At 72.8% G+C, this 46,488-nt stretch carries 42 protein-coding genes and 1 tRNA gene (1 of these 43 only partly in view); 20 read left to right on the top strand and 23 right to left on the bottom strand.

What is annotated here, in order from left to right; all coding sequences use genetic code 11:
• Nucleotides 1-170 precede the first annotated feature (170 nt).
• A complete protein-coding gene (locus tag ACFYON_RS11525; RefSeq protein WP_355015096.1) occupies nucleotides 171-1,103 on the top strand; it encodes an ROK family protein in 933 nt (310 codons plus the stop codon).
• Nucleotides 1,100-2,209, top strand: coding sequence for an N-acetylglucosamine-6-phosphate deacetylase (gene nagA, locus ACFYON_RS11520; protein WP_355093938.1), 1,110 nt, complete (start codon nucleotides 1,100-1,102; stop codon nucleotides 2,207-2,209). Before ACFYON_RS11525 ends, nagA begins: the two co-directional genes overlap by 4 nt.
• A gap of 12 nt (nucleotides 2,210-2,221) precedes the next feature.
• Here nagA and ACFYON_RS11515 read toward each other — a convergent pair whose 3' ends face one another.
• The gene (locus ACFYON_RS11515; protein ID WP_354868716.1) at nucleotides 2,222-3,430 is read right to left on the bottom strand and encodes a DUF4032 domain-containing protein; all 1,209 of its coding nucleotides are present in this window, start codon (nucleotides 3,428-3,430) and stop codon (nucleotides 2,222-2,224) included.
• A gap of 141 nt (nucleotides 3,431-3,571) precedes the next feature.
• Between ACFYON_RS11515 and ACFYON_RS11510 the strand changes: the two genes are divergently transcribed.
• Nucleotides 3,572-4,333, top strand: a complete 762-nt coding sequence (locus ACFYON_RS11510; RefSeq protein ID WP_355093942.1) for a phosphatase PAP2 family protein — start codon at nucleotides 3,572-3,574, stop codon at nucleotides 4,331-4,333.
• 18 nt (nucleotides 4,334-4,351) lie between these two features.
• Here the strand turns inward: ACFYON_RS11510 and ACFYON_RS11505 are convergent, their stop codons facing one another.
• Entirely contained in the window at nucleotides 4,352-5,497 is a 1,146-nt protein-coding gene (locus tag ACFYON_RS11505; RefSeq protein ID WP_355015083.1) for a hypothetical protein, read from the bottom strand.
• Nucleotides 5,498-5,795: 298 nt separating this feature from the next.
• Between ACFYON_RS11505 and ACFYON_RS11500 the strand changes: the two genes are divergently transcribed.
• Nucleotides 5,796-7,034, top strand: a complete 1,239-nt coding sequence (locus tag ACFYON_RS11500; protein ID WP_355015084.1) for an APC family permease — start codon at nucleotides 5,796-5,798, stop codon at nucleotides 7,032-7,034.
• Nucleotides 7,035-7,086: 52 nt separating this feature from the next.
• Here the strand turns inward: ACFYON_RS11500 and ACFYON_RS11495 are convergent, their stop codons facing one another.
• On the bottom strand, nucleotides 7,087-8,871 hold the full coding sequence (locus ACFYON_RS11495; protein WP_387320726.1) for a potassium channel family protein: 1,785 nt from the start codon (nucleotides 8,869-8,871) through the stop codon (nucleotides 7,087-7,089).
• Nucleotides 8,872-8,958: 87 nt separating this feature from the next.
• On the opposite strand from ACFYON_RS11495, the gene ACFYON_RS11490 reads away from it, so the two are divergent.
• The 4 genes from ACFYON_RS11490 to ACFYON_RS11475 all read left to right on the top strand — a co-directional run bounded on the left by ACFYON_RS11490 (nucleotide 8,959) and on the right by ACFYON_RS11475 (nucleotide 12,924).
• Nucleotides 8,959-9,438 (top strand): MSMEG_6728 family protein, encoded by a 480-nt coding sequence (locus ACFYON_RS11490; protein ID WP_354868725.1) that lies wholly within the window; start codon nucleotides 8,959-8,961, stop codon nucleotides 9,436-9,438.
• Nucleotides 9,439-9,529: 91 nt separating this feature from the next.
• On the top strand, nucleotides 9,530-11,074 hold the full coding sequence (locus ACFYON_RS11485; RefSeq protein ID WP_354868728.1) for an FAD-dependent oxidoreductase: 1,545 nt from the start codon (nucleotides 9,530-9,532) through the stop codon (nucleotides 11,072-11,074).
• Nucleotides 11,075-11,128: 54 nt separating this feature from the next.
• Complete coding sequence (locus tag ACFYON_RS11480) at nucleotides 11,129-12,265, top strand: hypothetical protein (protein WP_354868730.1); 1,137 nt, start codon at nucleotides 11,129-11,131, stop codon at nucleotides 12,263-12,265.
• Between the two features lie 218 nt (nucleotides 12,266-12,483).
• Complete coding sequence (locus ACFYON_RS11475; RefSeq protein WP_354868732.1) at nucleotides 12,484-12,924, top strand: HNH endonuclease; 441 nt, start codon at nucleotides 12,484-12,486, stop codon at nucleotides 12,922-12,924.
• Between the two features lie 73 nt (nucleotides 12,925-12,997).
• Here the strand turns inward: ACFYON_RS11475 and ACFYON_RS11470 are convergent, their stop codons facing one another.
• Nucleotides 12,998-13,621, bottom strand: coding sequence for a TetR/AcrR family transcriptional regulator C-terminal domain-containing protein (locus ACFYON_RS11470; protein ID WP_354868735.1), 624 nt, complete (start codon nucleotides 13,619-13,621; stop codon nucleotides 12,998-13,000).
• A 314-nt stretch (nucleotides 13,622-13,935) separates the two neighbouring features.
• On the opposite strand from ACFYON_RS11470, the gene ACFYON_RS11465 reads away from it, so the two are divergent.
• Nucleotides 13,936-14,241 (top strand): hypothetical protein, encoded by a 306-nt coding sequence (locus tag ACFYON_RS11465; protein ID WP_354868737.1) that lies wholly within the window; start codon nucleotides 13,936-13,938, stop codon nucleotides 14,239-14,241.
• Here the strand turns inward: ACFYON_RS11465 and ACFYON_RS11460 are convergent.
• The 3 genes from ACFYON_RS11460 to ACFYON_RS11450 form a co-directional block, all read right to left on the bottom strand.
• Nucleotides 14,216-14,371: a hypothetical protein gene (locus tag ACFYON_RS11460; protein WP_354868739.1), complete on the bottom strand. Its 156-nt coding sequence runs from the start codon at nucleotides 14,369-14,371 to the stop codon at nucleotides 14,216-14,218. The two genes, ACFYON_RS11465 and ACFYON_RS11460, sit on opposite strands and share 26 nt — an antisense overlap.
• 59 nt (nucleotides 14,372-14,430) lie before the next feature.
• Nucleotides 14,431-15,198, bottom strand: a complete 768-nt coding sequence (locus tag ACFYON_RS11455; RefSeq protein ID WP_354868742.1) for an enoyl-CoA hydratase/isomerase family protein — start codon at nucleotides 15,196-15,198, stop codon at nucleotides 14,431-14,433.
• A gap of 75 nt (nucleotides 15,199-15,273) precedes the next feature.
• Complete coding sequence (locus ACFYON_RS11450) at nucleotides 15,274-17,670, bottom strand: M4 family metallopeptidase (RefSeq protein WP_354868744.1); 2,397 nt, start codon at nucleotides 17,668-17,670, stop codon at nucleotides 15,274-15,276.
• A gap of 171 nt (nucleotides 17,671-17,841) precedes the next feature.
• Here ACFYON_RS11450 and ACFYON_RS11445 point away from each other — a divergent pair, with 171 nt between their 5' ends.
• Together ACFYON_RS11445 and ACFYON_RS11440 are read left to right on the top strand one after the other, a co-directional pair.
• Nucleotides 17,842-18,291 carry a hypothetical protein gene (locus ACFYON_RS11445; protein WP_354868746.1) on the top strand — a complete coding sequence of 150 codons (450 nt, stop codon included), beginning with the start codon at nucleotides 17,842-17,844 and terminating at the stop codon, nucleotides 18,289-18,291.
• Nucleotides 18,292-18,371: 80 nt separating this feature from the next.
• Nucleotides 18,372-19,028, top strand: a complete 657-nt coding sequence (locus tag ACFYON_RS11440) for a type 1 glutamine amidotransferase domain-containing protein (protein ID WP_354868748.1) — start codon at nucleotides 18,372-18,374, stop codon at nucleotides 19,026-19,028.
• Between the two features lie 6 nt (nucleotides 19,029-19,034).
• Here the strand turns inward: ACFYON_RS11440 and ACFYON_RS11435 are convergent, their stop codons facing one another.
• Together ACFYON_RS11435 and ACFYON_RS11430 are read right to left on the bottom strand one after the other, a co-directional pair.
• Nucleotides 19,035-19,646: a histidine phosphatase family protein gene (locus ACFYON_RS11435; protein ID WP_354868750.1), complete on the bottom strand. Its 612-nt coding sequence runs from the start codon at nucleotides 19,644-19,646 to the stop codon at nucleotides 19,035-19,037.
• 208 nt (nucleotides 19,647-19,854) lie between these two features.
• Complete coding sequence (locus ACFYON_RS11430; RefSeq protein ID WP_354868753.1) at nucleotides 19,855-20,460, bottom strand: TetR/AcrR family transcriptional regulator; 606 nt, start codon at nucleotides 20,458-20,460, stop codon at nucleotides 19,855-19,857.
• 89 nt (nucleotides 20,461-20,549) lie between these two features.
• Between ACFYON_RS11430 and ACFYON_RS11425 the strand changes: the two genes are divergently transcribed.
• Complete coding sequence (locus ACFYON_RS11425; RefSeq protein ID WP_354868756.1) at nucleotides 20,550-21,614, top strand: aldo/keto reductase; 1,065 nt, start codon at nucleotides 20,550-20,552, stop codon at nucleotides 21,612-21,614.
• A 125-nt stretch (nucleotides 21,615-21,739) separates the two neighbouring features.
• Here the strand turns inward: ACFYON_RS11425 and ACFYON_RS11420 are convergent, their stop codons facing one another.
• Together ACFYON_RS11420 and ACFYON_RS11415 are read right to left on the bottom strand one after the other, a co-directional pair.
• Complete coding sequence (locus ACFYON_RS11420; RefSeq protein ID WP_355047195.1) at nucleotides 21,740-22,000, bottom strand: isocitrate lyase/phosphoenolpyruvate mutase family protein; 261 nt, start codon at nucleotides 21,998-22,000, stop codon at nucleotides 21,740-21,742.
• 35 nt (nucleotides 22,001-22,035) lie between these two features.
• A tRNA-Thr gene (locus ACFYON_RS11415) sits at nucleotides 22,036-22,112 on the bottom strand.
• Nucleotides 22,113-22,477: 365 nt separating this feature from the next.
• On the opposite strand from ACFYON_RS11415, the gene ACFYON_RS11410 reads away from it, so the two are divergent.
• On the top strand, nucleotides 22,478-23,569 hold the full coding sequence (locus tag ACFYON_RS11410; RefSeq protein ID WP_354868759.1) for a sn-glycerol-3-phosphate ABC transporter ATP-binding protein UgpC: 1,092 nt from the start codon (nucleotides 22,478-22,480) through the stop codon (nucleotides 23,567-23,569).
• Nucleotides 23,570-23,627: 58 nt separating this feature from the next.
• Here the strand turns inward: ACFYON_RS11410 and rlmB are convergent, their stop codons facing one another.
• Together rlmB and cysS are read right to left on the bottom strand one after the other, a co-directional pair.
• Nucleotides 23,628-24,743: a 23S rRNA (guanosine(2251)-2'-O)-methyltransferase RlmB gene (gene rlmB / locus ACFYON_RS11405; RefSeq protein ID WP_354868762.1), complete on the bottom strand. Its 1,116-nt coding sequence runs from the start codon at nucleotides 24,741-24,743 to the stop codon at nucleotides 23,628-23,630.
• Nucleotides 24,743-26,158, bottom strand: coding sequence for a cysteine--tRNA ligase (cysS, locus tag ACFYON_RS11400; protein ID WP_354868765.1), 1,416 nt, complete (start codon nucleotides 26,156-26,158; stop codon nucleotides 24,743-24,745). Before cysS ends, rlmB begins: the two co-directional genes overlap by 1 nt.
• 63 nt (nucleotides 26,159-26,221) lie before the next feature.
• Between cysS and ACFYON_RS11395 the strand changes: the two genes are divergently transcribed.
• Both ACFYON_RS11395 and ACFYON_RS11390 read left to right on the top strand, forming a co-directional pair.
• A complete protein-coding gene (locus ACFYON_RS11395) occupies nucleotides 26,222-26,869 on the top strand; it encodes a helix-turn-helix domain-containing protein (RefSeq protein WP_354868768.1) in 648 nt (215 codons plus the stop codon).
• Nucleotides 26,870-26,990: 121 nt separating this feature from the next.
• Nucleotides 26,991-28,004, top strand: coding sequence for a hypothetical protein (locus ACFYON_RS11390; protein ID WP_355093922.1), 1,014 nt, complete (start codon nucleotides 26,991-26,993; stop codon nucleotides 28,002-28,004).
• Nucleotides 28,005-28,072: 68 nt separating this feature from the next.
• Here the strand turns inward: ACFYON_RS11390 and ACFYON_RS11385 are convergent, their stop codons facing one another.
• The 3 genes from ACFYON_RS11385 to ACFYON_RS11375 all read right to left on the bottom strand — a co-directional run bounded on the left by ACFYON_RS11385 (nucleotide 28,073) and on the right by ACFYON_RS11375 (nucleotide 31,502).
• Nucleotides 28,073-29,761: a S8 family serine peptidase gene (locus tag ACFYON_RS11385; RefSeq protein WP_355093920.1), complete on the bottom strand. Its 1,689-nt coding sequence runs from the start codon at nucleotides 29,759-29,761 to the stop codon at nucleotides 28,073-28,075.
• A gap of 89 nt (nucleotides 29,762-29,850) precedes the next feature.
• The gene (locus ACFYON_RS11380; protein ID WP_355093918.1) at nucleotides 29,851-30,549 is read right to left on the bottom strand and encodes an HAD family hydrolase; all 699 of its coding nucleotides are present in this window, start codon (nucleotides 30,547-30,549) and stop codon (nucleotides 29,851-29,853) included.
• Nucleotides 30,546-31,502: a DMT family transporter gene (locus tag ACFYON_RS11375; protein ID WP_355093916.1), complete on the bottom strand. Its 957-nt coding sequence runs from the start codon at nucleotides 31,500-31,502 to the stop codon at nucleotides 30,546-30,548. The genes ACFYON_RS11380 and ACFYON_RS11375 overlap by 4 nt, the downstream gene beginning before the upstream one ends.
• A gap of 72 nt (nucleotides 31,503-31,574) precedes the next feature.
• On the opposite strand from ACFYON_RS11375, the gene ACFYON_RS11370 reads away from it, so the two are divergent.
• The gene (locus ACFYON_RS11370) at nucleotides 31,575-32,123 is read left to right on the top strand and encodes a CGNR zinc finger domain-containing protein (protein ID WP_354868780.1); all 549 of its coding nucleotides are present in this window, start codon (nucleotides 31,575-31,577) and stop codon (nucleotides 32,121-32,123) included.
• On the opposite strand, the gene ACFYON_RS11365 is transcribed toward ACFYON_RS11370, so the two are convergent.
• The 6 genes from ACFYON_RS11365 to ACFYON_RS11340 form a co-directional block, all read right to left on the bottom strand.
• Complete coding sequence (locus ACFYON_RS11365; RefSeq protein WP_355093914.1) at nucleotides 32,087-32,686, bottom strand: GNAT family N-acetyltransferase; 600 nt, start codon at nucleotides 32,684-32,686, stop codon at nucleotides 32,087-32,089. The genes ACFYON_RS11370 and ACFYON_RS11365 overlap by 37 nt on opposite strands.
• A gap of 55 nt (nucleotides 32,687-32,741) precedes the next feature.
• Nucleotides 32,742-34,151 carry a class II fumarate hydratase gene (locus tag ACFYON_RS11360; protein WP_355093912.1) on the bottom strand — a complete coding sequence of 470 codons (1,410 nt, stop codon included), beginning with the start codon at nucleotides 34,149-34,151 and terminating at the stop codon, nucleotides 32,742-32,744.
• Between the two features lie 44 nt (nucleotides 34,152-34,195).
• Nucleotides 34,196-37,165 (bottom strand): BTAD domain-containing putative transcriptional regulator, encoded by a 2,970-nt coding sequence (locus ACFYON_RS11355; RefSeq protein WP_387189715.1) that lies wholly within the window; start codon nucleotides 37,163-37,165, stop codon nucleotides 34,196-34,198.
• Between the two features lie 257 nt (nucleotides 37,166-37,422).
• Nucleotides 37,423-39,090, bottom strand: coding sequence for a fumarate hydratase (locus ACFYON_RS11350; protein ID WP_357708617.1), 1,668 nt, complete (start codon nucleotides 39,088-39,090; stop codon nucleotides 37,423-37,425).
• A 76-nt stretch (nucleotides 39,091-39,166) separates the two neighbouring features.
• Entirely contained in the window at nucleotides 39,167-40,603 is a 1,437-nt protein-coding gene (locus tag ACFYON_RS11345; RefSeq protein ID WP_357708614.1) for a PQQ-binding-like beta-propeller repeat protein, read from the bottom strand.
• 85 nt (nucleotides 40,604-40,688) lie between these two features.
• The gene (locus ACFYON_RS11340) at nucleotides 40,689-41,177 is read right to left on the bottom strand and encodes an Lrp/AsnC family transcriptional regulator (protein ID WP_354868794.1); all 489 of its coding nucleotides are present in this window, start codon (nucleotides 41,175-41,177) and stop codon (nucleotides 40,689-40,691) included.
• Nucleotides 41,178-41,317: 140 nt separating this feature from the next.
• On the opposite strand from ACFYON_RS11340, the gene hppD reads away from it, so the two are divergent.
• From hppD to hisC, 4 genes are all read left to right on the top strand, one after another.
• Entirely contained in the window at nucleotides 41,318-42,523 is a 1,206-nt protein-coding gene (hppD, locus tag ACFYON_RS11335; RefSeq protein ID WP_354868797.1) for a 4-hydroxyphenylpyruvate dioxygenase, read from the top strand.
• 184 nt (nucleotides 42,524-42,707) lie between these two features.
• Nucleotides 42,708-43,223: an RDD family protein gene (locus ACFYON_RS11330; protein WP_355093765.1), complete on the top strand. Its 516-nt coding sequence runs from the start codon at nucleotides 42,708-42,710 to the stop codon at nucleotides 43,221-43,223.
• 232 nt (nucleotides 43,224-43,455) lie between these two features.
• Nucleotides 43,456-44,508 carry an RDD family protein gene (locus tag ACFYON_RS11325; RefSeq protein WP_355093767.1) on the top strand — a complete coding sequence of 351 codons (1,053 nt, stop codon included), beginning with the start codon at nucleotides 43,456-43,458 and terminating at the stop codon, nucleotides 44,506-44,508.
• Entirely contained in the window at nucleotides 44,505-45,608 is a 1,104-nt protein-coding gene (hisC, locus tag ACFYON_RS11320; RefSeq protein WP_355015086.1) for a histidinol-phosphate transaminase, read from the top strand. Before ACFYON_RS11325 ends, hisC begins: the two co-directional genes overlap by 4 nt.
• A 126-nt stretch (nucleotides 45,609-45,734) precedes the next feature.
• Here hisC and ACFYON_RS11315 read toward each other — a convergent pair whose 3' ends face one another.
• Nucleotides 45,735-46,488: the 3' portion of a PQQ-binding-like beta-propeller repeat protein gene (locus ACFYON_RS11315; RefSeq protein WP_354868808.1), read on the bottom strand. It continues 500 nt past the right edge of the window; the window shows 754 of its 1,254 coding nt (coding positions 501-1,254); the start codon falls outside the window, past its right edge; the stop codon is at nucleotides 45,735-45,737.

Below are 46,488 nucleotides of genomic sequence, written 5' to 3'. Positions count from 1 at the left end.
AGCGAACGCACCGAGCGCAGCGAGGGCCGTGAGCGCATGCCCAGCCCGCAGAGCATGAGCGAACGCACCGAGCGCAGCGAGGGCCGTGAGCGCATGCCCAGCCCGCAGAGCATGAGCGAACGCACCGAGCGCAGCGAGGGCCGTGAGCGCATGCACGGCTGGCAGACGGCGTGAGTTCACGCGACGAGGTCGTCGTCGCGCTGGACGTGGGCGGCACCGGGATGAAGTGCGCCCTGGTCCGGCCGGACGGCACGACAGTGCACACCGAACGGCACGCCACCGACGCGCAGCGCGGTCCGGAGGCGGTGACCGGCACGATCCTCGACGTGGCCGAAGGACTGGCCGGCAAGGCCCGCGCCGACGGCCGTACGCCGGTGGCCTGCGGCATCGCCGTACCCGGGGTGGTCGACGAGGCGCGCGGGGTGGCGGTCTGGTCGGCGAACGTGGGCTTCCGGGACGTACCCCTGCGGGAGCTGGCCCGCACGCGGCTGGGACTGCCGGCGGCGCTCGGCCACGACGTGCGGGCGGGCGGCCTGGCCGAGGCGCGGCTCGGCGCCGGGCGGGACGCCGGCCACGTGCTGTTCGTCGCGATCGGCACCGGCATCGCCGCCGCCCACGTGGTCGGCGGGTCGGCCGCCACCGGCGCGCACGGCGCCGCCGGGGAGATCGGCCACATCCTGGTACGCCCCGGCGGCCCGCGCTGCGGCTGCGGGCGTACCGGCTGCCTGGAGGCGGTGTCGTCGGCCTCGGCGATCGGACGCCGGTACGCCGAGCTGTCCGGCGCACCCACCACCGCCGCTCAGGTGGCCGACCGGGCGGCGGCCGGGGAACCGCTCGCCGTGGAGGTGTGGCGGGAGGCGGTCGAGGCGCTTGCCGATGGACTCGCCACCGGGCAGGCGCTCTACGATGTGTCGACGGTGGTGCTCGGCGGCGGCCTGGCCCAGGCCGGTCCCCGGCTGTTCGATCCGCTGCGGCGGGCGTTGCGCGAGCGGCTGACGTTCCACCGCGAGCCGCGCCTGGTCGAGGCCGGCCTCGGTGACGAGGCAGGCTGCCTGGGCGCCGCCCTGCTGGCCCTGGACACCCTGGCGAAGGAGAGTCGATGACCCGGCGCGTGACCGGCAAGGTGGTGACCCCGACCGGCGTCATCCGGCAGGGCTGCGTGGAGTTCGCGGACGGGCGGATCACCGCTGTCGCCGAGTACCCGTCGGCGCGCGACGGCCACTGGATCGTGCCGGGCTTCGTGGACATGCACACCCACGGCGGCGGCGGGCACACGTTCACCACCGGCGACCCGGAGTCGGCGCGGCGGGCCGCCACGTTCCACAGCGGGCACGGCACGACCACGCTGCTGGCGAGCCTGGTCAGTTCCCCGTTCGACCTGATGCGCGACGCCACCGCCGCCTACCGCCCGCTGGTGGAGTCCGGCGTGCTGGCCGGCATCCACTTCGAGGGCCCGTACCTGTCCGCCGACCGGTGCGGCGCGCAGAACCCGGAGTTCCTGCGCGACCCGTCGGTCGCCGAGCTGACCGAGCTGATCGAGCTGGGCGGCGGCGCGGTGCGCATGGTCACGCTCGCCCCGGAGCGGGACGGCGCCACCAAGGCGATCGAGCTGCTGGTGGCGCACGGCGTGGTGGCGGCGATCGGACACACCGACGCCACCTGGGAGCAGACCCGGGCGGCCGTGGCGGCGGGCGCGACAGTCGGCACCCACCTGTTCAACGGGATGCGCCCGGTGCACCACCGCGAGCCCGGTCCGGTGGTGGCGCTGCTGGAGGCCCCGAACGTGGTGTGCGAGCTGGTCGCCGACGGGGTGCACCTGCACGACGGGATGCTCGGCTTCGCCGCCTCGGTGGCAGGTCCGGAGCGGGCCGCGCTGATCACCGACGCGATGGCCGCCGCCGGGATGCCCGACGGCGAGTACGAGCTGGGCGGCCAGGCGGTGACGGTGGCCGGCGGGGTGGCCCGGCTCAGCCGTGGCGGCGCGATCGCCGGCAGCACGCTCACCATGGACGCGGCGCTGCGGCACGCGGTCGGCGCGGGCGTGAGCCTGCCGGACGCCTGCCGGATGGTCGCCACCACTCCCGCCCGCGCGATCGGGCTGGCCGACCGGGTGGGCGCGTTGCGCACCGGGCTGCGCGCCGACCTGGTGGAGCTCGACGACGACCTGAACGTGGTACGGGTGATGCGCGGCGGCGACTGGGTGGAGTGATCCGCCCGGCGGTCAGGCGGTGGGCGCCTCGACGCCGAGCACCGCCTGCTCGTCCGGGCGGTGCACCAGCACGTCGGCCAGGTACGACTGCACCGCCTGACGCATCCCGACGTCCCGTCCGGCCTGCTCGGAGAGCAGCCACTTGTGCTCGATGATCTGGGCGAACAGCTCCTGCGGCTCCAGCTTGCGCCGCAGGTGGCCGGGGACGGCCCGGACCACCGGCTCGAAGACCTCGGTCAGCCAGCGGTGCGCCGCCTGCTGCTCGTCGGTCAGGTCGCTCTCCAGCCGGTAGGCGTCCAGGTCGTTGAGGAGCTTGCGGGCCTGGTTCTCCTCCGCGTCCAGGCCGGTCAGGCGCAGCAGCCGCCGGGTGTGGTAGCCGGCGTCCACCACCTTCGGCCGGACCAGGTAGCGCCCGTTGTCGACTGTGGACATGGCCACCTCGGCCACGTCGAAGCCCAGCTCGTTGAGGCGGCGGATCCGGCGCTCGATGTCGTGCCGGGCGGCGCGCTCGACCTGCTGCTCGTAGGTGATCTCGTGCCAGAGCCGCTCGTAGCGCCGCACGACCTCCTCGCAGACCACCTCCGGGTCGATCGACTCGTGCAGCAGGCCGGCGGCCTGGAGGTCGAGCGCCTCGCCGAAGATGTTGACCCGGGCGATCTCCAGGTCCTCGCCGCGCTGGCCGTTCGACAGCGACGGGTGCAGCGCGCCGGTCTCCGCGTCGACAAGGTAGGCGGCGAACGCGCCCGCGTCGCGCCGGAACAACGTGTTCGACAGCGAGCAGTCGCCCCAGAAGAAGCCGGTCAGGTGCATCCGCACGATCAGCGCGGCCAGCGCGTCCAGCAGCCGGTTCATCGTCTCCGGGCGCAGCGTGTTGGAGAACAGCGCCCGGTAGGGCAGGGAGAACTGGAGGTGCCGGGTGATCAGCACCGGGTCCAGCGGCTCGCCGTCGTCGGTCTGCCGGTCGGCCACGATCGCGATGGCCTCGACCGACGGGAAGTCGATCCGTTCCAGCGCCCGCAGCAGGTCGTACTCCCGCTCGGCGACCCGCTCGCCGGTCTCCTTCACCGCGTAGACGTACCCGCCGAGCCGCACGAACCGCACGATGTGCCGGGAGATGCCCTGGGGCAGCGCCACCAGGTGTTCGGCAGGCCACTGCTCCAGCGGGGTCGACCAGGGGAGGTCGAGCAGCGCCGGGTCGACGAGAGCCGAGGTGATCCGCACGGCAACCAGTGTGACCGCTGACCCCCGCGCCGCGCTTCCCTTCGTGGTTGGGCACACAGCCGCCGATGCCCGCGCCGCCGCGACGTCGTCGGCGGCCGGTAGCGTGGTCGCGTGCGTCAGACCTCGGGGGTACGCGGTGACCTGCGGCTGCGGCCGGTCCGGCCGGCCGGGTGGTGGTTCGACGGGCTGCTGCTCGTGGCAGTGGTGGCGCTGACCGTCGCGCTCGCCTCCGGTCACCTGTTCGGCCTCGACCGGGCGGTCGCCGACTGGTCGGACGAGCACCGCCCGACCGCCGCCCGCTGGGTGGCGATGACGTTGAACCTGCTCGGCCAGGGCACCCCGCTGACGCTGCTCGCGGCCGGGCTCGGCGTGCTGCTGGCGCTGCGGCTGCGTTCGGTACGGCCGCTGCTGCCGCCGGTGATCGGGTTCGTGCTCACGTTCTTCACGGTCGTCCCGCTGAAGGTGTGGACGGCCCGCCCCGCGCCCAGCGCCTCGGCCAAGGAGCCGTTCCTGTCGCCGGAGCAGACGCTGCCGCTGTTCCAGCACGACCTGCCGGTGCGTTTCGCGCAGTCGTACCCGTCCGGGCACGTCGCCAACGCGATCGTCTGGTACGGCGTCCTGGCCCTGCTGCTGGCCCCGCTCGTGCGCACCCTCGGCCGTACCGTGCCGCCCCGGCTGGTCACGGCGATCCGGGTGGCGCCTCCGGCGGTGGTCTTCTGCACCACCGTCTACCTGGGCTGGCACTGGCTGACCGACTCGGTCGCCGGCCTGCTGCTCGGCCTGCTGCTGGACCGCCTGCTGCACCGGGTGCCCTGGGACGGCCTGCCGCTGCCGAACCGGCTCGGCGACTGGCGGCGCCCGGTCGGCTGGGAGTCGCCGCCCGCCACCTCCGCGACGCGGTGACGGCGGGCGGCGCAGCGCTCAGTCGGCCGTCCGGATCTCCACGATGCTGATCCGGGTACGGGTGCTGTAGGTCAGCCGGCGGCGGCGGTCGCCGTCACCGGGCCGCACCGCCACCTGGATGCGGATCTCGGTGTCCCTCGGCAACTCGACACGTTCGTTCGGCGTGTTCACGACGAACACTCCCCCGGCCGAGGCCGGGTCGATCGACACCCGCTCCTGCGTCAGCAGCGGGGTGTCGCTCTCCCCGTGCCCCGGCCTGGTGTACTCGGCGCGCACCCGGACGAGGTCGTCGCGCCGCAACCCGCGCAGGTCGATGGTCGCCTGGATGCTCACCAGCCCGGTCTGCGGCACGGTCCAGTGGTAGAGGCCGGTCGCCCAGCGGATGGCGTGGAACCGGTCGGTGGTCTCAAGGGTGTCGCCCGGGTGCGCGGTGCTGTGGAAGGTGGCGATCACCTCCCGCTGCGGCGGTCGGGACGTCCGCTCGCCGATCATCCTCGCGAAGTCGTCGGCGGTGCCGCGGAACGCGTCCGCGTCACAGGTGTGCTGACGGCCGATGATCGCCGAATCGGTGTACTGCCAGATCCTTGGCGTCGCCTCCGGGCGGCCGTAACGGACCCACCCCGGTCCGGAGTCCCCGCCGGCCCGCGCGTACGCGGCCTTGAAGTCCTCGGCCACCCGGTACGGGTAGTCGGCGTTCCAGCGCGGGAAGTCGCCCAGGTCGTCGTCGCCGTACTCGCCGCGCGAGGCGTACATCACCGCGACCTTGCCGGTGCGCTGCTCCAGTTCCCGGCCCACATCGACGCCGACGTGCGGCGGCACCTCGTCGGTCGGCCAGCGTTCCAGGTCGATCTGCCAGAAGAACCGGTCGTAGTCGCGCCACCAGGGGGTGTGCCGGTCGGCGTAGTCGATCGCCGTGGTGACCTGGTCCTCGACGGAGACACCGGAGTGCACCACCACGTACATGCCCAGGAACGGGATGCCCGCGTCCTTGGCCGCGGTGAGCATCACCCCGTAGTACTGGCTGTGGAACGTGCCGTCGCGCGACTGTTCCGTGCCCTTGTAGGTCATGAAGTCGATCCCCGCGGCGCGGGCCTCCCGGATCCGGTCGGTGGTCAACCCCCGGTCGACGTCGTAGTCACTGGCGTCCCAGCCGAAGAGCGTCATGTGCGGTACCTCCCGCGGTCGCGGAGCGGACGTTCCCGAAATTGCCGGAGCCGATTCGCGGGCACCTTTGCCCGATCGACGCAGAAAAAACTTCGTCATCGCAATCGGATAATCCGCGCGGGGCATCTGCGAGCCGCGCTCATTTAATCGTCGACCTGCGCGCTGACCTGCATAAATGACTCTACCGAGCAGGCCCGGCATCGGCCACCGCTGAGCAGCCTGTAATTATGCAAATGATTTTCGTCAATTGCCCGGGCGGCCGAACCCGCCATTCACCTCGTACCCCTAGGCTGCCGGTGTGGAACTGCTGGCGCGCCGACTCGGCGTACCCGACGCGGTGGTCATCGGTCTCGGCTCGATGCTCGGCGCGGGCGTCTTCGTGGTCTTCGCCCCCGCCGCCGAGGCGGCCGGCGGTCCCGGCCTGCTGGTCGCGCTGGCGGTGGCCGGCTTCATCGCCTACTGCAACGCGACCAGTTCGGCCCGGCTCGCCGCCCGCTACCCCGAGTCCGGCGGCACCTACGTCTACGGCCGGGAACGGCTGCACCCGTTCGCCGGTTTCCTCGCCGGCTGGGGATTCGTGGTCGGCAAGACGGCGAGCTGTGCGGCCATGGCGCTGACCATCGGGGCGTACCTGTGGCCGGGGCGGGCGCGGCTCGTCGCGGTCCTCGCGGTGGTGGCGGTGACCGCGGTGAACCTGCGCGGCATAGGCAAGACCGCCACCGCCACCCGGGTGCTCGTCGCGGTGGTGCTCACGGTGCTCGCCGTGGTGGCGGTGACCGGAGCGCCGCAGGTGGCCGCCGACCGGCTCACCGCACCGGCCGACATCGGCGCGGGCGGCGTGCTGACCGCCGCCGGTCTGCTGTTCTTCGCCTTCGCCGGGTACGCGCGAATCGCCATGCTGGGCGAGGAGGTACGCGACCCGGCGCGCACCATCCCCCGGGCCGTGCCGCTGGCGCTCGGCGCGGTGCTGGCGATCTACCTGACGCTCGCCGTGGTCGCGCTCGGCGTGCTCGGCGCCGACAGGCTGGCCGCGACCGACGCGCCGCTGGTCGAGGTGGTGACCGCCGCCGGGCACCCGGGGCTGGCGTGGCTGGTCCGGACCGGCGCCGCCGTCGCGGTGACCGGGGTGCTGCTGTCCCTGCTCGCCGGCGTCGGCCGGACCACGCTGGCGATGGCGCGGCGGCGGGACCTGCCGGGCGCGCTGGCGGCGGTGCATCCGCGCCACCGGGTGCCGCACCGCGCCGAACTGGCGGTGGCCGCCGTGGTGGCCGCCGTGGTAGCGGTGGGCGACGTCCGGGCCGCGATCGGCTTCTCCAGCTGCACCGTGCTGGTCTACTACGCGATCACAAACGCGTCGGCGCTGACGCTCGGCCCGGACCGGGACCGGCGCGTCCCGGTACGGCTGCTCGCCGCGCTGGGGCTGGTCGGCTGCCTGGTGCTGGCGGTCAAACTGCCGCCGCCGAGCGTGCTCGCCGGGTTCGGCGTGCTCGCCCTCGGCGCGCTCGGGTACGCCGTCCGCCGCCGCCGTCCGGCCTGACGCGCTCGATCGCTCCGCTCCGCCGGTCGACGGGCCACTGTCACACGTCCGGTCACTCCCGCGGGTGGCGCGCGGCGGGCGGGCCGGCAGGTGCCGACGGCGGCGCGGGCGTGGTCTGCCGCAGCAGCGCGGTCAGCCCGGCCCGCCGGGCCACCACCGTGAGCCGGTCCCCGGCCTGGATCACCATGCGCGGGTCGGCCGACCAGTCGACCTTCTGGTTCGGCCGGGCGTGCGCGAGCAGGCGTACCTCGCCGGGCCGGGCCACCGCGCTCAGCGGGCTTCCGTCCAGCGGCGAACCGGCCACCACCGGCACCTCGGTGACCAGCAGCGCGTGCCGGGCGACCGGGATGGTGGCGATGACCGCGCGATCGAGCAGGGCCGCCGCGAACGCCGGTGCGGCCAGGTAGGACACACTGCGCGAGATGCCGATGCCGAACGCCTGCTGGATCCGCTCGGCGAAGTCGCCGTCGAACAGCCGCAGCACCACGCGCAGGTCCGGGTCGAGAGACCGGGCGATCAGCGCGGCCCGCAGGTTCGTCCCGTCGTCGGTGGAGACCACCACCAGCGCCTGGCAGGTGTCCACCGAGGCGGACCGGAGCGTCTCCTCCCGGCCCGCGTCGCCCACGATCAGCGGCACCCCCAGCCGGTGCGCCAGCGCGGCACCGCGCGCGTCCGGGTCCTTGTCGATCGCCACCACCTCGACGCCGAAGTCGTGCAACTGCGCCATCACGCGGGTGCCGATCCGGCCCAGCCCGACCAGCACCACGTGCCCGGAACGGTCCGGCTGGACCCGGCCGGCGTGCAGCGCCAGCCGGGCGTTGACGACGCCGTCGACGACGGCGGCCGTGATCAGCGGAATCAGCGCCAGCCCGGCCAGGTTCAGCACCACCTGCATCACCTGGGCCGCGACCGGCTTGTTGACGTCCGGGTCCTGGCCGGTGAGCGTGGTGACCAGGGTCAGGTAGACCGCCTCGCTCCAGCTCACGTCGGCGGCCCGGGCGTTGAGCCAGCCCAGCGCCGCGATCACCGCGAGCAGCACCAGCACCGCGATGCCGATCTTGCGGGTGGCGAAGTGGCGGACCGCGCGGAGCAGCACCGCCATCGGCTGCCGTCGCCGCCGCGCCCGTACCAGCCGCCGCGCGGCCACCTCGGTGCCCGCCGGCCGCCCGGTCGCCTCGGCCAGCACCACGTCGGCCGTCGCCTCGTCGGCGGGCAGCACCCGGACCAGGTCCGGGTCGGTGGTGACGGCCAGGCCGCAGACCATGTCCTGCGGGCGTACGTCGTCGCGGCGGGCCACGTAGAGCGTGCGACCGCCGTGCCGGAAGTGGGTCGGCGCCACCTCGCCCAGCGCGGCGGCGACAAAGGCGGGCGCGGCCATCGAGGCGTCGGAGAGGACCGCCGAGTCGGGGAAGAGCTGCCGCAGCCCGTCCGCCAGGTTGGTGTTGAACATGCGCACCACCAGGCGCAGCCGCGACTCGACCTCCTGTGCGCAGAGCGCGGCGTGCATGTTTCCCACGTCGTCCTGGTGCAGCAGGGCCAGCCCGGCCGCGCCCGCCAGCCCGGCCCGGCGGAACGCCGCCTCGTCGAGGCGCTCGGCCGTGACCACCCGTACCCCCGGCACGTCCCGCCCGTCGGGGCCCTCGGACCGGCGGCGGGCCGGCACCACGAGCGTGACCCGCACCCGGCCGTCGGCGCTGTCGGTGGCGAGCAGCGACCGGACCACCCAGTAGGCGAGCGGGTCGGAGCCGCAGACCACGTAGTGCGGGCGTTCGTCCCCGTTCATCCGGAGCCGCCAGCCGGTCGCGCGGCGCGCGCGGTCACGCAGTGGCTCGGCCATGTCCGGATCGTAGTCAGCCGCTCGCGATGCGCGCAGCCCCGACGATCATGAACGCATGGCGGGTCCGGGTACGGGTAACGCACCGGCATGCAGACGTTCCTGCCGTATCCGGACTTCCTGGCCAGCGCGCGCACGCTGGACCAGAAGCGGCTGGGCAAGCAGCGTGTGGAGGCGATCCAGGTGCTGCGCGGGCTGACCCGGCCGGACTACGGCTGGCGCAACCACCCCGCGGTGAAGATGTGGGCCGGGTACGAGGAGGCGCTGACCCGGTACGGGCTGGACATGTGCGCGGTGTGGTGCGAGCCGGGCCGGGCCGACACCTGCGCCGGCACGCTCGCCACCGACCTGGCCACCGCCTGCGGCGTCTCGCTGATCCGCACCCAGGAGGAGTTGGCCGCCGCCGGTGAACTGCCGCCCTGGCTGGGCCGCGGCGACCTGCACCGCAGTCACCGGTCGTCGCTGCTGCGCAAGGACCCCGTCCACTACGCACGGTTGTTCACCGACGTCTCCCCCGACCTGGAGTACGTCTGGCCGCCGTCGGACCGCCCGCGCCGCTGCCTGCCGTGAAGGGCAGGGCCGCAGATCCGGATGCGTCAGAACGGGTGCCTTCCTTCCGCCTCAGGCAGACTGTGAGCACCGCCGACCGAAGGATGCCCCCGTGAGCCTGTCGCAAGTGGTAGGTCGTCTGATCGGCGTACGCGAGCACGTGGTGGACCCGGGCGGCGGTGGCGCCGACCGCGTGCCGCGCCCGGTCCCGGCGCTCGTGGTGGGCGGCGGAATCGCCGGCATGTCGGCGGCGGTGGTGCTGGCCGAGCGCGGGGTGGCGGTGACGGTGCTGGAGGCCGCGCCGCACCTCGGCGGGCGGCTCGGCGCCTGGCCGGAGGAGCTGCGCGACGGTGTCCAGCGCAACGAGCACGGCTTCCACGCGTTCTTCCGGCAGTACTGGAACTGGCGGTCGATCCTGCGCCGGGTCGATCCGGCGCTGGGCTTCCTCAAGCCGATCCCGGGCTATCCGATCCTGTCCGAGCAGTGGCCGACCGAGGAGTTCGGCAAGCTGCCGCCCGCGCCGCCGGCGAACCTGCTGGCGCTGCTGCTGCGCAGCCCCAGCCTGCGCCTGGCGGACCTGCGCTCGATGGACCGGGACGCCGCGCTGCCGCTGCTCACCTACGACCCGGTACGCACCTACGAGGAGTTCGACGAGCGCACCGCCGACGAGTTGCTCAGCTCGCTGCGGCTGCCGGACCGGGCGCGCGCCATGCTGTTCGAGGTCTTCTCGCACTCGTTCTTCAATCACGAGGCGGAGATGTCGGCCGCCGAGATGATCGCGCAGTTCCACTTCTACCTGCTCGGCAACCCGGAAGGGTTGGCCTTCGACTGCCCGGACCGGGACTACGGCACGGCGATCTGGGAGCCGCTGCCCCGGTACGTGGAGAAGCACGGCGGCCGGGTGCTGACCGGCGCGGCGGCGGCCCGCCTGGACCGTACCGCAGCGGGTTGGCGGGTGACCGGCGCCGACGGTGACGTCTGGGAGGCGCCGCACGTGGTGCTCGCGGTGGACCCACCGGCGCTCGCCGCGCTGGTCGACGCCTCCCCCGGCCTGGTCGCGGCGGCACCCGAGCTGGTGGCGCGGATGCCCGCGTTCGGCCGGCCCGGGCCGCCGTACGCGGTGGCGCGCTACTGGATGGACGGGGACGTCCGGGCCGACCGGGCGGTGTTCAGCGGCGTCTCCCGGCAGCCCACGCTGGACTCGGTGACGCTCTACCACCGGCTGGAGGACGAGCCCCGGCGCTGGGCCGAGCGGACCGGTGGTTCGGTGGTGGAGCTGCACGCGTACGCCTGCGAGCCGGACGTGCCGGCCGACGAGCTGGCCGCGCGGATGCTGCGGGAGCTGACCGCGCTCTGGCCGGAGGTCGCCGACCTGCGGGTACGCGAGCTGCGTGCCCGGGTCGAGGCGCAGGCCCCGGCGTTCACGCCGGGCAGCCACGCCTGGCGTCCCGGAGTGGAGACCGACGCGCCCGGCCTCTACCTGGCCGGTGACGGCATCCGCACCGACTTCCCGAGCGCGCTGATGGAACGCTCTGCGGCCACCGGGATCATCGCGGCGAACCACATCCTGCGCGCCGAGGGGGCGGCGGCCGAGCCGGTCCGCTCGATCCGTCCGCGCGGCCTCCTGGCCGGTAAGACTGGCCCGAAACACCCATAAGCGAACAAAAACGGCTCTACGCTCGACTGATCCGGTGACACGGGAGGTCGGGCGGTGAGCACCGCGACGCGCGAGCGGCGCGACGAGGAGTACGGGACACCGCGGGACGAACGGACCGCGGTGGTCACCGCGCTGCGACTCGGCTGGTCGATGGCGGACGCCTACCACCACGCGCAGACCGCCGACCTGGCCGAGGACGGGAACCGGCAGATGCCGGCGCCGCCGAAGCTGTCGAACCTGACCGAGCTGGCCGGGCGGCACCGGCTCGGCATGTACCTCGACGGCGTGGACGTCGCGCTGGCCCAGATCGCGCCGCTCACCCCAGCCGGCCGTACGGTGCCGTCCACCGCCGTCGCCCGAGGCGCCACCGGGACCGACCGGGAACCGCTGCTGCGCGCGCTCGACGACCTCAACATCGACGTGCTGCGCTGGACGATGGCGACGAACCACCGGGTGGGCGTGGCGTACCGGCTCGGGCGCTCGCTCGCCGACACCGTCCGGCGCGGCGACGCCGACCAGCTCGCCGGGCGCTTCGCAGGCCGGCACATCCAGATCGGCAGGTGGCTGGACGAGCTGGCGAGCGTGCTGCCGCCGTACTCGGCCGCCGTGGTGCGCCGCTCCCTCGCCGCCTGGGCCACCGCCGTCGGTCGCGCCACTGTCGGCGACCCGGGCGAGGCCGGGCTCGCCGAGCTGGCCCGCGAACTACGCAACCAGGGCGACCTGTGGCAGGACGTGCTGACCGGCGGCCTGCACCCGCGCGACCTGCTGGACGAGGAGAACTGGGCGGTGGTCGCCCGCAACGTCATCATCCGGGACCGGAAGCTGGTGGCGCAGGCGGCCCGGGGCATCTTCTGGCCGGTGCTGGCGCCGCTGCTGGTGGTGCTGCTCGCGGTCGTCGGGGTCAGCGCGGCCGCCGCGGCCGGCTCCCCCACCACCAGGGCGGCGGTGGCGCTCGTCGGCCTCGGCGCCGGGCTCACCGCGATCTGGCGGTCGATCTCCACGCCCACGCTGTCGGTGGCGGCCGAGGTGAACCGCCCGCTGCTGGACAGCGAGCTGGTGGTGCAGATGACCGCCCGGATCGACCGGCCGCTCACCGCCGCGGGACGTGCCGGGCGGGCCGGACGGCAGCGGCGGCCCGCCGACGACGGATCGAAATACGTTGGCCATGATTCCCGAATCGATCTACCGTGATCGCGCAAGGTCAACCACCGCTTCAGGAGCCGACGATGTCGCTACGATCCGCCACCACGATGACGTCGTGGCTGCTCGGTGACGCCTGTCGGGAACACGGCCCCTGGCCCGGAGGGCACGGCTGACGCGTACGTCGCGCGTCCCCGTCGTCGCCGCCCGGTCCCGTGGACCGGGCGGCTTTTTCGTCGCCGTACCGCCGATCGTGAAGGGAGAGCCCGGTGGACGCCGTCCTCGTCATAAACGCCGACCTCGGCCCGCTGCACCGGGTCACCGTCAAGCACGCGATCCGGATGCTCTGCCGCCGGGTCGCCGAGATCCACGAGGCCGAGCCGGACCGGGTGATCGGCGTCTTCCCGCTGCCACGGGTGGTCCGCCTCGTCCGGTACGTGGTGACCCGCTGGCGGTTCAGCGCCGGCCCGGCCTGGTCCCGGGCCGGGGTGCTGGCCCGCGACCGGCGGCGGTGCGCGTACTGCGACGGCGCGGCCACCACCATCGACCACGTCCTGCCCCGCTCCCGCGGTGGCCGGAACACCTGGGGGAACACCACCGCCGCCTGCTACGCGTGCAACCAGCGCAAGGGTGACCGGACCCCCGCCGAGGCGGGCATGCCGCTGCGGCGGGAGCCGGTGACACCGAGCTGGGCCGCGCTGGCGCGGTGACGGACGGCCGGCGGGCACAGGGGGCGGTGCCGGGGGTACTTCCCGGCGCCGCGCCCGCCGGTCCCACCATGCCCTAGGTGTCGAGACGCCGGGCCAGCCCGTCGAGCAGGAGGTCCAGCCCACCACCGAACTCGTCCTCCGGTCCGACCGCGCCGGCGTCGCGCGCGGTCTCGGCGAGCAGGGGGAACTCGTCGCGGGGCAGCGCCTCGATGGCAGCCGTGCCGGGGCCGGCCAGCGCGCCGAGGTGTTCCATCTGGATCGCGCCGACCACGTAGCCGAGCAGGGCGCGGAACGCGACCACCCGCCCGGTTCCGGTGAAGCCGGCCCGGGTCAGCACCGCGAGCACCGCCTCTCCCCAGCGCAGGATCGCCGGTGAGCGGTGCCGGTGCGCGGGCAGCAACGGGACGACGGCCGGATGGGCGCCGACCGCGTGGCGTACCCGGTCGGCCAGCTCCCGGACGCCGTCCGGCCACGGGACGTCGAGCGGCGGCCGGGTGTCCACCCGGTCGAGGACCCGCTCGACGACGAGCGCCTCCAATTCGTCGCGGTCGGCGACGTAGCGGTAGAGGCCCATCGTGCTGGTGCCGAGCTGCGTGCCGACCGCGCGCATGGTGAGGCCGGCGAGGCCGTCCCGGTCGAGCACCGCGAGCGCCGCGTCGGCGAGCCGGGCCGGGGTCAGGGAACGGGGACGAGGCATGGCCTTGACAGCGTACAAGATACGCCTACGGTTGTAGGAGTACGCCGTACGCCTACAACGGGAGCGCGCATGGACGTCGTCAACCCCCGCCACCTGACCAGCGTGACCGGCGCCCAGGTCGCCCTGCCGGACCCGGACCGCCTGGTCCACCTCCAGTTCCGTCGCTTCGCCGGCTGCCCGGTCTGCAACCTCCACCTGCGCTCGATCGTCCGCCGGCACGCCGAGATCGAGGCGGCCGGCGTACGCGAGGTGGTCCTCTTCCACTCCCCGCCGACGAACTGCGCGAGCACGTCGCCGACCTGCCGTTCGCCGTCGTGGCCGATCCGGACCGGCGGCTCTACCGGGAGTTCGGGGTGGAGTCGGCGCGGCGGTCGCTGCTCGACCCACGCGCCTGGCTGCCGATCCTGCGTGCCGTGGCGACCGGCACCTGGCACGTCCTGCGCGGCCGCGAACGGCTGCCGTCCCGCACGCCGCACGGCGGCCGGCTCGGGCTGCCGGCCGACTTCCTGATCGCGCCGGACGGCCGGGTGCTCGCCGCGAAGCACGGCGAACACGCCTCCGACCAGTGGTCGGTGGACGAGCTACTGACCCAGGTCAGCGGGAGCCGGTCGACACGCTGACCGCCGGATCGCCGGGGTGTTCCCGCAGGAACGCCTCGGCCAGCGCGAACGTCAACACCGTGCCGACCAGCAGCAGCCGGACACGGTGGCGTCCCCGCTTGATCTCCCGACGTTCCGAATCAGCGTCCACGATGGTCCCCCGTTCGACGGCCGGGACGTACCCATCGGGGGATGCCGGTCAAACGGCGGTCAGCGCGTGGCGGGCGGGGTCCAGCCGAAGCGCGGCGGCCGGCGCTCGTTGACGGCCGCAACCCCCTCGCGGGCCTCGCCGCTGTCCCGCACCTGGGCGTGCCACCAGGCCAGCCGGTCGGCGTCGGCACGCCCGTCGACGATCTCCTTCGCGGCGGTCACGGTGAGCCGGGACCGCTCGGCGATGGTGGCGGTCAGCGCCGCCACCCGCCCGGCCAGGTCCCCGGCCGGCAACACCTCGTCCACCAGGCCGATCCGCAGTGCCCGCTCGGCGTCGACCAGCTCGCTGGTGAACAGGAGATGCTTCGCAGCGGACGGCCCGACCAGCGCGGCCAGCCGCCGGGTGGTCGGTGCCGGGTAGACCAGGCCGAGCCGGGCCGGGGGTACGCCGAACCGGGCGTCCGCGGCGGCCAGCCGCAGGTCGCAGGCGACGGCGAGCTGACAGCCGCCGCCCACGCAGGCACCCTCGATCGCCGCCACGGTGGGGCGGCCGAATGCGGCGAGCCGTTCCTCGGCGGCCACCGCGATGCTGCCGTCACCGGCGGCCAGCAGCTCGTCCAGGTCGCCGAGGTCGGCGCCGGCGCAGAACGTGCCGCCCGCGCCGGTGAGCACCAGCACCCGTACCGCCGGGTCCGCCTCCAGGCCGTCGAGCAGCACCGGGAGCTGCCGCCACATGGCCGGGGTCATGGCGTTGCGCCGGGCCGGGTTGTGGATGACCACCGTCGCCACCGGGCCGTCCAGGGCGACTGTCAGTTCCGCGTCGGACATGGTGCGACCGTAACGGCCGGGGCCCGGCGACCACCCGCGTGGGGTGGCCGCCGGGCCCCGGAGTCGGCGGTCAGGTCAGGAGACGTTGATCGCGGTGTCGTCGAGCACGAACGAGGTCTGCAGCGAGACGTCCTCGGTGCCGGTGAACTTCAGCGTGACGGTCTGCCCGGCGTACGCCGCCAGGTTGAACGACTTCTGGCTGTAGCCGCTGGCCTTGTTCAGGTTCGAGTAGGTCGCCAGCGTGGCCAGCACCGAGCCGGACGAGTTGAGCACCTGCACGTTCAGCTTGTCGTACTGGACGCTGCTGGTGGTCTCCGCCGTGTCGATGTGCAGCCAGAACGAGAGGGTGTACGCGGAGCAGCCGCTCGGCAGGCTCACCGACTGCGACAGCGTCTCGGTACGGGTGCTGCCGTAGCCGTTCATCCACGCGTTCCAGGATCCGGTGCGGGTCGGCTGGCTGCTGCCGTGCTGCCCGATCACGCCGGAGCTGGCGGACCAGACCGTGTTGCCGGACTCGAAGCCGGGGTTGCCGAGCTTCTGGCCCGCGCCGGTGCAGCCGCCGCCGACGCTGCTCACGGTCAGCGAGTACGTGGCGGTCTTGGCGCCGGACGCCGCGCTGCCGCTGACCGTCACCGAGTAGGTGCCGGTCGGGGTGCTGGAGCTGGTGGAGATGGTGAGCGTGGACGAGCCGCCCGAGGTCACCGAGGCGGGGCTGAACGACGCGGTGGCGCCGGTCGGCAGGCCGGACGCGGAGAACGTCACGGTCTGCGCGGTGCCGCTGGTGGTGGACGTGGCGACGGTGGCGGAGACCGAACCGCCCGCGGTCACCGACCCGGCGGTCGGCGAGAGCGAGACGGAGAAGTCGTTGCCGGTCGAGCTGCACGGCGCGTCGTTGCCGGCGACGTTCACCGCGGTCCACGCCGCCTGGACGGTCTTGTACTCGGTGGAGCAGTTGCCGTACAGGTCGGTAGCGGCCCGCAGGCTGTACGCGCGGGCGGTGTTGGCCGGGTTGCTGGTGTTCACGTACGAGGTGTTCGAGGTGAAGTACACGTCGAGCGCCCGGTACCAGATCTTCTCCGCCTTGGTGCGGCCGATGCCGGTGACCGCCGGGGCCGAGCCGCAGACCGGCGAGGTGCCGTACGCGGTGGCGCCGGTGCCCTCGGCGAGGTTGAAGAAGAAGTGGTTGCCGACGCCGGAGGAGTAGTGCACGTCCTTGTTCTTCGTGCTGGTGGACCAGCAGGAGTCGGACGAGCCGTCCAGCGACGGGTTGTACATGTAGCGCAGCGGCGTACCGTTGCCGTTGATGTTGATCTTCTCGCCGACCTGGTAGTCGCCCGCGTCGCTCGGCGCGGCGGCGTAGAACTCCACCATGTTGCCGAAGATGTCGCTGGTCGACTCGTTGAGGCCGCCGGACTCACCGGAATAGACCAGCCCGGCCAGCGCCTCGGTGACGCCGTGGCTCATCTCGTGCCCGGCCACGTCCAGCGAGACCAGGGGGCGGGAGTTGCTGGAGCCGTCGCCGTAGGTCATCTGGGCGCCGTCCCAGAACGCGTTCACGTAGTTGTTGCCGTAGTGCACCCGGCTCGGCACGCCCTGGCCGTTGCCGAAGATGCCGTTGCGGCCGTGCACGTTCTTGAAGTAGTCGAACGTCTTGGCGGCACCGAAGTGGGCGTCCACGGCGGCCGACTGCCGGTTCGAGTTGGCGCCGGTGCCCCACGCGTTGTCCGCGTCGGTCAACGTGGTGCAGCTGGAGGTCCCGTTGTTCATGTCGCAGGTACGGCCGTTGCCGCGTACCGGGTCGATCATCTGGTACGTGCTGCCGGACAGCGTCGTGTCGATGGTGACCGAGCCGGTGTAGATGCCCTGGCCCGTGCCGGCCACCGTCTCGATCTCGTCGTACGAGCCGATCACCTTGCCGGTGGTGGCGTCGGTGACGACGTGCAGCTTCGACGGCGTCTGCTTGTCCGCCTTCCAGCCGGTCGCGACGGTCTCCCAGGCGAGACGGCCCTTGCCGCTGCTGGCGTCGACGAACAGCTCCGGTGCGCCGACCGAGGTGAGCGAGCCGGAGAACGCCTTGCGGGCGCTGGCCTTGGCGGCCTCCGCTCCGACCTTCGCGGTGGTGCCCAGGGTCAGCGGGGCGGAGAGGCTGACCGACGCGCCGGTCATGGTGCCGTTCGCGGCGGTGTGGATGACGAAGTCACCGCCGTACACCCGGAGGCCCTGGTAGGTCCGGCTGTAGCGGGTGTGCGCCGCCCCGGACGGGTCGACCTTGGTGCGGACGGCCTGATAGGCCTCACCACTGGCGCCCTGGACGGCGCCGGGGTTGGCACGCAGCAGGCTCGCGGACCGGGCTACGGCCGAGGCCTCAGCGCTGGGTGCGCTTGGCGCTGCCGCTTGCGCAGAGGTGGTGACGCAGGCCAGCACGCTGCTGGTGAGCAGCGCTGCGCTGACGGCGGCGACGGATCTTTTCACGGGCCCTCCTGGAAGGCGGATGTTGTGACGGGGGTTGTCACTGGTGTAGATATAGCGATACATCGAAAAACGTGAAAGAGGCTGGCGTGCTCTCGCCGGAGACACTGACCGAACGGATGAGGAGGAGCGGTGACCCGGAACCGGGTGGTCCCGTCGCGCGTCCGATCGGGTATGAGAGCTGCCCCCGCCATCGCTGCCGTCGCCGCCCTTCTCGTCCCGATCGCCGGCTGCGCCCGCACCGACGCGCCACCCGTCATCACGGACGGCCCCTCGCCGCTGGCCGCCGAGGTCGTGCTCGTGAAGTCCGGCGGCATAGCCGGGGTGAAGGACACGGTCACCGTGCGGCCGGACGGCCAGTGGACCAAGACCGACCGGACCGGCGCCGCCCAGGAGGGCCGGCTCGCCACGGCGGACCTCACCCGGCTGCAGCAGCTCACCACCGACCCCCGGCTGGCCGCCGAGACCGCGGAAACCAAGGGCCCGGACAACTGCGCCGACGGGTTCACCTACCGGCTGACCGTCGGCCCGGCCCAGACCGGGTACGTGGACTGCGGGGCCGCCGCCCGGCCACCGGCCGTCACCGCGCAGGTGGTCGAACTGCTCGGCGACGCCACCGGCTGACCCGCCCGGACCTCAAACCCGATCCGGCTGTGACTTCGGCCTATGGCCGGCGGACGGGCGAGCGGGCCAGCATGGAGGGCATGACTCGCGCACTCATCGCCATGACCAGTCACTCCGAGCTGGGCCGCACCGGCCGCTCGACCGGCTACTACGTCGGCGAGGCCGCCGAGCCGTGGGAGGTGTTCCGGGCCGCCGGGTACGACGTCGACCTGGTGTCGGTGGCCGGCGGGGAGCCGCCGGTCGACGGCCGGGACGAGAACGACAGCACCCAGAACGACTTCCTCGCGACCGCAGGCGTCACCGACACGCCGAAGGCCGCCGACGTCGACCCGGACGGGTACGACGTGATCCTCTTCGCCGGCGGTCACGGCACCATGTGGGACTTCCCCGACGACCCCGACCTGGCCCGGATCGCCCGCTCGGTCTACGAGCGCGGCGGCGTGGTGGCCGCCGTCTGCCACGGACCGGCGGCGCTGGTGAACCTCACCCTCACCGACGGCTCCCGGCTGATCGCCGGCAAGCGGGTGGCCGGCTTCACGAACAGCGAGGAGGCGGCCGTCGGCCTCACCGACGAGGTGCCGTTCCTGCTCGCCGACAAGCTCGCCGAGGCGGGCGCGCAGCACGTGCCGGCGCCGGACTTCACCGAGCACGTGGTGGTCGACGAGCGCCTGGTGACCGGCCAGAACCCGCAGTCCGCCCGCGCCGTGGCCGACGCCGTGGTGAAGCTGCGCGCCTGAGCGCGGTCAGATCCGGTAGTCGTCGGGCAGGCCGGTGGCACGCAGCTCGGGCGGCAGGTGGGCGACGTCGTTGAACGCGATGAGCGCCGGCGGGCCGCCCGAGCTGTAGCGGATCACCGTGAGCCCGCAGTTCTGCTGATTGAGCCCGATCCATCGCCGGGCCGGCGCCTCCAGCGCGTTCAGCACCAGCCAGGCGACCAGGAAGTTGTGGGTGACGACCAGCTCGCGTACGTCACCCTGCGCGGGGGCGGTGGCGAACCGGGCCACCGCCTCCGCCGTCACGCGCGGCCCGTCGCGCCGCTCCCGCTCGGTGAAGCCGGCCAGGAACGCCGCGTACCGCTCCGGCAGCTCGGCCGGGTCGGTGTCGTGCGGCACGTGGTCGCCGGCGCGGTCGTCCGCGCGTACCGGAACACCCGGCAGCGACGCCGCGACCAGCGCGGCGGTCTCCGCGGCCCGGCGGGCCGGCCCATGGTGTACGGCGTCGAAGCGCGTGCCGCGCAGCCGCTCGCCCAGCAGCGTCGCCTGCCGCCGGCCCTTCTCGGACAGGCCGGTGTCCGCCTCCTCCTCCGGGCGGTCCTGCTCGCCGTGGCGGACCAGGTAGAGCAGTCGGCTGGGCATCGGCACCTCCACGGTCGGGGACAGCGAGACTAACCCGTCCCTCGCCGACCGGCCCGGGCTGATCGCCGCCCTCCGGCTGGTTCACGGGGGCCCTGGCCGTGCCCGTCGAGCAGCACCATGTACCGGTCCCAGGCCGCCGATCCGCCGGGCAGCCTCCTCGCTCCTGGTGGCCCCCCTGCACCCCGCGCGTACAACGTCTGAGGCCGCGTCAGCGCGGGGATTCGCCGGACCGCAATCCGACGACGAGGAGCGCGACCATGCGCCGGCCGTAGTCGGGGTCCTCGTCCGGCATGGGCGCACACAGTTTCGCGACGGCGTACAGCAGGTCCTGGGCGCTGATCCGAACCTGGACCTCGCCGCTGGCGGTAGCGGCTTCGAGCAACGACTCGAGAGCCGGTCCCAGCTTCTGCATGAGATATCCGGGTAGGCCGTCGAACGCCGGATCGCCGGAGTGCAGGGCCGCGGCGAATCCGCGTTTGGTCGCGACGAACGCGGTGAACCGGTCGAGCCACTTCGCGAGGGCGGCCCCCGGCTCGTGCGCGGCGGCCAGCGCCGGGGCCGCGTCGGCGCAGGCGTCGATCTCCCGCTCGATGACGGCCTTGATCAGATCCGAGCGCTGCGGGAAGTGCCGGTAGAGCGTGCCGACGCCGACGCCGGCCAGATCGGTGATCTCTTTGGCCGGGGCATCGACGCCGATGGTGCTGAAGACCGTCTTCGCCGCTTCGAGCAGGGACTCGATGTTGCGGCGCGCGTCGGTGCGCAGTCGGCGCGGCGCGCGTTCGCGAACACCGAAATCTGCCGTGCTGTCGGACACAGCTGCACCTCCCTTGCTTTTCCGGAAAACCTTTCCGTATAGTTCCGGAAAGGGATTCCGCATAACCACGATACCGCAGGGAGACGTTCATGCAGTACCGCACCCTGGGCCGGACCGGCATCCAGGTCAGCCCGTACGCGCTCGGCACGCTGATGTTCGCCACGGTGATCGGCAACCCCGACCCTGACGACTCGATCAAGGTCATCCACAAGGCGCTGGATGCGGGAATCAACCTTGTCGACACCGCCGACGCCTACGGCGACTCGGAGGAGATCGTGGGCAGGGCCCTCAAGGGGCGCCGCGACAACGTCGTCCTCGCGACCAAGGTGGGCCTTCCCAGGCTGAACGCGCCGACCCGGACGCCGGGCGCGGCCGCCGCCACCGACCCCAACCAGCGAGGTGCCTCCCGCCGCTGGATCATGACCGCGGTCGAGGGCTCACTACGCCGCCTGCAGACCGACCACATCGACCTCTACCAGATCCAGCGCCCGGACCCCGACACCGACATCGACATCGAGGAGACGCTCTCCGCGCTCTCCGACCTGATCCGCAGTGGCAAGGTCCGGGCGATCGGGTCATCCACGATGCCCGCATCCCACCTCGTCGAGGCCCAGTGGGTCGCCGAGCGGCGCGGGCTGGAACGTTTCCACACCGAGCAGCCGCCCTACTCGATCCTCAACCGCGGCATCGAGAGCGAGGTGCTGCCGGCCGCGCAGCGCTACGGGATGGGCACGCTGGTGTGGGGCCCGCTCGGGCAGGGGATGCTCACCGGCCGGGTCCGCAAGGGCGAGCAGAACGACCTGCGCCGTGCCCGCTTCTCCAAGCACCTCACCGACGAGCGCCGGATCGACGTCGTCGAACAACTCATCCCGCTCGCCGACGAGGCCGGCATGCCGTTGACCCACCTCGCCATGGCATTCGCCATCGCACACCCCGGCGTGACCAGCGCGATCCTCGGCCCGCGCACCATGGAGCACCTCGACGACCTGCTCGCGGGCCTCGACGTCACGCTCACCGACGAGCTACTCGACCGGATCGACGAGATCGTCGCGCCCGGCACCGATGTCACCCGGCTCGACCAGGCCTACCTGCCCCCGGCCCTGCTGAAGCCGGACCTGCGCCGCCGGCCGGTCAGCGAGCGTGGCGCCGCCTGACCGTCCTGCCCGTCGAAGACGAAGAGCAGCTTGTCGCCTTCGTCCGGCGACGGCGGCCGGCCGAAACGCCTAATGGAATTGGAGCCACTGCCGGACGCCGCCGTTGTCACTCAGTTCGTCACCCGTCAGGCCTGCGCAGCCATCAGCGCATCGGTCTCGGCGAAGCCCAGTGCGCCGTCGAGGGCCTGGTAGGTCCCAGCGGCCAGCAACTCGCGGGCGGCGCGCCGCGCCGCCGCGTACGCGGTCAGGGCGATCGCCGGGCCGAGGCTGACCCTCGTGACGCCCAGGCCGGCAAGCTCACTGATCGAGGGTGAGCCCGGCCCGGCCATGACGTTCAACGGCACCGCGAGCTCGTTGCTGTCAGCGTTGCTGTCATCCGGCCGGATCGCAGCGGCTGCCGCCGCGAAACGCCTGATGGAATTGGAGCCCCCGGCCGGGATCGAACCGGCGACATCTCGCTTACAAGGCGAGTGCTCTGGCCAGCTGAGCTACAGGGGCGCGTGCGTTGGGGGTCAGCATAGCGACTGAGCCCCGGAAATCCCGCCTCGCAGGGCTCCCCAGCACGGAAAACGTCGGTATCCCGACCGGGATGGCGATGGATCATCACCTGGCCGCGCTCCCAGGCGGGGAGATTGATGCCGCGCCGTGCCCGACTGACCGTTATGCGTATGCCGTCCGTCCCATCCCTCGCGCCACGTCTTGGCACGATCGCGAAAGCCGTTTACCGTGCAGTGACACGGACGACACTCCGGCCGGCCTCGGCTGCCCGAGCGACGACCCCGTTGGCCGGCGCCTCGGGCGCCGGTCGCTCCTTCACTCGGATCGTCCGGCACGTTCCTGCCGGTGAAAGGAAGCGCTCCATCATGGCTACGGTCACCTACTCGAAGGCGTCCCGGATCTATCCGGGCACCGAGCGCCCCGCCGTCAACCAGCTCGACCTCCAGATCGGTGACGGGGAGTTCCTCGTCCTGGTCGGCCCGTCCGGCTGCGGCAAGTCCACCAGCCTCCGGATGCTCGCCGGCCTGGAGGACGTCGACGACGGCGCGATCTACATCGACGACCGGGACGTCACCCACCTCCCGCCGAAGGCCCGCGACATCGCGATGGTCTTCCAGAACTACGCCCTCTACCCGCACATGACGGTGTACGAGAACATGGCGTTCGCCCTCAAGCTGCGCAAGACCTCGAAGGCGGAGATCGACCGGCGGGTCAAGGAAGCGGCCGGGCTGCTCCAGCTGGAGGAGTTCCTCAGCCGCAAGCCGAAGGCGCTCTCCGGCGGTCAGCGCCAGCGTGTCGCCATGGGCCGCGCGATCGTCCGCGAGCCGCAGGTCTTCCTCATGGACGAGCCGCTGTCGAACCTCGACGCCAAGCTGCGTGTGCAGACCCGTACCCAGATCGCCTCGCTCCAGGCGAAGCTGGGCGTCACCACCGTCTACGTCACCCACGACCAGGTCGAGGCCATGACCATGGGTCACCGGGTGGCGGTCATGCTCGACGGCGTGCTCCAGCAGGTGGACACCCCGCGGGCGCTCTACGACACCCCGGCCAACGTCTTCGTCGCCGGCTTCATGGGCTCCCCGGCCATGAACATCAAGACGGTGAAGCTGACCGACCAGGGCGGCGTGTTCGCCGAGATGATCATGCCGCTGACCCGCGAGCAGGTCGAGGCGGCCCGCGCCGAGGGCGGCGACGGCAAGGTCACCGTCGGCTTCCGTCCGGAGGACTGCGACCTGGTGAGCCCGTCCGAGGGCGGCATGCCGGTCGTGGTCGAGCTGGTCGAGGACCTGGGCTCCGACGCCAACGTCTACGGCCACGCCGCGCTTGAGGGCCACAACGAGCGGTTCGTGGTCCGCACCGACCGGCGCACCATGCCGAACATGGGCGACACCGTGTTCGTCAAGCCGCGTGTCGGCCGTAGCCACGTCTTCCACGCCACCACCGGCATCCGGATCTGACGTACGCGAAAGAAGGGGCGGCCCGCCACGGCGGACCGCCCCTTCTTCGTACTCTCGATCAGGCCTCGACGGACCGGCGGCGGGCGACCTCGGCGAGCGTGACCGCGGCGGCGACGCTGGCGTTGAGCGACTCCACGTCGGAGATCATCGGGATGCTGACGGTCAGGTCGCAGGTCTCCCCGACCAGGCGGGACAGCCCGCGGCCCTCCGAGCCGACCACCACGACCAGCGGGCCGACGGCGGCCTCCAGGTCGTACAGGTCGGTCTGCCCGTCGGCGTCCAGGCCGACCACGACGAAGCCGGCGTCCTTGCACGCCTTGAGCGACCGGGTCAGGTTGGTGACCTGGGCGACCGGCACGCGCGCCGCCGCGCCGGCGCTGGTCCGCCAGGCGGTCGCGGTGATCCCGGCGGCACGCCGTTCGGGTACGAAGACACCCTGCGCGCCGAACGCGGCGGCCGACCGGATGACAGCGCCGAGGTTGCGCGGGTCGGTGACCCCGTCCAGCGCGACGAGCAGCGGGGCGGCCTGCTCCAGCGCGGCGGCGACCAGGTCGTCGAACGCCTCGTAGACGAACGGCGGCACCTGGAGGCCTACCCCCTGGTGCAGCACCCCGCCGGTCATCCGGTCCAGCTCGGCGCGGCTGACCTCCAGGATCGCGATGCCCCGGTCGGCGGCGGTGCGGACGATCTCCTTGACCCGGTCGTCCATGTCGATGCCCTGCGCGGTGTAGAGCGCGGTCGCGGGCACCTGGGTGCGCAGCGACTCCAGCACCGGGTTGCGCCCGACCAGCAGCTCCGGGCTGTCCTTCGCCGGGTTGGCCTTGCGACCCGGCGCGACCCGAGGGCCGCCCCGACCGCCGGGCTTGCCCTTGCCGCCCTTGAGCGGCACACCGGGCCGGCTGCCCTTGCCCCAGGTGGTGTCCTTGGTGCCGGGCTGGCCGATCTTGGGCGAGCGGCCCTCCTCGGCGGCGGCGCGGCGCTCCTTGTCCTGCTTCCAGGCGGTGCGCTGGGGCAGCTTCTCGGTGCCCGAGTACGCCTTGTGCCAGGGCCGCTCGTCGGCGGGCAGCGTGCGGCCCCGCCCGCCGAGAGAGTCCTTGTTCTTGCCACCGGTGCCCTTGGGGGCACCCGCCTTCGGCGTCAGTCGCCGGCCACGGCGCTGCGAGTTGCCGGCCATCAGTCCTGCTCTCCAATAGTCCAACGCGGGCCCTGGGGGGTGTCCTCGACGACCACGCCTGCCTGCTTGAGCTGGTCGCGTACGGCGTCGGCGGCCGCCCAGTCCTTGCGGCTGCGGGCCTGCGCGCGCTGCTCCAGGGCCAGCGCGATCAGGGAGTCCACCACACCGCGCAGGTCGTCCGTGCGGCCGCCGCCGGTCCAGGCCGGGTCCAAGGGGTCGACGCCGAGGATATCCAGCATCGCCCGGGTGGCGGCGAGCGTCGTGCGGACGGTCACATCGTCCCCGGCGGTGAGCGCGGTGTTGCCGTCGCGCACCACCTCGTGCAGCGCCGCCAGCGCCGCAGACGTGTTGAGGTCGTCGTCCATCGCCGCGACGAACCCGGCCGGCAGGTCGCCGGGCCGGCCCGCGCCGACCCGCTCGGCCGCCCGCTGCACGAAGCCCTCGATCCGCCGGTACGCGACAGCGGCCTCGCGCAGCGCGTCCTCGGAGTAGTCGATGCGGGAGCGGTGGTGCGCGGCGACGTAGTAGTAGCGCAGCTCCACCGTGCGGACCCCGAGCGAGGCCACATAGTCGAGGTCGAGCGTGTTGCCGAGCGACTTGCCCATCTTGGTGCCGCCGATGCTGAGCAGGCCGTGGTGCACCCAGTAGCGCGCGAACGGCAGGTCGGCGGCCTGCGACTGGGCGATCTCGTTCTCGTGGTGCGGGAATGTCAGATCGAGCCCACCGCCGTGGATGTCGAAATCGGGGCCCAGGTAGCGCCAGCACATGGCCGAGCACTCGATGTGCCAGCCGGGGCGTCCGCGCCCCCACGGCGACGGCCAGTAGGCATCGGCCGGCTCGCCCGGCTTGACGCCCTTCCAGAGCGCGAAGTCACGCGGGTCGCGCTTGCCCCGGTCGGGGGCGTCGTCCGCGGACTGCATGTCCGCAGGCGACTGGCCGGACAGCGAACCGTACGCGGGCCAGGAGGCCACGTCGAAGTAGACGTCGCCGGAGCCGTCGGTGGCCGGATAGGCGTGACCGGTCTCGATCAGCCGGGCGATCAGCTCGTGCATCTCCGGGACGTGCCCGGTGGCGCGCGGCTCGCACGTCGGGGGGAGCACGTTGAGCGCGCGGTAGGAGGCGGCCAGGATCTGCTCGTTCGCGTACGCGATCGACCAGAACGGCCGGTCCTGCTCCATCGCCTTGACCAGGATCTTGTCGTCGATGTCGGTCAGGTTGCGGATGAACGTGACCTCGAAGCCCTTGCTGAGCAGCCAGCGGCGCAGCACGTCGTAGTTGACGCCGGAGCGAAGGTGACCGATGTGCGGCGGGGCCTGGAGCGTGAGACCACACAGGTAGACCCCCACCTTGCCGGCTTCCCGCGGGACGAAGTCCCGCACCGATCGGGTGGCGGTGTCATACAGACGTAGTGTCACCTCACAAGGGTAGCCGCCCGCACATTTCCGGGTTGGCCGGAGCCGGGTCGTACGCTGCGTGCTGTGGACACGGCGGCGCGTTCCGGAGAGACCGCACAGACCCTGGACCGGGGTCTGCGGCTGCTGCACCTCGTCGCGGACGCGCCGGGCGGGCTGACAGTCACCGAGGCGGCGCACCGGCTGGGCATCGGCCGGGCGGCCGTCTACCGGCTGGTCGGCGCGCTGACCGGCCACGGGATGCTGCGGCGCGACGGCGAGGGCCGCCTGCGCATCGGCGTGGGCGTGCTGCACCTGGCCCGACGCGCCCAGCCGCTGCTGGCCGAGGGAGCGCTGCCCGCGCTGCGCCGCCTCGCCGAGGGCACCGGCGCGACCGCCCACCTGACTGTGGTCGAGAGCGGCGAGGGGGTCGCGCTGGCGGTGGTCGAGCCGAGCTGGACGTCCTTCCACGTGGCGTACCGGACCGGCACCCGGCACCCGCTGGAGCGGGGCGCGGCGGGCCGGGCGGTGCTGGCCGGGCGGACCGGCGATCCGGGGCCGGTGAGCACCAGCGGCGAGCTGCAGTCGGGCGCGTACGGGGTGGCCGTCCCGGTGCTCGGCGTGCCGGGTCTGGAGGGCAGCGTCGGGGTGGTGTCGCTGACCCCACTCGACGTGGCGGACGTCGGCGCCCAGGTCACGGCCGCCGCCGAGGCGGTGGCCGCCGCGCTCTCCTGACACGGGGCCGATAGCACACCGGCGGGTCGCTCGGGGGTTGTCCACAGGGCGCGGCGGGCGGCTCGGCTGCGGCTGTCCACAGGGGTACCGGTCTCTGCCCGTGCGCCGCCACGCTCGTCAGATGCCACCTCATCCTCATCGACCGCCGGAGCTGGCCTGGCAGGTCTTCCGGGGCTCGGAAGCGATCCGGCGCGGGCTGCTGTCCCGGCACCATCTGCGGGGCGCGTCCTGGATCCGGCTCCGGCAGGACGTCTACGCCGACGCGCGACTCGACCGCGACCACGCACTGGCCTGCCGCGCCGCGTTGCTGCGCATGCCGGCCGGCGCCTCGATCGCCGGCCCCTCGGCGGCCTACCTGCACGGGGTCGAGCACGCCGCCGGATTCACCGACGACGTGCACGTCCTGCTGCCGGCCACGGTCCGGGCCGACTCGCAGCCGGGTGTCCGGGTGCACCACGCCCCGATGTCGAGCACGCGCAGCGGCCTCCTGGTCCCCGTCGGCGCCGCCCCGCGAACGGTCTCAGCCGCAGGAACCGCCCCACACGCGGGCACGGCATCGAAACCGTACGCGCCGCCGTCACTCGGCGCGGCGGTGATCCTGGCCGGGCCGCCGCCGCGTACCGATCCGGTCGCCTGTGCCTGGGAGACCGCGGTCTGGGCCGATCCGGTGAAGGCGGTCGGCATCATCGACGGGCTGCTGCGTGCCGGTTCGGTGAGCCGCTCGGCGTTGGCGGGCGAGGCGGCCCGGAACGCCGCTCGTCCCGGTGGGCGGCGGGCGACGTGGGTGTTCGGCCTGACCGACGGGCTGGCCCAGTCACCGCCCGAGTCCCACCTGCGGGTACGCCTCGTCTTCGCCGGCCTGCCGCGCCCGGTGGCCCAGCATCCGGTGCGCGTGTCGCCCGGCCTGATCCTGCACCCCGACCTGGCCTGGCCGGAGTTCCGGGTCGCCGTCGAGCACGACGGTCAGGGGCACGCCGACGCGGACCGGACGCACTTCGACCGGCGGCGGCTCGACCAGCTCGTCGAGGCCGGCTGGCTGGTCCTGCACGTGACCGGCCGCCGCCTGCACAAGGAGTTCCCCGCCCTGGTCCGGGAGATCCGCGCCGCCCTGGTGGCCCGGGGATGGCGGCCGTGACACGGGCCGGAACGCCGAGGTGGCGGTGTCCGGGCACTCCGGACACCGCCACCTCGGGGAAACTGTCGTTACGGTCGGACGTTCGGCTTGACCGGGGTCTTCACCGCGGCGTAGGCGTCGACGATGCCGTAGCCGTAGAAGCCGTTGAAGTTCAGCGAGCCCGCGCAGTACGCGTCGAACTCGGCGTCCCGGCCCTCGTTGGTGTAGGACTGCAGCCGCGGCTCCGGGCAGGCGTGCTCGGCCGCCGTCCGGTAGAGGTGCTGCTCGACCAGGTTCGGCGCCATGCCGTAGCCGTTGCGGCCCTCCTTCTTGCCGTGCTTGCTGACGATCAGCGCCGCCACACCCGAGACGTGCGGGGACGCCATCGAGGTGCCCTGGAGGTAGGTGTAGTAGCCACACTCACCCTTGGCGGTGCACTGCTTGAACACCGACTCCTCGAAGCCGGCGACGATGTTTCCGTTCTCGTCGACCGACCCCTCCTCCTGGAGCACCTTCTTCGGGTACGTGGAGAGGATCATGTTGGCGTCCGTGCGGTAGGTGTCGGTGCCGAAGCCGTCCCGGAACCAGCCACCCGGCGCCGCCACCGAGATCTGCTCGGTGCCGTAGTTCGAGTAGTCGGCCTTCTTGCCGGACGGGCCGACCGCCGACACGCCGATCACGTGCGGGCCCTCGACCGGCAGGTCCCAGCAGCTCGCGTTGTCGATCGGGCGCGGGTACGGGTCGGCGCCGTAGTCCGGGCTGCTCACGTCGGTACGCGGCGCGCCCAGGTCCTCGTGGTTGTTGCCGAGCGAGCCGACGAGCGTGACGCCGTTGCGGTGCGCGAAGTTCAGCGCCCGCTTCATCGCCTCGATCACGGTGCGCTGCTCGGCCTGGGCCTCCGGCGAGTCGGCCGGGTTGGCGGTGCAGTTGTAGAGCCACGGGTCGACGTAGAAGGACATGTTCACCACGTCCAGCCCGGAGCGGCCCGCGTGCACCAGGGCGTTCACCACCGGGTTGAGGAAGAAGTAGCCGCTGTCCTGGCCACCCTTCAGCTCCACCAGGGAGACGTTCGGGGCCACGCCGGACAGGCCGAAGCCGTTCGCGGCGGCGCCGATGGTGCCGGCCACGTGCGTGCCGTGCCCGCCGTCGTCGGTGCCGACCGGGTCGAGGCAGCTCGCCACCTCGCACGGGCCGTCCACCTCGGGGATGTCCGGGGCGAAGTTGCGCGACAGCGCCCAGTTGAAGTTCGGTGCCAGGTCGGGCTGGCTGGCGTCGACGCCGGTGTCCAGGACGCCGACGGTCACCCGACGGTCGCCCGGCTCGATCTTGCGGGCCTTGTCGGCCCGGATCATGTCCAGGCCCCAGAGCTTGTCGTCGAGCGGGTCCATCTTCTTGCTCTTGCCCTTGGCGACCTTGCCCTTGGTCGCCGCGGCGGCCAGCAGGTGCTCCTGCTCGACCCGGTCCAGCTTCGGCTTGCGGCCGATCGCCTTCTCCTCGGCGGCGCCGACCAGGGCACCGGCCGCGTTGGCCCGGCTGGCGAAGTCCGCCCGGTCGCTTCTGACCTGGAAGAGGCCGACGTCGTCGGTGCGGGCGACGACCTTGCCACCGGCGGCGGTGATCGCGGCGATCGCGGCGTCGGTGGAGACGCCGCTCTCGGCCAGCACGGTGAAGGTCCGGGTGTCCGACGGCGCGGCGCTCGCCGGGATGCCCAGGCCGGTCACCGTGAGTGCCAGCGAGGCCGCAGCCGCGACCGCGCCGACGGTGAAGCGCTTGCTCACCACATTCAGATCCTCTCGTTGAGGGACGTGGTGTCATCCCACCTCACGGGAGCGCGTTCCGCCAGATCGACGTCCGTTATCGGCCGCAACTAGGCATTCGCGCTCGTCAAGGTGTTGAGCACGGTAGACAGTCCGGCAAGTGTGGACACCTCGGCGTCGGGTTCGAGGCCCCGAGGCCGGGGAAGCCCGGCCCGGTTGAGCCAGACCGCACGCAGTCCGGCCCGCTGGGCGGCGACCACGTCGTGCTCCGGCGAGTCACCGACGTGGACGATGCGCGCGGCGGGCAGTCCGGCTGCCGCCACCACCGCCGCGAAGAACTCCGGCGACGGCTTCTTGAGCAAGCCGCCCTCGTGCGCGTACACCTCGAAGGCGAACTGCCCGGCGAGGCCGCAGCGTTCGGCGCGGCTGTTGCCGTTCGTGGCGAAGCCCAGCACGTGATGCGGGCGCAGCGCCGCCAGCGCGGGCAGCACGTCGGGGAAGGGCCGGCTCAGCGCGTACCGGCGGGCGAAGAACAACTCCGCGAACTCGTCCAGGTCCGCCTCCAGCCGGGCCCGGGCCAGCGAGCGGGCCAGGGCGGCCCGCCGGATCTCCTGCACCGGGGCGGCGCTGAGCGCGCCGAACACCGCACCCCAGTCCCCCTCCAGGTCCGCGAGCGACACTGCGGCCGCCGCCGGGGTCCGCCGCCGCATCTCCTCGAGTACGGCGACGAGCGCGCCGGTGACCGCCGGGCGCAGGTCGACGAGAGTCTCGTCGGCGTCGAAGACGACGGCGCTGCGCGGCCCGCTCATCGTTCGCCGGTCAGCGCGGGCTCGGCCGGTGCGGTCACCGACGGTGTGCCGCGCAGTTCGTCCGCCCGGACCAGGGCGACGCCGCCGAGGATGAGCACGCCGCCGGCCAGCTGGATCAGGCCGGGCAGCTCGTCGAGCACCAGCCAGGCGATCAGCACCGCGAACATCACCTCGGTCAGCCCCACGAAGGACGACAGCCGGGCCCCGAGCAGCCGGGTGCTGGCGACACCGGCCAGGTACGCGACCACCGCGGCGATGAGCGACAGCCCGGCGACCGGAACCAGCCAGCTCACCCGGTGCCCGCCGAAGGTGACGTCGGCGGTGCCGGCGGCGAGCGGCAGCGCGCCGATGCCGCCGAGCAGGAGCAACGCCAGAGCGCCGACCGCCATGCCGCCGGTGGCCATCACCACCGAGGGCAGACCCGAGTCGATCCGGCCGGCGATGACGAAGTATCCGGCCAGCCCGACGCCCGCGCCGAGCCCCCAGAGCACACCCACCGGGTCGAGTCGCTCGGCGCCGGTGAGGTCGAGGACGAGCACCAGTCCACACAGGGCGGTGACCGAGCCGGCCACCGTCAGCAGCCGGGGACGCTGCCCGTAGGCCAGCCACATCCATCCGACCACGAGCACGATGCCGAGGTATTCCAGCAGGAGCGCCATACCGACCGGGAGGTAGCGGACCGCGTTGAAGAAGCACGCCTGCGCCGTGGCCACGCCGAGCACCCCGAACAGCACCACGCTGAGCGCGTTGCGGCGCAGCACCGCCCACCTGCCGCGCAGCGCCAGCACGGCGGGGACGGCGAGCACCAGCGCGGCGATGCCGACCCGGGCGATCACCACAGCGACCGCCGACCACTCCCCGGTGATCAGTGGGCGGGCGAAGGTGCCCGAGGTGGCGAAGGTGATCGCGGAGAGCAGCGCCAGGCCGAGCCCGACGCCGGACCGTTCACGCATCGGCTTCTCCTGGTCATGAGTGAAGGGAGACTATGCTGATGACGCTAGGCGCAGCCTCCGACAGGAGTCAAGTTGCTTTTCGCCCATGACACCGAATGCGCGCTGGTCAGCGCAGCCGCACTGGTGAACACCGCCGGCGACGACCGGGAAGGGCTGCCCGACGTAGCAGCCCTGGACGCCTTCTTCACCACCCACGAATGGAGCGGCCGGCACGAGCACACCGACGCCGAACTGCGCCAGGTCCGCGCGCTGCGGCCCCGGCTGCGCCGCATCTGGTACGCCGACACCGACGAGGTGGTGGCGATCGTCAACGCACTGCTGCGCGAGTCGCAGGCGCTGCCGCAACTCGTCCGGCACGACGACGAGCCGTACCACCTGCACGCCGTGCCGCGGGACGCGCCGCTGCCAACCCGGATGGCCGTCGAGGCCGCGATGGCGATGGCCGACCTGGTCCGGATGGGCGAGCTGAGCCGGCTGCGGCACTGCGACCACCCCGACTGCGACAACGTGCTCGTCGACCTGTCCCGGAACCGGTCCCGCCGGTTCTGCGACGCCGGCTGCGGCAACCGGGCCGCGGTGAGCGCCTACCGGGCCCGCAGGGCCGCCGCGTCCCACTCCTGACGCGTCGCGGGCCACTCGTCGCGGCGCAGCTCGTACTCCACCTCGCCGTGCTCCGTACCCGGGATCGGGTCGTCGAAGGTCAGGTGGAAGGTGCGGACGTAGCGCAACCCGGCGCGGGCCATCACCGCGCGGGAGCGGTCGTTGATCGTCATCGTCTCGGCCCACACCCGGCGCACGCCCACCGTGTCGAAGGCGTGCCGCACCAACGCCCGCGCACCCTCGCTGGCCAGCCCGTGCCCCCACGCCGCACGGCGCAGCCGGTAGCCCAGCTCCGCCTCGGCGCCGTCCTCGGACGGGTCGAGCGCGAACCAGCCGAGGAACTCGCCGGTGAAGCGGTCCAGCGCCGCCCATCGGCCGAGCCCGGGATGCCGGTCGTACCCGGCGAGCACCCGGGGCAGCACCTCGTCCCGGAACGTCCCGGCCGGGGTCGACACGCCGCCCGTGAGGAAACGCATGACCTCCGGGTCGGCGTCCAGCGCCACCAGCCGGTCCACGTCGTCCATCGTGAACCGGCGCAGCGTCAGCCGCGCGGTCTCCAGCAACACTCCGCCGTCGTCACGCACCGTCGGATCATGCCGCGCCCACGGTGACGGGTCGAGGCAATTACCGGCGCCGTCCTCAGGGGTGGGTCATCCGGAGCAGGTCCAGCGCCTCGTCCAGCTGGGTCTCGGTGAGCCTGCCCGAGTCGACGTGCCCTCGGGAGATCACCACCTCGCGGATGGACACCTGCTTGGCCAGCGCCTCCTTGGCGATCGAGGCGGCCTCGTCGTACCCGAGATGGCGGTTGAGCGGGGTGACGATCGACGGCGAGCCCTCCGCGTACGCCAGGCAGACCTCGGCGTCCGCGACCAGGCCGGCCACCAGCCGCTCGGCGAACAGCCGGCTGGACGCGGCGATCAGCTTGGTCGACTCCAGCAGGTTGCGGCCCATCACCGGGAGCATCACGTTCAGCTCGAAGTCGCCCTGCGAACCCGCGAACGCCACCGCCGCGTCGTTGCCGACCACCTGGGCGCAGACCTGCCGCATCGCCTCGGCGACCACCGGGTTCACCTTGCCCGGCATGATCGACGATCCCGGCTGGAGATCCGGGATGCGCAGTTCGCGCAGCCCGGCGCGCGGGCCCGAACCCATCCAGCGTACGTCGTTTGCGATCTTGTAGAGGCCGACCGCGATGGTACGGAGCTGGCCGGACATCTCCACCAGCGCGTCCCGGGCGCCCTGCGCCTCGAAGTGGTTGCGCGCCTCGGTCAACGGCAGCCCGGTCGACTCCCGCAGCTTGCCGATCACCCGGTCGGCGAAGCCCAGCGGTGTGTTGATGCCGGTGCCGACGGCGGTGCCGCCCAGCGGCAGCTCGGCCAGCCGGGGCAGCGCCGACTCCAGCCGCTCGACGCCGTAGCGCACCTGCGCGGCGTAACCGCCGAACTCCTGGCCGAGCGTTACCGGCGTGGCGTCCATCAGGTGGGTACGCCCGGCCTTGACCACGGTCTCGAACTCGGCCGCCTTCTCCTCCAGCGCGCCCGCGAGCTGCTTCAGCGACGGGATCAGATCCTCCACCACGAACTGGGTGGCGGCCAGGTGGATCGACGTGGGGAACACGTCGTTGCTGGACTGCGACGCGTTCACGTGGTCGTTCGGGTGTACGTCGCGGCCCAGCTCGCGGCTCGCCAGCGTCGCGATCACCTCGTTCGTGTTCATGTTGGACGAGGTGCCGGACCCGGTCTGGAACACGTCCACCGGGAACTGGTCGTCGTAGCCGCCCTCGGCCACGTGCGCGGCGGCGGTGGCGATCGCCTGCGCCACGTCCGCGTCGATCACGCCCAGCTCACCGTTCACCAAGGCCGCCGCGCCCTTGATCTGGGCCAGTGCCTTGATCTGTGCCGGTTCCAGCCCGCGCCCGGAAATCGGGAAGTTCTGCACCGCGCGCTGGGTCTGCGCTCGCCACAGCGCGTCGGCGGGCACCTCCACCTCGCCCATCGAGTCGCGTTCGATCCGGTAGCCGGTCGCCTCTGGAGTCGTCACGCCTACCATCCTGCCGCGCCTCCCGGCGGTGTGCAGGGAAAGTGGCGCGGCCCTCAGCCCAGCTCCGCCAGCAGCTCCTCGGTCTCCCGCCCGTCCGGCGACTCGACCTGACGGAACAGCGCCAGCGCGCGCCCGGCGTACCGGCGGGCCTGGTCGGCGTCGGTGTGCCGCAGGCAGCGGGCCATGCCGTCCAGCGCGCGGGCCTGCTCGTAGCGGGCGCTGAGCCGGGTGGCGTCGCTGAGCACCCGACGGTGCAGGTCGAGCGCGCTGGCGACGTCACCCTGGTCGAGGATCGCCCGGGCCAACAGGTTCCGGGACGTGCACTGCCCGACCAGATCCCCTGCGTCGGTCATGGCGACGAGCCCTTCCCAGTGCAGCCCGGCGGCCGACTCCGGCCGGCCCTCCTCGCGCTCCATCATGCCCAGCTCGTTGAGCAGCTCGCCCTCGCCGTAGCGGTTGCCCACCCGGCGCTTGAGTCCCAGGCCGGCACACAGGAGCCGGCGCGCGGGGCCGCGCTCCCCACGCCGGCGCCGCGCCATACCGAGGTGGCCGATCGCATTGCCGAGCTGCCGCAGGTCGCCGAGTTGCCGGGCCAGGGCCATCTGGTTGCGGCATATCCGCGCGGCCTCGTCGTAGCAGCCGATCCCGACCAGGGTGAACGACAGGTTGTTGAGCCAGTTGATCAGCGCGGTCGGGTCCACCAGCCGGCGGGTGAGCAACGCCAACGATTCGAACACCTCGATGGCCAGCCGAGGATGCCCGTCGACTCCGTACGCCGTGCCGAGGTTGCCGAGCGCCCTGCCCAACTCGTCCAGACGGCCGAGCCGCCGGTAGATGCCGACCGCCACCTCCATCCGCCGGACGGCTTCGGCGAACCGCCCCCGGCGGTAGTCCGCCGAAGCCAGATAGTTGAGCATCGTCGCCACGGCCTCGTCGTCACCCAGACGCTCGGCGGCACGCAGACCGATCTGGTGTGTCTCCACCAGATCGTCGAGATGACCGCCGTAGAAGTTCATAGCCCAGCCGACCCGGGCGAGCTGCCAGCACTGCCGGAGGAAACCCTCGTTCTCGGCCAACCGGACGAGGGCCGTCATGGTCGGCCTGTTCTCCTCCAGCCACTGACGACCGAGGCCGGTGGCGGCCGCCACCAGGTCGGGCCGCGCCGGCTCCGGCAGGGGGTGGAGGGCGACCGGCTCCAGCGACTTCACGAGGATCACGGCGACGTGCAGGTGAAAATTGAGCAGCCGGGCCGTCGCCGCCCTTCGCTCCTCGGGCGACTCGCGTTGCGCGCCGAGCATCCGCGCGTACTCCCGGATCAGGTCGTGCAGCCGGTAGCGGCCCGGTTCCGTCTCCTCGACGAGGTGCGCGTCGACCAGCTCGTCGAGCGCGTCCTGGGCCTCCGGCAGCGGCAGCTCCGCGAGCACTGCCGGCACCCGGTTGTCGGCGTGGGCGCCCGGGTGCAGCCCGAGCAGCCGGAAGACCCGCTGCGCGCCCGGCGACACCTGCTCGTACGACAGCGCGAAGGCGCGGGCCACCGAGCGTTCCCCGGCCACCAGCTCGGCCAGCGGATCGGACGCGCCGGCCAGCCGCTGCGCCAGGTCGGCCACCCGCCAGCGCGGCCGGTGCGCGAGCCGGGCCCCGGCCAGCCGCAGGGCAAGCGGCAGATGACCGCAGCGCCGGGCCACCTCCGCCGCCGCCTCGGGCTCGGCGGTGACCCGCTCCACGCCGGCCACCCGGGCCAGCAGCTCGACCGCCTCGTCGCTGTCGAGCACCGGCAGTGAGGACGGCCGGCCCGAGTCCAGGCCGACCAGCCGGCGGCGGCTGGTGATCAGCACCAGGCAGTCCGGGCCGTTCGGCACCAGCGGCGCCACCTGGCCGGCGTCGGCCGCGTTGTCGAGCACCACCACCGCCCGCCGGCCGGCCAGCTCCGAACGCCACATCGCCAGCCGGTCCGCCAGGTCGATCGGCACCCGCTCGGGGGGTACGCCGAGCTGCCGGAGCAGGGTCGCCGCCGCGGCGGCGGTGCTCAGCGGGCTGCGTTCGCTGTGCCCGTACAGGTCGACGAAGAGTTGCGCGTCGGGGAACCGGCCGGCCACCGCGGTCGCCACCTGAACGGCGAGCGTGCTCTTGCCGCTTCCCGCCATGCCGTCGATGAGCTGGACCCGGCTGCCCTCCTCGATCTCCCGCACCAGCCGGGTCACGGTCTGCTGGCGACCGGTGAAGTCGCTGATCGTGCGCGGCAGCGCCCGTACCGGTGCGGTCGCCCGGCTCTCCGACCCGCCCAGCGCCAGGTCGCCGGCGAGGATCCGCTGGTGCAGCTCCTGCAACGCCGCACCGGGTTCGATGCCCAGCTCCTCGGCGTAGATCCGCCGCCCCTCCCGGTAGACGGCCAGCGCGTCCGCGTGGCGGCCGACCGCCGAGAGCGCCAGCATCGACTGCCCGCGTAGTCGTTCCCGCAGCGGGTTGCGCTCGACCGCCTCGGTCAGTTCGTCGATCAGATCGGCCGCCATGCGCAGCCGCAGCTCGATGTCGACGCAGTCCTCCAGCACGCCGAGCCGCTGCTCGTCCAGCGCCCGGGCCCGTTGCCGCACACTGCGGGCGGGGATGCCGGCCAGCGCCGGGCCACGCCACAGCGCCAGAGCGGCCCGGTAGTGCTGGCGTGCCTCGGTCAGCCGGCCGGCGGCGGCGTCCCGGCGGGCCGTCTCCACACTGCTCGCGAACACCTCGGCGTCGAGTTCACCCGCCTCGACCCGAATGGTGTAGCCGGCCGGGTCGGTGACGATGGTCCCGGCGGGCAACCCGAGCCGCACGAACCGCTGCCGCAGCCGCGACACGCAGCTCTGGAGCTGGGTACGCGCGGTGGCCGGTGGGCGCTCCTCCCAGACGGCGTCGACCAGATCCTCGACCGGCACCACCCGTCCGGGGCGCAACAACAACACGGCGAGCACGGTCCGATCCCGTCCCGCGGTGACTGTGGCTTCACCGCCACCGACCCGCAGGGGCCCCAGGATTCCGAACCGCATCCGCGCTCCCGCCTGTCATGAGCAACATTCAGCAGAGTAGCCCGACGATCACGGGGTGCTCGGAGCAGGCGATAGCGATTCGATAGCGGTTCGGCAGCGGCCTGACACAGACTGTCGCGGGTTGTCGGTTACGGCATCCGACGGGGGCGGTGTGCCTGTCCGGTCACGCGGCCGGGCAGGCGCACCGATGTCGATGCACGACGAACGCGCCGAGGGGCGCCCGGGTCGTTCCGGGCGCCCCTCGCGTACGTCTGAACTCAGCGCCGGCCGACGGTGAGCACCGGCTTGGTCACCTCGGCGAAGAAGTCGTTTCCCTTGTCGTCGACGACGATGAAGGCGGGGAAGTCCTCCACCTCGATCTTCCAGACCGCCTCCATGCCCAGCTCGGCGTATTCGAGCACCTCGACGTGCTTGATGCAGTCCTGCGCCAGGCGGGCGGCCGGACCGCCGATCGAGCCGAGGTAGAAGCCGCGGTGGGCCTGGCAGGAGCGGGTGACCTGGGCGGACCGGTTGCCCTTGGCCAGCATCACCATCGAGCCGCCGACCGCCTGGAACTTCTCCACGTACGCGTCCATCCGGCCCGCCGTGGTGGGACCGAACGAGCCGGAGGCGTAGCCCTCGGGGGTCTTCGCCGGACCGGCGTAGTAGACCGCGTGATCGCGCAGGTATTGCGGCATCGGCTCGCCCGCGTCCAGCCGCTCGGCGATCTTCGCGTGCGCGATGTCCCGGGCCACGACGAGCGGGCCGGTCAGGGACAGCCGGGTCTTCACCGGGTACTTCGACAGCTCGGCCCGGATCTCGTCCATCGGCCGGTTCAGGTCGACGCGGACGACCTCCTCGGTGTCCAGCGTCTCGTCGGTGACGTCGGGCAGGAAGCGCGCCGGGTCGGTCTCCAGCCGCTCCAGCCAGACGCCCGACGGGGTGATCTTCGCCACCGCCTGCCGGTCGGCCGAGCAGGACACCGCGATCGCGACCGGGCAGGAGGCACCGTGCCGGGGCAGCCGGACCACCCGTACGTCGTGGCAGAAGTAGCGCCCGCCGAACTGCGCGCCGATGCCGAAGTTGCGGGTCAGCTCCAGCACCTCGGCCTCCAGCTCCAGGTCACGGAAGCCGTGCGCGCTCATCGAGCCCTGGGTGGGCAGCGCGTCGAGGTACTTCGCGGAGGCGTACTTCGCGGTCTTCAGCGCGTACTCCGCGGAGGTGCCGCCGATGACGATGGCCAGGTGGTAGGGCGGGCAGGCCGCGGTGCCGATGAGCCGCAGCTTCTCCTCCAGGAACTGCATCATCCGCGTCGGGTTCAGCAGCGCCTTGGTCTCCTGGTAGAGGTAGGACTTGTTGGCCGAGCCACCGCCCTTGGCCATGAAGAGGAACTTGTACGCGTCGGGGTGGCCGTCCGGGTCCTCGGCGTACAGCTCCACCTGGGCGGGCAGGTTGCTGCCGGTGTTCCGCTCGTCCCACATGGTCAGCGGGGCGAGCTGCGAGTAACGCAGGTTGAGCCGGGTGTACGCCTGGTAGACGCCGCGCGAGATCGCCTCCGCGTCGGCGCCGTCGGTGAGCACGTGCCGGCCGCGCTTGCCCATCACGATCGCGGTGCCGGTGTCCTGGCACATCGGCAGCACACCACCGGCCGCGATGTTGGCGTTGCGCAGCAGGTCGAGCGCGACGAAGCGGTCGTTCGGCGAGGCCGCCGGATCGTCGATGATCGACCGGAGCTGGGCCAGGTGCGCCGGGCGCAGGAAGTGGGCGATGTCGTGCATCGCCTCCGCCGTCAGCGCGGTCAGCGCGCCCGGATCCACGGTCAGGAACCGGCGGCCTCCCGGGCCGTTGACGACGTCCACGCCCTCGTCGGTGACCAGGCGGTATTCGGTCTCGTCGGGGCCGGTCGGCAGCAGGGGTGCGAACGAGAAGGCGGCGGCACTGCTCATGACCGAAAAGCCTAGGGCAGAGGCGTCGATCGGTGGCACCCGCAGGTGGGTGGTGGGACGACGCTCTCACAGGCAGTCACCCGCCGTCGACGCAGAGTTCCCGTTTCGGCCCGCAACTGCCCTGGTCGGTCGGCGGTCGCCAGCTGCCACCCGGGTCCGGCGCGACAGGTGTGCCGTCCTGCTCCCGCCCCGGCACCGCGGCGGTACCGGCGCCCCAGCGGACGTACCCGATCTCCCGCCCCTCGCCGATGATCATGCCGTTCGGGCCGACCGCCAGCGCGTTCGCCGAGGTGCGCAGCTCGACCAGCACCCGCCCCCCGCGCGGCTCGACGGCGATCAGCCGGGACGGCTTCTCCTCGGTGATCACCCCCGCGTACGGGGTGAGCGCCGCGCCGCTCTTGCCGCCCGCCGGCCGGGTCCAGCGGGTCCGGTCGGCCGACAGCTCCCGGCCCAGCAGCGAGCCCTTGTCGGCGCTGCGCACCACGGTGTAGCGGTCGTCCACGGCGAGCAGCTTCTCGCCGTCCGCGCCGACCTGGAGCAGCCGGCCGTCGTACCCGTCGAGCACCGCCTCACGTCCGTCCGGGGCGACAGCGATAAGGACGTTGCGCCCGCCCTGCGGGTCCTCCCGTTGCACGCAGCCGGCGTAGTCGGCGGTCCGCAGGTTGAGCCCGGTACGCCGCCACACCTGCTGACCGGTGGCCGGGTCCACCGCGGTCACGGCGTAGTAGCAGCCCCCGTCACGGGAGGTGGCGGCGATCCGGAGCAGCCGACCGCCGACCACGGCGAGCCGCTCCTCCCGGCCGGGCTGGACGTTCTGCAGCACCCGGCCGGTGGCGGTGTCCACCACGTGCACCCGCCCGTCGACGGGGAAGCCGAGCAGCGGCGGGACGGACTCCGGACCGGCCACCCCGCCGTCGATCCGGTTGGCGCCCAGTCGCCGGGTGCCCAGCAGTTCCGGGTTGTCGGCGAGCACGCCGCTGTGCACGCCGGGCAGGAACGCGCTCCACAGCGGGGCGGTGCCACGCGGCTCCCAGGCGCGCAGCGTGCAGTCGGTGGGCTGCACGCAGTACGCGTCCAGCAGCAGGTTCCGGTACGTCCAGACGGCGATCGCGCGGTCGTCGCGGCGGCGGGTCACGCCGCTGACCGGGTCGAGCACCTCGTACCCCTTGTCGAGCAGCTTGCCCACGGCGACGACCGGGTCCCGGCCGCCGCCGGCCACCGCCGACCAGTCGGCCTTGCGCTCCCACAGCCGGCTGCCGTCGGCGAGGTTGCGCGCCTCGATGCGGGTGCGCTGCTCCACGATCACGGTGTCGCCGGCGATGGTGACGCTGCGCGGCGTGCCGCCGACGCGTTGCTGCCAGGCCACGTCCGGCTCGGAGATCGGCTTGCTGCGGTCGACCCAGTCCCACAGCGCCGGGAACGGGTTCCAGACGCCTGTCGCGGCGAGTACGACCACGGTGACGAGCCCGAGCAGCAACCAGCCGCGTACGCCTAGGCCCTTCACACCGCACACGGTAGCGACGATCAGGCTCCCCGGGGCCCCGCGCGGGGTGTGTCGCAGCGCTTCTTGCCGGGCAGGTGTTGACGCGGGGCCCTTCTTACCCGCGGGCGGCGGAGCGGACGAGCGGCAACGTGCGGTACGGGATCTGCTCGGCCAGCGCGATGATCGTGGACGCGCGCCGGATGCCCTCCGAGGCGACGATCTGGTCGATGACCCGCTGGAGGTCGGCGTTGGACCGGGCGACGATCCGGCAGAGCAGGTCGCTGGAGCCGGTGATGGTGTGCGCCTCCAGCACCTCGGGGATCGCGGCCAGGTGCGCGGTGACCTGGTCGTGGCCGTGCCGCTGGCTGATCTCGAGGGTGACGAAGCTGGTCACCCCGAAGCCGATGGCGGCGGGCGTGATGTCCGGCCCGAACCCGGTCACCACGCCCCGGCCGACGAGCTTGTCGAGCCGGGCCTGGACCGTGCCCCGGGCCACGCCGAGCCGCCGGGAGCACTCCAGCACCCCGATCCGGGGCTCCTCCGTCAACAGTTCGATCAAGCGAGCGTCCAGCTCATCGAGCTGTACATCCTGACCAGTGTTCATGGTGCCCGACCGTACCGAATGCACAACCTGACCAGGAATAATGCCAACTGTTGCCCAACTCACTGTGGCCCGTAGATCCTCGCCGGAAGAGCACATCCACGGCGGCCCACGAGGCCGGCCGGTACGCGAGGGAGGCCACCATGACCCAGGCGATCGACCGACCCCAGTCGACCGAGGAGGTCGACGTCGACACTCTCGTCGGCGCGGTCGACCACGACATCACCCGCGACCCCTTCCCGGTCAAGGGCATGGACCACGTCCACTTCCTGGTGGGCAACGCCAAGCAGGCCGCGCACTACTACTCCACCGCGTTCGGCATGACCTGCGTGGCGTACCGGGGTCCGGAGCAGGGCTACCGGGACCACGCGCAGTACGTGCTCACCAGCGGTTCGGCCCGCTTCGTGCTGACCGGGGCGGTCCGCCCGGACGCCGACGGCGCCGACCACGTTGCCAAGCACAGCGACGGCGTCTCCGACATCGCGCTGGAGGTGCCGGACGTGGACGCCGCGTACGCGCACGCACTGGCGCAGGGCGCGACCGGCCTGGTCGAGCCGCACGACGTCAGCGACGAGCACGGCACCGTCCGGATGGCGTCCATCGCCGCGTACGGCGACACCCGGCACAGCCTGGTCGACAGGTCCCGCTACACCGGCCCGTTCCTGCCCGGGTTCGTGGCCCGCGGTCCGATCGTGGACCGGCAGCCGATGATCGACGCCGGCCTCCAGCCGAAGCGGTTCTTCCAGGCGGTCGACCACGTGGTCGGCAACGTGGAGCTGGGCCGGATGGACGAGTGGGTCGAGTTCTACAAGCGCGTCATGGGCTTCTCGAACATGGCCGAGTTCATCGGCGACGACATCGCCACCGACTACTCGGCGCTGATGAGCAAGGTGGTCGCCAACGGCACCCGCAAGGTGAAGTTCCCGCTCAACGAGCCGGCGGTGGCTCGCAAGAAGTCGCAGATCGACGAGTACCTGGAGTTCTACCAGGGCCCCGGCGCCCAGCACATCGCGGTGGCCACCAACGACATCCTGGCCAGCGTGGACGCCATGCGCGCGGCGGGTGTCGAGTTCCTGGACACGCCGGACTCGTACTACGAGGACCCTGAGCTGCGCGCCCGCATCGGCAACGTCCGGGTGCCGATCGAGGAGCTGCAGTCCCGCAAGATCCTGGTGGACCGGGACGAGGACGGCTACCTGCTCCAGATCTTCACCAAGCCGGTGCAGGACCGCCCAACCGTCTTCTTCGAGCTGATCGAGCGGCACGGCTCGCTCGGTTTCGGCAAGGGCAACTTCAAGGCCCTGTTCGAGGCGATCGAGCGCGAGCAGGAGAAGCGCGGCAACCTGTAACACTGTCCGCGTGACCCAGCCTCCTCCGTACCCGACGCCGCCGCCCGCCGGACATCCATCTGCGGGCGGCGGCTTCGCGCCGCCCGGCGGACCGGCGGTGCCCGCACAACACGTTCCTCCGGGGTACACCGGCCCGCCCGGTTACCCGCCCCCCGGGTACGCCCCGGCGCCCCTCCCGCCCCCGGTGGCTCCGAACGGACAGCCGCTGGCGAGCTTCGGCGACCGGCTGCTGGCCTACCTGATCGACACCGCCGTCGCGATGGCGGTGACGCTGGTGTTGTTCCTGCCGGTCTTCCTCCTGCTCGTCTTCTGGATGGTCGACCAGGTCGAGCAGGCCGGCCCGAACGGCCCGGACCCGCTCGACATCTGGACGAGCCTGTTCCTGCCGCTGCTCGCCGCCGAGTTCGGGGTCCTGCTTCTGCTGCTCGCCTTCTACTGGGTCTACCACGTCGAGTACGCCCGCCGGACCGGGCAGACGCTCGGCAAGAAGGTGATGAAACTGCGGATCGTGCCGATGCAGCCGGACGCCCCACTGACCCGGGGCATGCTCGGCAAGCGCTGGCTCGTCGAGTTCGCCGGCGGGGTGTTCGTGCCGTTCCTCAGCTACCTCGACGGTTTGTGGCAACTCTGGGACAAGCCCTGGCAGCAGTGCCTACACGACAAGTTCGCCGGCACGGTCGTCGTTAAGGTTGGCCCGTGAGCGCGAGGAGTGAGCCGGGTCTGCGAGCCCCGCAGTCGCGAACTGAGGGGGCATCGTGAGCGCGAGGAGTGAGCCGGGTCTGCGAGCCCCGCAGTCGCGAACAAGGACGGCATCGTGAGCGCGAGGAGTGAGCCGGGTCTGCGAGCCCCGCAGTCGCGAACAAGGACGGCATCGTGAGCGCGAGGAGTGAGCCGGGTCTGCGAGCCCCGCAGTCGCGAACAAGGACGGCATCGTGAGTTTGGAACCTGGCTGGTACGTCGACCCCGCCGATACGGAGACCCGAAGGTGGTGGGACGGCGAGGGCTGGATCGGCGCGCCGATTCCGGTCGACGTCACCCCGCCCGAGGGTCCGCCGCCCGCGGAACCAGAGCCCACGCCGGTCGCCGCGACGCCCGCCGCCGACCGCCCGGCCCCCGGGCCCGGTGACCGGCCCGAGGCGACCCCGGCGTCCGGCACGCCCGGCGGACCGGGCGGACCGAGCCCGTGGCCCGGCCAGCCGGGACAGGCCGGACCCCCGGGACAGGCCGGTCCGTGGCCGGGACAGCCGGGACAGCCGAACCCGTGGCCGGGACAGCCGGGTCAGGCCGGGCAGCCGGGGCCCGGGCAGCCGGGACAGGCCGGGCCGGGCATGCAGGGGCCGCCGCCGGGCTGGCCGTACCCGCACTGGCCCGGTGCGCAGCCGATCCCGCGCCCGCACGGGCTGCCGCTCGCCTCGTACGGCGCACGGCTGGTCGCGCGCCTGATCGACCTGGGCATCGTGTTCCTGCTCAACGCCGTGGTCAACGGCTGGTTCGTCTGGCGCTACGTCGAGGCCGTCTCCCCGTACCTGCGCGAGTCGGTGCGCCGGGCGCTGAACGGTGACACCTCCACCGACGGGCTGCCCCAGATCGACGACCAGGCCGGCGGCCTCCAGATCGCCATCCTGGTGATCGCCACCGCGCTCTGGTACGCGTACGAGGTGCCGTCGATGGCGGCGCGCGGTCAGACCTTCGGCAAGCGGCTGATGGGCGTACGCGCGCTACCGGTCGAGGCGGACCAGCCGCTCGGCTTCGGCCGGGCCACCCGGCGCTGGAGCACCCTCGGCCTGCCGACGCTGCTCTGGTACTGCTGCGGGCTGGGCCTGCTGCTCCAGCTCATCGACGCGCTCTCGCCCCTGTTCGACCATCCGCTGCGCCAGGCCCTGCACGACAAGCGGGCGCAGACGGTGGTGGTCCAGCTCCCTCGAAAGCGTGACCCCCGTACCACCCCGCCCGAGAGCGCCGACACCCCGGGAGACACCCCATGACCGACACCGGACGCCAGCAGCCCGCGCTGCGGCTCACCCGCGCCGACCTGGACGCGCTGCCCAACTACGTGCCCGGCCGCAGCCCGGCCGACCTGGCCCGCGAGCTGGGCCTGGCCGAGGCGATCAAGCTCGCCAGCAACGAGGTGCCGTACGGCCCGCTGCCGGGCGTGGTGGAGGCGGTGGCCGAGGCGGTGGCCGGTTCGCACCGCTACCCGGACATGGGCGTGGTGGCGCTGCGCCAGGCGCTCGCCGAGCGGTACGGCGTGGACGCCGACCGGATCGCCACCGGCTGCGGGTCGGTGGCGCTGGCCGAGCACCTGGTGCGCGCCACCTGCCTGCCCGGTGACGAGCTGCTCTACTCGTGGCGCTCCTTCGAGGCGTACCCGATCATCGCGGCGACCAGCGGCGCGACCAGCGTGCGGGTGCCGAACGACGCCGGCCACGGGCACGACCTGGACGCGATGGCGGCGGCGGTGACCGACCGGACCCGGACGGTCCTGGTCTGCAACCCGAACAACCCCACCGGTACGGCGGTGCGCCGGGCCGAGCTGGACCGCTTCCTCGACGCGATGCCGGACGACGTGCTCGTGGTGATCGACGAGGCGTACCGGGAGTTCGTCACCGACCCGGAGGTGCCGGACGGCCTGACCTACCTGGACCGGCCGAACGTGGCGGTGCTGCGCACGCTGTCCAAGGCGTGGGGCCTGGCCGGTCTGCGGATCGGCTGGCTGGTCGCGGCGCCGGAGGTGGCCGCCGCGGTGCGCAAGGTGGTCACCCCGTTCTCCACCAGCATGGCCGCTCAGGCCGGCGCGCTGGCCGCGCTGGCCCAGGCCGACGAGATGGAGCGACGCTGCGCCCTGGTGGTGGCCGAGCGGGATCGGGTCACCGAGGCGCTGCGCAAGTTCGTGCCGGACGTGCCGGACAGCCAGGCCAACTTCGTGTGGCTGCCGCTGGGCGAGCGGGCGGTGGAGTTCGGCCGGGCGTGCGAGGCGCGCGGCGTGATCGTCCGGCCGTTCCCCGGTGACGGCGTCCGGGTCACCATCGGCACCCCGGTCGAGAACGACGCGTTCCTGGCCGCCGCGGAGGCCGCGCTGGCCTGACCGGGCGCGCCCGGCGCCGGTCCGTCAACCCCCTACGGACCGGCGCCGGGCGTCTTCGTCCGAAGACCGACCAGACAAGAGAACCCTAGGGCCTTTTGTCCGTTTTGTTATGCTTGACGCGCCGGGTCAGGTCACCGCGAGCAGCACCGGCTCGGCCATCAGGAAGTACCCCTGGTCGTCGTCCTCAGCGGTGGCGCTCTCCCGCAGCCGCTCCACCGCGACGTAGCCGTCCACCGCGTACGCCCGGCCCGGCCGCCAGCCGATCCCGTCCCGTCCCAGGTCCAGCACGAAACTCGACCGGGTCGTACCGGTGAGCGGGTCGACGGTGACCAGTTCCCGCCGGTCGGTCAGCAGGTGCACCCGTCCCGGCTCGGTGGCGAGCACCCGGGCCGGATGGATGTCCGCCCGGCGCCACAGCTCCTCGCCGGTACGCGCCGATCGCCCGACCACCACGCCACCGGACGTGTCCACCGCCCGCTCGCCGTCCAGCACCGTGTCCGGGTGGTCCAGGCCGGGCGCGACGGCCGGCTCGCCCGGGTCGGTCACCAGCCAGCCCCGGCTGCCCGCGCCGTCCGGCCCGGCGGTCCGCAGCCCTCGGCAACCGGAGTGCCCGTCGCGGCAACCCACCGGCGTGACGACCAGTTGCTCCGACGCGCCCGGCGGGCGCCAGCGGGTCCGCACCACACCTGTCGCCGCGTCCCGCAGCTCGACGGCGGCCGGTCCGTCGCAGCGGTCCACGCCCACCAGCTCGCCGCTGGCGGTCGTACCCACGTCGGACCGGCAGCCCCGGCTCACGTCGGCGTGCCAGAGCCGGCGGCCGTCGGCGAGGTCGTACCCGCCGATCCCGTCCGGACCGGCCGCGAGCAGCACGGTCCGCCCC

The sequence above is a fragment of the Micromonospora sp. NPDC005686 genome (assembly GCF_042871665.1).
GTDB lineage: Bacteria > Actinomycetota > Actinomycetes > Mycobacteriales > Micromonosporaceae > Micromonospora.
Note: the sequence above shows the minus strand (reverse complement) of the source record. Positions and strands in the feature narration are given on the sequence as shown.

Bases quoted from the DNA above. Each gene is read 5' to 3' on its own strand.
- ACFYON_RS11425 (WP_354868756.1), top strand. From the start codon at position 20,550: ATGCAGTACCGCACCCTGGGCCGGACCGGCATCCAGGTCAGCCCGTAC.
- ACFYON_RS11440 (WP_354868748.1), top strand. From the start codon at position 18,372: ATGACTCGCGCACTCATCGCCATGACCAGTCACTCCGAGCTGGGCCGC.
- ACFYON_RS11470 (WP_354868735.1), bottom strand. From the start codon at position 13,621: ATGCCTCGTCCCCGTTCCCTGACCCCGGCCCGGCTCGCCGACGCGGCG.
- ACFYON_RS11410 (WP_354868759.1), top strand. From the start codon at position 22,478: ATGGCTACGGTCACCTACTCGAAGGCGTCCCGGATCTATCCGGGCACC.
- hppD (WP_354868797.1), top strand. From the start codon at position 41,318: ATGACCCAGGCGATCGACCGACCCCAGTCGACCGAGGAGGTCGACGTC.
- ACFYON_RS11350 (WP_357708617.1), bottom strand. From the start codon at position 39,090: ATGAGCAGTGCCGCCGCCTTCTCGTTCGCACCCCTGCTGCCGACCGGC.
- ACFYON_RS11380 (WP_355093918.1), bottom strand. From the start codon at position 30,549: ATGAGCGGGCCGCGCAGCGCCGTCGTCTTCGACGCCGACGAGACTCTC.
- nagA (WP_355093938.1), top strand. From the start codon at position 1,100: ATGACCCGGCGCGTGACCGGCAAGGTGGTGACCCCGACCGGCGTCATC.
- ACFYON_RS11505 (WP_355015083.1), bottom strand. From the start codon at position 5,497: ATGACGCTCTTCGGCTGGGACGCCAGTGACTACGACGTCGACCGGGGG.
- hisC (WP_355015086.1), top strand. From the start codon at position 44,505: ATGACCGACACCGGACGCCAGCAGCCCGCGCTGCGGCTCACCCGCGCC.
- ACFYON_RS11375 (WP_355093916.1), bottom strand. From the start codon at position 31,502: ATGCGTGAACGGTCCGGCGTCGGGCTCGGCCTGGCGCTGCTCTCCGCG.
- ACFYON_RS11355 (WP_387189715.1), bottom strand. From the start codon at position 37,165: ATGCGGTTCGGAATCCTGGGGCCCCTGCGGGTCGGTGGCGGTGAAGCC.
- ACFYON_RS11490 (WP_354868725.1), top strand. From the start codon at position 8,959: ATGCAGACGTTCCTGCCGTATCCGGACTTCCTGGCCAGCGCGCGCACG.
- ACFYON_RS11390 (WP_355093922.1), top strand. From the start codon at position 26,991: ATGCCACCTCATCCTCATCGACCGCCGGAGCTGGCCTGGCAGGTCTTC.
- ACFYON_RS11495 (WP_387320726.1), bottom strand. From the start codon at position 8,871: ATGGCCGAGCCACTGCGTGACCGCGCGCGCCGCGCGACCGGCTGGCGG.
- rlmB (WP_354868762.1), bottom strand. From the start codon at position 24,743: ATGGCCGGCAACTCGCAGCGCCGTGGCCGGCGACTGACGCCGAAGGCG.
- ACFYON_RS11435 (WP_354868750.1), bottom strand. From the start codon at position 19,646: ATGCCCAGCCGACTGCTCTACCTGGTCCGCCACGGCGAGCAGGACCGC.
- ACFYON_RS11455 (WP_354868742.1), bottom strand. From the start codon at position 15,198: ATGTCCGACGCGGAACTGACAGTCGCCCTGGACGGCCCGGTGGCGACG.
- ACFYON_RS11360 (WP_355093912.1), bottom strand. From the start codon at position 34,151: ATGGTAGGCGTGACGACTCCAGAGGCGACCGGCTACCGGATCGAACGC.
- ACFYON_RS11340 (WP_354868794.1), bottom strand. From the start codon at position 41,177: ATGAACACTGGTCAGGATGTACAGCTCGATGAGCTGGACGCTCGCTTG.
- ACFYON_RS11445 (WP_354868746.1), top strand. From the start codon at position 17,842: ATGAGAGCTGCCCCCGCCATCGCTGCCGTCGCCGCCCTTCTCGTCCCG.